The sequence below is a fragment of the Kitasatospora griseola genome (assembly GCF_014648555.1).
GTDB lineage: Bacteria > Actinomycetota > Actinomycetes > Streptomycetales > Streptomycetaceae > Kitasatospora > Kitasatospora griseola.
In genome coordinates, this window is the sequence record NZ_BMRI01000025.1 from 37935 (window position 1) to 94951 (window position 57017).

The 57017-nt window shown below is 73.3% G+C and carries 50 protein-coding genes and 4 pseudogenes (1 of these 54 only partly in view); 33 read left to right on the plus strand and 21 right to left on the minus strand.

What is annotated here, in order from left to right; all coding sequences use genetic code 11:
- Window positions 1–204: 204 nt before the first annotated feature.
- Complete coding sequence (locus IEZ12_RS26110) at window positions 205–741, minus strand: TetR-like C-terminal domain-containing protein (RefSeq protein ID WP_100584994.1); 537 nt, start codon at window positions 739–741, stop codon at window positions 205–207.
- Window positions 742–986: 245 nt separating this feature from the next.
- Between IEZ12_RS26110 and IEZ12_RS26115 the strand changes: the two genes are divergently transcribed.
- Window positions 987–1997 (plus strand): zinc-binding dehydrogenase, encoded by a 1011-nt coding sequence (locus IEZ12_RS26115; protein ID WP_189275241.1) that lies wholly within the window; start codon window positions 987–989, stop codon window positions 1995–1997.
- A 98-nt stretch (window positions 1998–2095) separates the two neighbouring features.
- On the opposite strand, the gene IEZ12_RS26120 is transcribed toward IEZ12_RS26115, so the two are convergent.
- Window positions 2096–2320: a hypothetical protein gene (locus tag IEZ12_RS26120; protein WP_189275242.1), complete on the minus strand. Its 225-nt coding sequence runs from the start codon at window positions 2318–2320 to the stop codon at window positions 2096–2098.
- A gap of 246 nt (window positions 2321–2566) precedes the next feature.
- Here IEZ12_RS26120 and IEZ12_RS26125 point away from each other — a divergent pair, with 246 nt between their 5' ends.
- Together IEZ12_RS26125 and IEZ12_RS26130 are read left to right on the plus strand one after the other, a co-directional pair.
- Window positions 2567–2860 (plus strand): hypothetical protein, encoded by a 294-nt coding sequence (locus IEZ12_RS26125; protein WP_189275244.1) that lies wholly within the window; start codon window positions 2567–2569, stop codon window positions 2858–2860.
- 140 nt (window positions 2861–3000) lie between these two features.
- Window positions 3001–3909: an aminoglycoside phosphotransferase family protein gene (locus tag IEZ12_RS26130; protein ID WP_189275246.1), complete on the plus strand. Its 909-nt coding sequence runs from the start codon at window positions 3001–3003 to the stop codon at window positions 3907–3909.
- Window positions 3910–3931: 22 nt separating this feature from the next.
- On the opposite strand, the gene IEZ12_RS26135 is transcribed toward IEZ12_RS26130, so the two are convergent.
- The 3 genes from IEZ12_RS26135 to IEZ12_RS26145 form a co-directional block, all read right to left on the minus strand.
- Window positions 3932–4642: a class I SAM-dependent methyltransferase gene (locus IEZ12_RS26135; protein WP_373295529.1), complete on the minus strand. Its 711-nt coding sequence runs from the start codon at window positions 4640–4642 to the stop codon at window positions 3932–3934.
- 51 nt (window positions 4643–4693) lie between these two features.
- A complete protein-coding gene (locus IEZ12_RS26140; protein ID WP_189275247.1) occupies window positions 4694–5269 on the minus strand; it encodes a hypothetical protein in 576 nt (191 codons plus the stop codon).
- Between the two features lie 187 nt (window positions 5270–5456).
- Window positions 5457–5837: a hypothetical protein gene (locus IEZ12_RS26145; RefSeq protein ID WP_189275249.1), complete on the minus strand. Its 381-nt coding sequence runs from the start codon at window positions 5835–5837 to the stop codon at window positions 5457–5459.
- Window positions 5838–6120: 283 nt separating this feature from the next.
- On the opposite strand from IEZ12_RS26145, the gene recD2 reads away from it, so the two are divergent.
- A complete protein-coding gene (gene recD2, locus IEZ12_RS26150) occupies window positions 6121–8454 on the plus strand; it encodes an SF1B family DNA helicase RecD2 (protein ID WP_189275251.1) in 2334 nt (777 codons plus the stop codon).
- A 465-nt stretch (window positions 8455–8919) separates the two neighbouring features.
- Window positions 8920–9852, plus strand: a complete 933-nt coding sequence (locus tag IEZ12_RS39145) for a GNAT family N-acetyltransferase (protein ID WP_229848038.1) — start codon at window positions 8920–8922, stop codon at window positions 9850–9852.
- A 146-nt stretch (window positions 9853–9998) separates the two neighbouring features.
- Here IEZ12_RS39145 and IEZ12_RS26160 read toward each other — a convergent pair whose 3' ends face one another.
- Window positions 9999–10997: a zinc metalloprotease gene (locus tag IEZ12_RS26160; protein WP_189275255.1), complete on the minus strand. Its 999-nt coding sequence runs from the start codon at window positions 10995–10997 to the stop codon at window positions 9999–10001.
- A gap of 324 nt (window positions 10998–11321) precedes the next feature.
- Between IEZ12_RS26160 and IEZ12_RS26165 the strand changes: the two genes are divergently transcribed.
- Window positions 11322–11705 carry a VOC family protein gene (locus IEZ12_RS26165; protein WP_189275257.1) on the plus strand — a complete coding sequence of 128 codons (384 nt, stop codon included), beginning with the start codon at window positions 11322–11324 and terminating at the stop codon, window positions 11703–11705.
- A 39-nt stretch (window positions 11706–11744) separates the two neighbouring features.
- Here IEZ12_RS26165 and IEZ12_RS26170 read toward each other — a convergent pair whose 3' ends face one another.
- The gene (locus IEZ12_RS26170) at window positions 11745–12608 is read right to left on the minus strand and encodes an acyl-CoA thioester hydrolase/BAAT C-terminal domain-containing protein (protein WP_229848039.1); all 864 of its coding nucleotides are present in this window, start codon (window positions 12606–12608) and stop codon (window positions 11745–11747) included.
- A gap of 259 nt (window positions 12609–12867) precedes the next feature.
- Between IEZ12_RS26170 and IEZ12_RS26175 the strand changes: the two are divergent.
- The 6 genes and pseudogenes from IEZ12_RS26175 (at window position 12868) to IEZ12_RS26200 (ending at window position 27237) form a co-directional block, all read left to right on the plus strand.
- Window positions 12868–15256, plus strand: a pseudogene (locus IEZ12_RS26175) (penicillin acylase family protein).
- 124 nt (window positions 15257–15380) lie between these two features.
- Entirely contained in the window at window positions 15381–17177 is a 1797-nt protein-coding gene (locus IEZ12_RS26180; protein ID WP_189275261.1) for an acyl-CoA dehydrogenase, read from the plus strand.
- 105 nt (window positions 17178–17282) lie between these two features.
- Window positions 17283–21164, plus strand: a complete 3882-nt coding sequence (locus IEZ12_RS26185) for an NACHT and WD repeat domain-containing protein (protein WP_189275263.1) — start codon at window positions 17283–17285, stop codon at window positions 21162–21164.
- Between the two features lie 139 nt (window positions 21165–21303).
- Complete coding sequence (locus IEZ12_RS40160) at window positions 21304–25221, plus strand: tetratricopeptide repeat protein (protein WP_189275265.1); 3918 nt, start codon at window positions 21304–21306, stop codon at window positions 25219–25221.
- 96 nt (window positions 25222–25317) lie between these two features.
- The gene (locus IEZ12_RS26195; protein ID WP_189275267.1) at window positions 25318–25806 is read left to right on the plus strand and encodes an RrF2 family transcriptional regulator; all 489 of its coding nucleotides are present in this window, start codon (window positions 25318–25320) and stop codon (window positions 25804–25806) included.
- A gap of 234 nt (window positions 25807–26040) precedes the next feature.
- Window positions 26041–27237, plus strand: coding sequence for an MFS transporter (locus IEZ12_RS26200; protein ID WP_189275269.1), 1197 nt, complete (start codon window positions 26041–26043; stop codon window positions 27235–27237).
- On the opposite strand, the gene IEZ12_RS26205 is transcribed toward IEZ12_RS26200, so the two are convergent.
- A complete protein-coding gene (locus IEZ12_RS26205; protein ID WP_189275271.1) occupies window positions 27224–27961 on the minus strand; it encodes a hypothetical protein in 738 nt (245 codons plus the stop codon). The two genes, IEZ12_RS26200 and IEZ12_RS26205, sit on opposite strands and share 14 nt — an antisense overlap.
- 933 nt (window positions 27962–28894) lie before the next feature.
- A complete protein-coding gene (locus IEZ12_RS26210; RefSeq protein ID WP_189275272.1) occupies window positions 28895–29683 on the minus strand; it encodes a sporulation protein in 789 nt (262 codons plus the stop codon).
- 127 nt (window positions 29684–29810) lie between these two features.
- On the opposite strand from IEZ12_RS26210, the gene IEZ12_RS26215 reads away from it, so the two are divergent.
- The 4 genes and pseudogenes from IEZ12_RS26215 (at window position 29811) to IEZ12_RS26225 (ending at window position 33214) form a co-directional block, all read left to right on the plus strand.
- Window positions 29811–30593, plus strand: coding sequence for a sporulation protein (locus IEZ12_RS26215; RefSeq protein WP_189275275.1), 783 nt, complete (start codon window positions 29811–29813; stop codon window positions 30591–30593).
- A 408-nt stretch (window positions 30594–31001) separates the two neighbouring features.
- A complete protein-coding gene (locus IEZ12_RS26220; RefSeq protein WP_229848041.1) occupies window positions 31002–32567 on the plus strand; it encodes an alpha/beta hydrolase in 1566 nt (521 codons plus the stop codon).
- 83 nt (window positions 32568–32650) lie between these two features.
- A pseudogene (locus tag IEZ12_RS39160) lies at window positions 32651–32854 on the plus strand (IS630 family transposase); the annotation flags it as partial.
- A 144-nt stretch (window positions 32855–32998) separates the two neighbouring features.
- Window positions 32999–33214, plus strand: a complete 216-nt coding sequence (locus IEZ12_RS26225; RefSeq protein ID WP_189275342.1) for a bacteriocin immunity protein — start codon at window positions 32999–33001, stop codon at window positions 33212–33214.
- A 19-nt stretch (window positions 33215–33233) separates the two neighbouring features.
- Here IEZ12_RS26225 and IEZ12_RS26230 read toward each other — a convergent pair.
- The 4 genes and pseudogenes from IEZ12_RS26230 to IEZ12_RS26245 form a co-directional block, all read right to left on the minus strand.
- Window positions 33234–33416 (minus strand): annotated as a pseudogene (locus IEZ12_RS26230) (IS5/IS1182 family transposase); the annotation flags it as partial.
- A 159-nt stretch (window positions 33417–33575) separates the two neighbouring features.
- Window positions 33576–33902 (minus strand): hypothetical protein, encoded by a 327-nt coding sequence (locus IEZ12_RS26235; protein ID WP_189275278.1) that lies wholly within the window; start codon window positions 33900–33902, stop codon window positions 33576–33578.
- A 97-nt stretch (window positions 33903–33999) separates the two neighbouring features.
- A complete protein-coding gene (locus tag IEZ12_RS26240) occupies window positions 34000–34260 on the minus strand; it encodes a hypothetical protein (protein WP_043911884.1) in 261 nt (86 codons plus the stop codon).
- A complete protein-coding gene (locus IEZ12_RS26245; RefSeq protein ID WP_189275281.1) occupies window positions 34257–34514 on the minus strand; it encodes a hypothetical protein in 258 nt (85 codons plus the stop codon). Before IEZ12_RS26245 ends, IEZ12_RS26240 begins: the two co-directional genes overlap by 4 nt.
- Before the next feature lie 223 nt (window positions 34515–34737).
- Between IEZ12_RS26245 and IEZ12_RS26250 the strand changes: the two genes are divergently transcribed.
- From IEZ12_RS26250 to bioD, 6 genes are all read left to right on the plus strand, one after another.
- Window positions 34738–35553 carry an SAM-dependent methyltransferase gene (locus tag IEZ12_RS26250; protein ID WP_189275283.1) on the plus strand — a complete coding sequence of 272 codons (816 nt, stop codon included), beginning with the start codon at window positions 34738–34740 and terminating at the stop codon, window positions 35551–35553.
- A 173-nt stretch (window positions 35554–35726) separates the two neighbouring features.
- Window positions 35727–36359: a DUF4328 domain-containing protein gene (locus IEZ12_RS26255; protein WP_189275285.1), complete on the plus strand. Its 633-nt coding sequence runs from the start codon at window positions 35727–35729 to the stop codon at window positions 36357–36359.
- Between the two features lie 91 nt (window positions 36360–36450).
- Window positions 36451–37098 carry an SMI1/KNR4 family protein gene (locus IEZ12_RS26260; RefSeq protein WP_189275287.1) on the plus strand — a complete coding sequence of 216 codons (648 nt, stop codon included), beginning with the start codon at window positions 36451–36453 and terminating at the stop codon, window positions 37096–37098.
- 212 nt (window positions 37099–37310) lie between these two features.
- Window positions 37311–38534 carry a biotin synthase BioB gene (bioB, locus tag IEZ12_RS26265; protein ID WP_189275288.1) on the plus strand — a complete coding sequence of 408 codons (1224 nt, stop codon included), beginning with the start codon at window positions 37311–37313 and terminating at the stop codon, window positions 38532–38534.
- Window positions 38535–38593: 59 nt separating this feature from the next.
- On the plus strand, window positions 38594–39844 hold the full coding sequence (locus IEZ12_RS26270) for an adenosylmethionine--8-amino-7-oxononanoate transaminase (RefSeq protein ID WP_229848053.1): 1251 nt from the start codon (window positions 38594–38596) through the stop codon (window positions 39842–39844).
- A 39-nt stretch (window positions 39845–39883) separates the two neighbouring features.
- Window positions 39884–40618, plus strand: a complete 735-nt coding sequence (gene bioD / locus IEZ12_RS26275; RefSeq protein WP_189275290.1) for a dethiobiotin synthase — start codon at window positions 39884–39886, stop codon at window positions 40616–40618.
- A gap of 75 nt (window positions 40619–40693) precedes the next feature.
- On the opposite strand, the gene IEZ12_RS26280 is transcribed toward bioD, so the two are convergent.
- Together IEZ12_RS26280 and IEZ12_RS26285 are read right to left on the minus strand one after the other, a co-directional pair.
- On the minus strand, window positions 40694–43186 hold the full coding sequence (locus IEZ12_RS26280) for an RICIN domain-containing protein (protein WP_189275291.1): 2493 nt from the start codon (window positions 43184–43186) through the stop codon (window positions 40694–40696).
- 141 nt (window positions 43187–43327) lie between these two features.
- Window positions 43328–43966, minus strand: a complete 639-nt coding sequence (locus tag IEZ12_RS26285; RefSeq protein WP_189275293.1) for a TetR/AcrR family transcriptional regulator — start codon at window positions 43964–43966, stop codon at window positions 43328–43330.
- Window positions 43967–44057: 91 nt separating this feature from the next.
- On the opposite strand from IEZ12_RS26285, the gene IEZ12_RS26290 reads away from it, so the two are divergent.
- Together IEZ12_RS26290 and IEZ12_RS26295 are read left to right on the plus strand one after the other, a co-directional pair.
- Entirely contained in the window at window positions 44058–44636 is a 579-nt protein-coding gene (locus IEZ12_RS26290) for a dihydrofolate reductase family protein (protein WP_189275295.1), read from the plus strand.
- A gap of 54 nt (window positions 44637–44690) precedes the next feature.
- Window positions 44691–45368 (plus strand): hypothetical protein, encoded by a 678-nt coding sequence (locus tag IEZ12_RS26295; protein ID WP_189275297.1) that lies wholly within the window; start codon window positions 44691–44693, stop codon window positions 45366–45368.
- A 12-nt stretch (window positions 45369–45380) separates the two neighbouring features.
- Here IEZ12_RS26295 and IEZ12_RS26300 read toward each other — a convergent pair whose 3' ends face one another.
- Window positions 45381–46202, minus strand: a complete 822-nt coding sequence (locus IEZ12_RS26300; RefSeq protein ID WP_189275346.1) for an aldo/keto reductase — start codon at window positions 46200–46202, stop codon at window positions 45381–45383.
- A gap of 183 nt (window positions 46203–46385) precedes the next feature.
- Between IEZ12_RS26300 and IEZ12_RS26305 the strand changes: the two genes are divergently transcribed.
- From IEZ12_RS26305 to IEZ12_RS26325, 5 genes are all read left to right on the plus strand, one after another.
- Window positions 46386–47303, plus strand: a complete 918-nt coding sequence (locus IEZ12_RS26305) for a LysR family transcriptional regulator (RefSeq protein WP_189275298.1) — start codon at window positions 46386–46388, stop codon at window positions 47301–47303.
- Window positions 47304–47437: 134 nt separating this feature from the next.
- Window positions 47438–47653 carry a hypothetical protein gene (locus tag IEZ12_RS26310; RefSeq protein WP_189275300.1) on the plus strand — a complete coding sequence of 72 codons (216 nt, stop codon included), beginning with the start codon at window positions 47438–47440 and terminating at the stop codon, window positions 47651–47653.
- Between the two features lie 131 nt (window positions 47654–47784).
- Window positions 47785–48684 (plus strand): GDSL-type esterase/lipase family protein, encoded by a 900-nt coding sequence (locus IEZ12_RS26315; protein WP_189275302.1) that lies wholly within the window; start codon window positions 47785–47787, stop codon window positions 48682–48684.
- A 93-nt stretch (window positions 48685–48777) separates the two neighbouring features.
- A complete protein-coding gene (locus IEZ12_RS26320) occupies window positions 48778–49362 on the plus strand; it encodes a TetR/AcrR family transcriptional regulator (RefSeq protein WP_189275304.1) in 585 nt (194 codons plus the stop codon).
- A gap of 139 nt (window positions 49363–49501) precedes the next feature.
- Window positions 49502–50287 carry an SDR family oxidoreductase gene (locus IEZ12_RS26325; RefSeq protein ID WP_189275306.1) on the plus strand — a complete coding sequence of 262 codons (786 nt, stop codon included), beginning with the start codon at window positions 49502–49504 and terminating at the stop codon, window positions 50285–50287.
- Window positions 50288–50309: 22 nt separating this feature from the next.
- Here the strand turns inward: IEZ12_RS26325 and IEZ12_RS26330 are convergent, their stop codons facing one another.
- Window positions 50310–50732 (minus strand): GNAT family N-acetyltransferase, encoded by a 423-nt coding sequence (locus IEZ12_RS26330; RefSeq protein WP_189275308.1) that lies wholly within the window; start codon window positions 50730–50732, stop codon window positions 50310–50312.
- A 142-nt stretch (window positions 50733–50874) separates the two neighbouring features.
- Between IEZ12_RS26330 and IEZ12_RS26335 the strand changes: the two genes are divergently transcribed.
- Together IEZ12_RS26335 and IEZ12_RS26340 are read left to right on the plus strand one after the other, a co-directional pair.
- Entirely contained in the window at window positions 50875–51519 is a 645-nt protein-coding gene (locus tag IEZ12_RS26335) for a carbohydrate binding domain-containing protein (protein WP_189275310.1), read from the plus strand.
- A gap of 50 nt (window positions 51520–51569) precedes the next feature.
- On the plus strand, window positions 51570–52220 hold the full coding sequence (locus IEZ12_RS26340; protein ID WP_189275312.1) for a hypothetical protein: 651 nt from the start codon (window positions 51570–51572) through the stop codon (window positions 52218–52220).
- Between the two features lie 7 nt (window positions 52221–52227).
- On the opposite strand, the gene IEZ12_RS26345 is transcribed toward IEZ12_RS26340, so the two are convergent.
- Window positions 52228–52923 (minus strand): class I SAM-dependent methyltransferase, encoded by a 696-nt coding sequence (locus tag IEZ12_RS26345; RefSeq protein WP_189275314.1) that lies wholly within the window; start codon window positions 52921–52923, stop codon window positions 52228–52230.
- 306 nt (window positions 52924–53229) lie between these two features.
- Here IEZ12_RS26345 and IEZ12_RS26350 point away from each other — a divergent pair, with 306 nt between their 5' ends.
- Entirely contained in the window at window positions 53230–54387 is a 1158-nt protein-coding gene (locus IEZ12_RS26350; protein ID WP_189275316.1) for an ROK family protein, read from the plus strand.
- Between the two features lie 7 nt (window positions 54388–54394).
- Here IEZ12_RS26350 and IEZ12_RS26355 read toward each other — a convergent pair whose 3' ends face one another.
- Both IEZ12_RS26355 and IEZ12_RS26360 read right to left on the minus strand, forming a co-directional pair.
- Window positions 54395–55036 (minus strand): hypothetical protein, encoded by a 642-nt coding sequence (locus tag IEZ12_RS26355; RefSeq protein ID WP_189275319.1) that lies wholly within the window; start codon window positions 55034–55036, stop codon window positions 54395–54397.
- 92 nt (window positions 55037–55128) lie between these two features.
- Entirely contained in the window at window positions 55129–55893 is a 765-nt protein-coding gene (locus IEZ12_RS26360) for a GntR family transcriptional regulator (RefSeq protein WP_229848043.1), read from the minus strand.
- A gap of 207 nt (window positions 55894–56100) precedes the next feature.
- Between IEZ12_RS26360 and IEZ12_RS26365 the strand changes: the two genes are divergently transcribed.
- Complete coding sequence (locus IEZ12_RS26365) at window positions 56101–56901, plus strand: exodeoxyribonuclease III (protein WP_189275321.1); 801 nt, start codon at window positions 56101–56103, stop codon at window positions 56899–56901.
- 114 nt (window positions 56902–57015) lie between these two features.
- On the opposite strand, the pseudogene IEZ12_RS26370 reads toward IEZ12_RS26365, so the two are convergent.
- A pseudogene (locus IEZ12_RS26370) lies at window positions 57016–57017 on the minus strand (IS256 family transposase); its annotated part runs 140 nt beyond the window's last position; the annotation flags it as partial.

The following is a 57017-nucleotide window of genomic DNA, read 5'->3' on the forward strand; positions in this document are numbered from 1 at the left end:
CCCCGCGCCCGCCTCGATCCGCCCGTCCGGGCGGCCGCGCTCGGGTGCTCGGACGCCTCCGCTCCCGCCCGGGCCCAGCCCAGCCGTCGGCGTTGCGGGCCGGGTGGGTCAGCACGTGCCCGCGCGACCGGCCCGGCGACAGCGACGGCGCGCGGACGTCGGCATCGGTGAGCCGGGAAGCACGCCCGGCCGCCGCGGCGCGGCTCAGCGCGGGGCCAGGCCGTCCACCACCAGGTCGACCAGGGATGTCAGGAAGGCCGGGGTGACGGGCTCCCCGAGCAGCAGGTGGCGGGCGAACAGGGGGCTCATCAGCGCCTCGACCGCCGCCCGGGGGTCGACGTCCGGGCGGATCTCACCGCGTTCGGCGGCCCGGCGCAGCAGGGTCTCGGCGCGTTCCAGCCGCTCGGCCCAGTAGGCGTCGCGGCCGCTGCGGGTCTCGGCGGTGGCCGGGGCGATGCTCAGGTGGAGCAGTGCGGGCCCTTCGGGGGTGGCGAGGAACGCGCCGAGGGCGGTGAGGAGTTGGCGCAGGTCCTCGCGCAGGCTGCCAGTGTCGGGCAGCGGCAGGGCGTGGTCGGTGTAGTCGGCGAGCGCCTCGCGGAGCAGCTGCTCGCGGGTGCCCCAGTTGCGGTAGACGGACGTCTCGTGCACGCCGGCCGCCGCCGCGACGGCCGAGACGCTGGCCGCGTCGAGCCCGCCCTCGGCGAGCAGTCGCACGGTGGCGTCGAGCACGGCCCGCCGCATGGCGGCGCCGCGCCGGCGCAGCGGGGTCGCGGCCCTGCCCTCGGGCAACGCATCGTCGACCGGCTGCTTCGTGGACCCCGTCCGCTTCTCCTTCGACACGCCCGAAGCCTAACGCAGGCCTTCTTGCATTGCCGCGTACCGCGTCGTAGCCTCGGTAATGCAAGTCGCCTTGCGATACATCCTCGGCAGGGCGCTGCGGCAACGAGGCCGCCGACATGCCCGCCGTCGGCCGGAGAGGATCGACCATGGCCCGGATGCGTGCCGTCCGCCTGCACCTGCCCACCCGCAAGCTGAGCGTCGAGGAGGTGGAGCGCCCCGTCCCCGTCCCCGGCCAGGTACTGATCAAGGTGGAGGCGGCCGGTGTCTGCCTGTCCGACGTCCACCTGATCGACGGCTCGCTGACCCCGCTGTACCTCCCCGGCGAGAGCGTCACGCTCGGGCACGAAGTCGCGGGCACCGTCGCCGAGCTGGGCGAGGACGCGGGCGCCTGGAAGGTCGGCGACCGGGTCGTGCTGCAGGCCGGCGAGAAGCGTGACGGCATCACCTGGACGCGCGGAGTCGACTACGACGGCGGCTGGGCCGAGTACGCGCTCGCCCGCAAGGACACGCTGATCCGGCTGCCCGAGTCGATCCCGTTCGAGCAGGGCTCGATCATTCCCGACGCCGTCTCCACCCCGTGGGGCGCCATCACCACGACCGGCCAGGTGCGGCCCGCCGAGCCGGTCGGCGTGTGGGGCGTCGGCGGCCTCGGCGCGCACGGCGTGCAGCTGCTGCGGGCGATCGGCGCGAACCCCGTCATCGCCGTGGACCCCTCCCCCGCCGCCCGCGAGCGCGCCCTCGCCTTCGGCGCGGACCTGGTCCTGGACTCGGCCGACCCGGAGCTCGCCGCCAAGATCGGTGCCGCGACCGCCGGGGCCGGCCTGGCCGCCGCCTTCGACTTCGCCGGTGTCCCGGCCGTGCGCGAGCAGGCGATGACCGTCCTCGGCGCGCACGGGCGACTGGTGCTCGTCGGCCTGACCGACCAGCCGCTGACGGTCGCCAACAGCGTCCGCTTCTCCTACCTGCAGCAGCAGATCCTCGGCCACTACGGCTCGGAGGAGAACGCCGTCCCCCAGCTGATCTCCCTCGCCGCCGACGGCCGGCTGGACTTCTCCCGCTCGGTCAGCGAGGTCCTCCCGCTGGAGCAGGCAGCGGAGGCCGTCGAGCGCCTGCACACCAAGCAGGGCAACCCGATCCGCCTGATCCTCAAGCCCTGACGCCCCGCCGGTGCGTTCCGCGCCGCCACGACACCACCGCAGCCCCGTCCGATCAGGTAGCCGATCGGGCGGGGCTGCGGTGGTGTCGTGGCGGCGGCTCAGGCCGGGTCGGACCCGGCCTTAACTCCGCCGCGGCCGCGGCGGCCTGGGTGCCGCCCCTCCCGGTGGGCCGGCACCCAGGCCGTCCGGTCGTTCAGGTCCGGGCCGAACGCGTGCAGCGAGGCCGGGTCGGGCTCGACGGTCAGCACGGTGTGCGCGGCGGCGATCGCGATCTGGTGGTGGAGCAGCTCGCGCGGGACCAGGTGCGCCCGCGGGTCGATCACCACCAGAGTGCGGGCCCCGGCCGCGAGCGCGGCGTTGGTCGCCGACCGCAGCGAACCGTCCAGCTACCGGCGACCGTCACGGGGATCAGCAGCCGCCGGTCGGCGCCGTCCCCCGGCTTCCCGGTCCACCCGTCCATACGCATGCATGCGCCCGCTCGGCGCACGGGAATTGCGGGTGCTCCGGCGGGCGGCGAGGTTGGGCCCGGGGCGTTTCGGCCCCGATCGCCCCGTCTCCAAGGAGTCCTCGTGCGACGCCTCGCAACCGTGCTCGGCACCCTCGCCACCGCGGCCACCATGGCCCTCGCCCTCCCGGACGCCGCCTCCGCGGCCACCGGGACGCTCGTCATCGCCCCCAACCAGACCATCGAGAATCCGAGCGGCTGCTACAACGCGCAGATCTTCCCGCTCATCCTGCGCAACGAGACCAACGAGTACGCCCTCGTGTACGACGGCTCGAACTGCACCGGCCAGGTGATCGCGGTCGTTCCTCCCGGCGGCAGCACGACCCAGGAGTTCGGCCAGAGCGTGTACATCGCCTGAGGACCGACCCTCCCGGCCGGGGCCTGCCCGAGCGGCGACGCGGTCGGCCCGTCCCGGGCAGGTCCGGCACCCGAGCCTGCCGCCGACGGGCGACGGAATTTCGTTCGCGTCCGCGCGGGTTCGTGTTGAATGCTGGCGGAATGACGCTGCACGAGGACGAGATCCCGACCGACGAGTCCCTGGTCCGCCGCCTGCTGGCGCAACAGCGGCCGGAGTGGGCCGAGTTGTCGATCCGGCCCGCCGGGTCGGGCACCGACAACCGGATGTTCCGGCTCGGTGACGGACTGCTGGTGCGGCTGCCGCGGACGCCGGGGACGGCGGGTGCGGTACGCAAGGAGCAGGTCTGGCTGCCGCGGCTGGCACCGGAGTTGGCGTGCGAGGTGCCGGAGCCGGTGCACGAGGGCGTGCCGGGGAGCGGGTTCCCGCTCCCGTGGTCGGTGTACCGGTGGATCGAGGGCGCCGAGCCCGGTCCCGACTCGGTGCCCGACTGGGGCGTCTTCGGGACGGAGCTGGCGGCGGCGGTCCGCAGCCTGCACGCCCTCCCGCTGCCGCCCGAGGACGCGAGGGAAGGCCTCCACTGGTACCGGGGCGGCGAGTTGGCGCCCTGCGACCCCTGGGTCGGCGAGTACTTCGCCCAGGCCCGCATGCTCCCCGGCCTCGACCTGGATCTCGACCGTCTGCAGGCGATCTGGCACGCGGCACACGCCCTGCCCGCCCCGGCCGGCCCCCGGGTGTGGCTGCACGGCGACCTGAAGCCGTCCAACGTGCTGGTCCAGGACGGCCGGCTGCGCGCGGTGATCGACTTCGGCGGCCTGTCGATCGGCTTCCCGGACGCCGAGCACGCCCCGCTGTGGGACTTCCCGGCCGCCGCCCGCCACGCCTACCGCGCCGCCCTCGACGTCAACGAGCAGACGTGGCAACGGGCTTGCGGTTGGGCGGTGGCCGTGGCGATCGCCGGAGTGCCGTACTACTGGGAGAGCGACCCGGCCTTCGCCGCCGAGTGCGTCGCCCGCCTGCGCGCCGTCCTGGACGACCCGGCCGGGCTCTGACCCTCCCACCGCCGCCGAACGGTCAGCGCTCCGGCACCACCGCGTGGGCCGGCACGGAGAGTTCGAACGGCCGCAGCGCGTCGGCCCGTTCGTTCCACAGCTCGGCGTCCACGGTGTCGCGCCGGCACAGGGAGGGCGGCGGGCGCAGGCCGTGGGCGCTCAGCAGGGTGTCCATCTCCTCGACGGCGAGGAAGGCCCGCCACGGCTCGCCGCCCTCGGCGGCCGCAGCCTGCACCTGCTCGGCGTAGGCCTGCCCGGCCGGGTCGCGGTGGTCGGCGGGCAGCAGGTGTTCGGCGATCAGCTCGGCGCCGGGCGCGAACTCGCCGATGGTGGACAGCACTTGGCCGATCGCCTCGACGCCCAGGTACCTGGTGACGCCCAGCCGGCTGACCACGGCCGGTCGCGCCGGGTCGAACCCGGCGGCCGTCAGAGCGGCGGTCAGTGCACGCGCCCCGGCCTGTTCGAGATCGAACGGAACGAAGGACACCGTGGGCGGGAGGGTGATCCCGGCGTCGGCCAGGCGGGCCTGCTTCCACTCCTGGGTGTGCGGGTGGTCCACCTCGAACACCCTTATGCCGTCCGCGAGTTCGCTGCGGCAGGCGAAGGAGTCCAGGCCCGCGCCGAGCACCACGTACTGAGCGATTCCGTGTCGGGCCACAGCCTCGGCGAGGCGTTCCTCGGCGCAGCGGCTGCGGGGTGACGGCGGTCGTCCGGGCGCCGGCCAGGATCGGATGGGAGCCGAACGCGTGGTGGCAGCCGAGGAGTTCCTCGGCGCGCTCGCCGACTATCGGCGTCGCCGCCGCTGACTCCCCGCCCGTGGGGCGTCCTCGGCCATGGCGACTCCGTACGCCGCCTCGGCGGAGACCAGCACCAGGAAGCTGCCGAGCACGGCGAACACCGCCGGAACGCCGGTGAGGATCCGCACCTCGGCTCCCCGACGCCGCTCGTACTCGGCCCGGTCGATCCCGGTGCGCACCAACGTCCGCCCGTTCGGGCCGAGTTCACGCTTCGTCCAGGAGTATCCGGACTCGTCCTTGTGGACCTCGGCCGCGCCCCCGCCGGTCGCCAGCCCGACGGCGAGCAGGCAGGCCGCCACCGCGTAGCAGACCCGCACGCTGCGCGGCAGCAGCCACAGGTACTTCAGCAGGCCGCAACCCCTGCGCAGGAGCGGCACCGACCAGGAACGCGCCAGTGCGGCACCGAACACCAGGACGATCGCCACCAGGGTCGAGCCCCATAACCACACCGGCGCCGCCCACCGCAACGGCGGCGCGGTGGCCGCAAGGCAGAGCACTTCGACGGCGCACAGCACCCACGCCACCACGAAGTGCACCCGGTGACCGCCCTGCAGAACCCGCACGCCCCACCCCGTTCACCCGACACCCCGAATGCCCGCGCAGCCTATCCCCGGCCGCACCCCGCAGGGCACCCTTGCGCTTCCGGGCCGCCCCTCGGGGAGAGACCCTGCGGGGCCGAGCACGGCCCGCAGGGTCCCGGACGCACCGGGGCGGACGTCGACGCCTAGCCGACAGGCGACTATGCCTGGATCAGGGGCACTTGGGGATCCAGTTGTTGTGGAACGCGGCAGCACCGTCGACATAGGGGGCGAAGACCCAGCCGCCGACCTGCTGGTACGGGGCGCCTCCGTAGATCTCCTGGAAGGCGTGGTACCACACGTTGCCGAAGTTGCCGACACTGCCGCCGGCGGTCCAGCAGTTCACCGCGACCGAGTCGCCGGGGTGCAGGTCGGGCACCCCGACCTTGGCGGAGCCCGCGTTGGGCGCCGAGTAGACACCGGCGCTGTAGGTGTTGCCGAGAGCGATCACCGTGCTGGCCGAGGCCTGCGCGCCACCGGTCCCGACGGCGGCCGTGGTCGCCGCGACGAGAGCGACGGTGGACACGGCCGCACGCCTGAGTATCTTGCCCATGGCTGATCCCCCTTGAGTTGCACGTGGTTGAGGCGCTCATAACAACAGGGGCGGGAAGGGGGTTGCCATCCGGTTTTCGGACAACGTCGGTTCTCCGGGCCGCGCCGGTGGGGGCGCTCCGACGTCGGCCACCGCCGGGCAACGAAGTGTGACGAGCGCGCGGAGGGTTCGGGAAGGGCGCGGCCGAGGGCCGCCCCGCAGCGAACCGGTCCGGCGGACGCCGCGCTCGGGGAATTTCCGGCAAATACCTGCGAAGCACCGCCCCGCGCTCCATGATCGGGCCATGGACGACACCGCGGCCGCGGCGCAGCAGCACTGGGGAACGACCATGGAGCAGCAGGCCGGGACGGGCAGCGTCGTCGAGACGGTGGACGGCATCGTCGAGCGGATCCTGTTCGTCGGGAGCAACGGCTTCACCGCTCTGCGGCTGGGCCTGGAGAGCGGTGAGAGCCTGACCGCGAAGGGCGAGGTCCTGGTCGGCGTCCAGCCCGGCGAGACCCTGGAGATCACCGGCACCCGCGCCCAACACCCGGTCTACGGGCCGGAGTTCCACACCACCGGATGCCGCTACATCGAGCCCGCGACCGTCCACGCGATCCGCAGGTACCTCGCGTCGGGCCTGGTCCGCGGCATCGGCCCGAAACTCGCCGACGCCATCGTCGACCAGTTCGGGCTCGACACCCTGCAGATCATCGACACCACCCCCGCCCGGCTGCGGGAGGTCCACCTGATCGGCGAGGCCCGGCACGCCGGAATCGTCGCGGCCTGGCAGGTCCACCAGGAGATCCGCCAGCTGATGGTCCTCCTGCAGGGCGCCGGCGTCTCCCCCACCCACGCACCCCGCATCGCCCACCACTTCCGGGTGGAGAAGGGCGAGGCCCACGACGTCGCCGACGTCCTGGACATCGTCCAGGACACCCCCTACCGCCTCACCGAAGTCTTCCGGATCGGCTTCGCGACGGCGGACAAGCTCGCCCTGTCACTGGGCTGGCCCGAACGCAGCCCCGAGCGGCTGCAGGCCGCCCTCGTCCACACCCTCGACGACGCCTCCGTCCGCGAAGGCCAGACCTTCCTGTGGGACGCCGAGCTGTTCCGCAGGACGTGCGCGAACCTCCGCGACGACGAGCTGGCCCCGCTGCTGCCCGACCAGCTCGACCGGCTCACCGCCGACCGCCGCGTCGTCGTCCAGGACCTCCCCCACCGCGGCCGCCTGCGCCCGGCGGTGTTCCCGCCGCGCCTGCACGCCGCCGAGGTCTCCGCCGCGACCCGGATCGCCCGCCTGCGCACCACCCCCACCCGCCTGGCGGCCCGGCACCCCTGGCGGCAGGGCCCGTCGCCGCTGGTGGACAGCAGCGTCCAGCTGACGCAGCGCCAGGAGGACGCCGTCCTGATGGCCGTCACCGAGCCGGTGTCGGTGCTCACCGGAGGCCCGGGCTGCGGCAAGTCGTTCACCGTCAGCGCGATCCTCGACCTCGTCGAAGCGGTCGGCGGCCGGGTCTCGCTGGCCGCGCCCACCGGCCGCGCCGCCAAGCGCCTGTCCGAGCTCACCGGCCGCCCGGCCACCACCGTCCACCGCATGATCGGCAAGCCCAGGGAGGACGACGCCGGCCCGCTGAGCCTGTTCGACGCCCACGAACCCCTCGACGGCGCCGACCTGGTCGTCATCGACGAAGCGTCCATGCTCGAACTCCCCCTGCTGGAGCGCCTGCTGACCAAGCTCCCGGCCGGTGCGCACCTGCTGCTGGTCGGAGACGTCCACCAACTCCCCAGCGTCGGCCCAGGCCAGGTGCTGCGCGACCTGCTGTCCGTCGAGGCCGTCCCCCGCACCGAACTCGACACGATCTTCCGCCAGGCGGGCGCCAGCACCATCCCGCCCAACGCCCACCGCATCCGCCATGGTCAAGTCACGGTCAACGGTGGCGAGTTCTGGTTCCTGCCCACCCCGGACCACGCCATCGCCGACACCGTGGTCGACCTCGTCACCCGCCGGCTCCCGACGACCTACCGCGTCCGCCCCGAGGAGGTCCAGGTCCTGGCCCCCTCCACCAAAGGCCCGGCCGGCACCCGCGACCTCGCCCTGGCAATCCAGAACGTCGTCAACCCCCACAAGGACGGCTCACCCCAGCACTTCGCCGACGGCCGGCCCTTCCGCCTCCGCGATCGCGTCATCGCCATCCGCAACGACGTCCGCAAGGGCGTCCTCAACGGCACCACCGGCACCGTCACCGCCATCGACGACAAGGAACGCCGCCTCCACGTCCTTACGGACGACGGCTCCACCGCGCTGTACGGCTTCGAGGAACTCGACGAGCTCCTCCACGCCTACGCCGTCACCGTCCACCGCTCCCAGGGCAGCGAGTACCCCGTCGTGGTCGTCCCCCTCACCAAAACCTCCTCCTACCTCCTGCTGCGCCGCAACCTCCTCTACACCGCCGTCACCCGCGCCCGCCGCGTCGTCGTCCTGCTCGGCGACCCCGCAGCCCTCGCCGACGCGATCGGACGACCCGCCGACCCCCGCAACTCCTCCCTCGCCCCACGCCTGCACGAACTCCTCACCGGCACCGCCCTGTTGCCCCGCCCCACCCGCGGCCCCGACGGCCAGGCCACCCTCTGCTGAACCCGCACACCGGGCCCGGGCAGAAGAGCACCCTGCCTGCGAGATCCGCACCGACATCCATTTGGTCTGCGCGCCACACCCGAACAGAAACGAGGACCGAACCCCTCGTTCGACACGCTGCACCTCGACGACGACCACAGCTGGCGAGGCCGCACCATCAAGGTCCGCCCCAACCGCTGGTACGCCTCCGTCCACCTCGACCGCGATGAGTACACCCACACCATCGAGGCTCGCGGCGAGGACGTCGAACTCCCGGCAGCATTCGTCAAAGCCGTTAACCGTTTCAACGACAGTGCGTGCGACCGAATCTGGTATGGCGGCTACTCCGGGACCTTCGTCGCCAGTCAGGGCAAGCGCGGCGTCACCCTCTTCGCACCGTTCGCTCAGACTGCCGCCGCTCGGGACGCACTGCGCACCGCGGAACTCGACCACGACTACACCGCCCTCCACGCCCTGGCCGAGCAATTGGCACTGCCCATCGACCGCTGGCTGGACCCGGGCGAACGCCAACTCGTCCGCGGAATCGACTTCGATCCCGCCCCACAGATCTTCCTGCGGTACCTGCGGGCGAAAGCTGCCAGACACGGACTGCGGCTCAACGGCCGCGCAGAGGCCGGCAGCGTGTGGGTCCGCCCCACCCTGCCGCCCATCCAGAAGATGATCCGCGAGGCACATCCGGAGCAGCATCCCGGCTGGGTCGACCGCTGGAGCGGGCACCAGGAAGCCGGCGAGACGCCATGGCGGCCGTGGGTCGGAGGGCGGGAACAGGACCCCAGCCGCGGTGCCCTCCCGGTGACCTTTCGTGCGGCTACCGCCCGAAGGATCGACAGGTGCCCATGCGGGTTCCGGCGTCGCGGCAGGGACAGCGAGGGCCTGCACCGCCAACACCACTCGGACTGGGCCTTCGGCGTCCTGGTGCCGAAGAACACGGAGTGGATGCGCAACCTGGCCGTCGTGACCTCTCAGTCTCCGATCTCCTGGCGGCAGTTGGCAGGCCGGATGGCGCGCCTGCCCCAGCGAGAGGGCGGCTACGACTTCAGTTCCTGGTCGCACAGCGGCGATCCGGTCGAGACCCCGGACCGGAGCCGGGCCTACCTGCTCAAGGCCGACGATCACATGGTCGGCTTCCTCGCTGCCCACGACGTGGACCAGCACCGCTGGTGGGACCTGGGCGAGAAGTCCAGATACGGCGAGCTGACGGACGCCCGACGGCCCCGCATCGACATGATCTGGACAGCCCACACCTACCGCGGGCACGGGATCGGCAGAGCACTCGTCCAGGCCCTCGCTGCCGACTCGGATTGCGAGGTGGCCGACGTGTCGTGGTCGACGCCTGTCTCCGACCTCGGCCGAAACCTGGCCGTGCGCCTGTCCCCTGCCGGCGTCTGGGTCAGCTGACAGCGACTCCACCGGCGAAGGGCCCTCGCAGCGCCGATGTCGTGGCCCTGCACACCTTCGACACGCCGGCGGGTGGCGGCGTGATCGCCGCGCACCCGCCGGCGTCGGGGCGGTGGCCGTCGGGGCCTTCCGGGGCGGATGGGTCGTCAGGCGCGGTAGGCGGCCCAGGAGGTGGCCATGCGGGCGACCTGGCCGGCGGTGAACTGGGTCATGCAGGAGTCGTAGGTGTAGTCCATGAAGTTGTGGATCGGGTCGACGCCGGCGGTGGTGCAGGTGTCGCGGCCGGTCGGGCACTGGTAGGCGGCGGTCTTCTCGGCCGGGGTGTCGGAGACCTGGTCGCCCTGGCCGCCGCAGCCGCCCTGGAAGGTGTGGTAGAGGCCGAGCCAGTGGCCGACCTCGTGGGTGACGGTGTCGCCCTCGTTGTAGTTGGTGGCCGAGCCGCCGGGGAACGAGGTGTCGAGGATGACCACGCCGTCGTCGGTCGGGCTGGACTTGTAGCTGCTCGGGAACGTCGCCCAGCCGAGCAGCGACTGCCCGAGGCTGGCGCTGTAGATGTTGAGGGCGTTGGCGCCGCCCTTGCGCAGCGCGCTCTTCATCGAGCTCTCGGCGGCGGAGCCCGGCGCGACGCCCGCGTACCAGGACGCGTTGTCGGTGTAGTCGGTCGAGACCAGCTGGAACTGGAACTGGCTGGGGGTGTTGCCCGCGCCCTGGCCGCTGTAGGCCGCGTTCAGGACGTCTATCTGCTTGGCGATGGTGGTGGCCGTCAGCTTGCCGGTGGTCCCGGAGTGGACGACGTGCATGTACACCGGGATGGTGGTGGCCGCCGTCGCACCGGGGGCGAGCAGGGCGCCGCCCTGAGCAGTGCTCGCCAGCTGGGCGACGCGGGCGTTGAGGTCCGCCTCCATCGTCTTCACCTGTGCGTCGGTCACGGCGTTGGGGTCGCGGCCGACGGAGTTGCCGGCGGGCTTCCGGGCCGCGGCGTCGTCGTGGGCCGCCTCCCCGACGCACGCGGTGGAGGCCGCGGCCTGCGCGGTGGTGACCGTGGAAGGGGCGGCGAACTGGGTGAGGCCGACGCCTGCGACCAGTGCCGCGGCGCTGAGCAGCCTGCCGACGGCACGCGAGGGGATGCGAACGGAACGACGCATCTGCGCTCCTGGGGAGTTGTGGGGGACGGCGGTCGAGGGAACCGCCGGGTCAAGGCTACGCAAAGGGGCATGTCCGCGTCAGACGTGTTCCGGCCTGGAGATTCTGACGACGAATCGGACAGAATCCGAAAGTTTGAGCGGCTCGACCCCGCCGCACGTGGAGGATTTCCCATCGCACACGCGGCACCGGCCGCAGCCCCCGACTGTCCGAAAACGGACGGCCCGCTCCCCCTCGGAACGCCCGCGCGCAGGCGGCGACCGGCCGCCGGGAGCGTGGCCCGGGTAGCGGCAGCCCGTTGCGGGACAGCTCGTAGACTTCCCCGTATGGCCTGCCGCATCAGCGAGTTGATCCTGGACTGCGCCGACCCCGAGCTGCTCGCCGGGTTCTGGTGCGAGGTCCTCGGCTACGTCGAGCTGGGCCGCGAGCCCGACGGCGGGATCGAGATCGGGCCGCCCGGCACCGGGTTCGGCGGCCCGCAGCCCACCCTGATTCTCAGCCCCACCACGGACTCCCGGCCGGCCAGGCTCCCGCTGCACCTCGACGTCAGCCCGACCGACCGCGACCAGGACGCCGAGCTCGCCCGGCTGCTGGCTCTCGGCGCACGGCCCGCCGATGTCGGGCAGACCGGCGAGGAGAGTTGGCACGTCCTCGCCGATCCCGAGGGCAACGTCTTCTGCCTGCTGCGCACGCGCATCCCGGCGGCCTGAGCGCACCGCCCCGCCGTCCGGGCCCCGGCCCCCGCACGGTCACTCGGCGTCGCGCACCTGGCGTCCCGTCAGGACGTCCACGACATGCGGCCACGCCGCCGCGCCGAGCAGTGCGTCGCCCGCCGGGGTGCCGCCGTAGGCGAAGACGGTGGACGCGGGGGCCGGGCTTTCGCCGGGGAAGCGGGGGCGGTGGCCGGCGTCCGGGCGTTCGATCACCCGGGCGCCGAGGCCGGCCCGGTGGCGGCGGGCGGCGAGTCGGTGCGCGAAGGGCGCCGAGGGCCACATCGCGTCGTCGGCGCCCGCGATCAGCAGCAGATCCGCGCGGGTGCGCTCGATCGGGATGGTCGCCGCCGGGACCGCATCCGCGAACGTCCGTTCGCTCTGCTCGTACCAGCTGCGGATGGCCACGGGCTCGCCCTCGGGCTCCGCCTGCGTCCAGGTCTCGTCCATCGGCACGAACGGCAGTGGCCTCCCCCGCCACGTCCAGCAGGAGCGGAGCGGGCGGTCGGCGCCGTCCAGGCCGGGGCCGACGTTGCTCCAGACCAGCGCGGTGGGCGACTGCGCCACCACCGCGTCCACCCGAGGGTCGTGGACGGCCGTCAGCATCGCGGCCTCGGCGCCCTTCGACGTCCCGAGCACGCCTATGCGCTCCGCCCCGGCCTGCCGCAGGAGGTCCACGCCCGCCGTGAACGTCTCCAGCGGCACCTCGCAGACGCCGGGCGCCTGACCGGGGCCGCCGAACCACCGGATCGCCAGCGCCGTCACCCCGGCCCGGGCCAGCAGGCGCGCCCGCTCCCGCTCCACCCGCCCGCTCGATCCGGCCAGCACCAGCACGCCGGCCCGGCTCCCGCCCTCCGGCGTGCACAGCACGGCCTCCCAGGGCTCCGTCAACTCTCGTTCCACAAAAGCTCCTTCAGCGATCATCAGGTGCGGACGCGGCGCTCCCGGGCGCACTCCGGGCCGGGCCGGCACGGCAGCGACACCCACCCTGCGAAGCCCGCCCGGCCCTCGCCGCACGACCGGCCGGTCAACTGCCGTTCGGAATCGAACGCTACCCCGGAGGAACCCCTACCCCGGACGCACCCGGGTGGGTCCGGAGAGCGAGAGCCGCCTCCTCCCGTGGAGCGATGACGACGAACGACCGGTGCGGCAGCGTGGATCCATGACGGAGAACACGAAACTGACCACTCGTCAGTCTCGCGCGGGAGTACGCCGGTTGGCGTCCGGTGCGCTCGCCCTCGGGCTGGCCGCCGGGCTGTTGACGGCGCTCGCGCCCGCCTCGGCGCAGGCCGCCGACACCGACCTCGGGGCCGACCGGGGCGGCTGGACCGCCAAGGTCCGGCGGAGCGAGTACGGCGTCCCGCACGTGCTCGCGCGGGACTTCGGCGGCCTCGGGTACGGCTACGGGTACGCCTTCGCCCAGGACAACCTTTGCGAACTCGCTGACCAGGTGGTCACGATGCGCGGCGAGCGCTCGCGCTGGTTCGGCCCGGACGGCGCGTCCTCGGACCGGATCGCCAACCCGGACAGCGACGCCTACCAGCTGGCCCTGCTGCGCGCGGGGACGGTGCGGCGGCTGCTGGCCGAACCCGCGCCGCTCGGCCCGACCGGTGAGGTGCGGCAGCTGGTCGACGGGTACGTCGCGGGGTACAACCGCTACCTGCACGACACCGGAGTCGACCGCCTGCCGGACCCGTCCTGCCGGGGCAAGGGCTGGGTCGGGCCGATCAACGCCGACGACCTCTGGAACATCCTCTACGACGTCAACACCCTCGCGGGCACCGCCAAGACCCTGGTCGCCAACGCCGTCCCGGGCGCCGGGGCGACCTCCCTCGCCGCGGCGCCGGCCCCAGTGCGCCGCGCGGCCGACACGCCCGACCTCGGCAGCAACGGCTGGGCGATCGGACGGGACGCCACCCGCAACGGAAACGGCCTGCTCCTGGCCAACCCGCACCTCCCGTGGGTCGGCTCGCAGCGGTTCTACCAGGCCCAGTTGACCATCCCCGGCGTCCTCGACGTGGCCGGCGCGGGCCTCTACGGCATCCCGTTCCTGCAGATCGGCCACACCAACGGGCTGGCCTGGACGCACACCACCAGCTACTCCGACCACGCGACCCTCTACCGGCTCTCGCTGGCGCCGGGCGACCCGACCTCGTACCTGGTGGACGGCAAGGTCGAACGGATGACCGCGACCACCGTCCCGGTCACCGTCCGGGCCGCCGACGGCACGCTCTCCACCGTCGAACGGACCCTCTACCGCTCCCGGCAGGGCTACGTGCTGGCCGCCGGGTGGACGGGCGAGCAGGCCTACGCCCTGCGCGACGCCAACGCCGACAACCTCCGCTCCCTCAACGAGTGGGTGGCGATGGGCCGTTCGCAGAACCTCGACCAGCTGCGCCAGGCCCAGCGCAGCCCCCTGGGTGTACACCACGGCCGTCGACACCAGCGGAACCGTCTACTTCACCGACTCCGCCGCCGTGCCGCACCTGCCCGACGCGCAGCTGACGCGCTGCCTGGTGCCCAACCCCTGGGAGACGGGCGTGCTGGACGGGTCGACCACCGCCTGCGACCCGGGCACCGACCCGGACGCGCGGGTGCCCGGCATCTTCGGCCCGGCCAACCACCCCGCGCTGACCCGCACCGACTACGTGGCCAACTCCAACAACGGCCCCTACCTGACCAATGCGGACGCGCCGATCGCCGGCCTGCCCATCGTCTACAACGCGGCGCAGCAGCTCGCGACGCGGCCGCAGCTGGGCCTGCGGATGATCGCCGACCGCCGGGCCGGCGCCGACGGCCTCGGCGCGCCCGGCTTCACCCTCGCCACGCTCCAGGCGACCATGTTCGGCAACCGGGTGCAGAGCGCCGAACTGGACCGGGACGACGCCGTCGCGCTGTGCCGCGCGCACCCGGCGATCACGGCGTCCGACGGCACCCGGGTCGACGTGCGCGCCGCGTGCGACGTGCTCGCGGCGTGGGACACCCGGGCCGACGCCGCCGGCCGGGGCACCGTGCTCTGGCAGGCGTACCAGCGCGCGCTGGCGGGCACCCGCAGCCGGGCCTGGCAGACCGTCCCGTACGACCCGGCGCGGCCGTTGACCACCCCGCGCGGGATCGCCGCCGACAACGCCGACGCGCAGCGCGCGTTCGCCGACGCCGTCCTGCGCCTGGCGACCACCGGGGTGCCGGTGGACGCGGCGATCGGTGACGTCCAGCGCTGGGCGGGCATCCCGCTGCACGGCTGCACCGGCGAGATCGGCTGCTTCAACGTGCTGACGGCCGGGCCGGATTCGGGCGCGGGCGGCGGCACCTACCCGGCGGCCGGCGCGGGCGCGCCGCACGGCTCCAGTTTCCTGATGGCCACCGAGCTGACCCGGCAGGGCCCGCGCACCCGGACGCTGCTCACCTACGGGCAGTCCGCCGACCCGAGCTCGCCGCACTTCACCGACCAGACCCGCCGCTACGCCGCCAAGCAGTGGGTGACCGAGCGCTTCACCGAGGCCGAGATCGGCTCCGCCCCGGGCCTCACCGTCACCACCCTGCGCCGCTGACCCGCCGTCAACCCGTTGGGGCCGGGCCGCCGCCGTTCTCCCCGAACGGCGGCGGTCCGGCTTAGGATCTGCGGCCTCTGGACGTCCTCCCCCGGGCGTCCTGCTCACCGGATTGGGGTGTGCCGTGGCCGGGTCGGTGCTGTCGCGTCGGGATCTGGACTTCCTGCTGTTCGAGTGGCTGGGCGCGGAGGCGTTGACCGCGCGGGAGCGGTTCGCCGAGCACGACCGGGAGACCTTCGACGCGGTGCTCGGCCTCGCGGAGGAGCTCGCCGTGCGGCACTTCGCCCCGCACAACCGTCGTAACGACGTGGAGGAGCCGCGGTTCGACGGGGAGCGGGTGGTGCTGCACCCGGAGGTGGGGGCGGCGCTGGAGGCGTTCGTCGCCTCGGGGTTGATGTCGGCGGCGATGGACCACGACCTGGGCGGGCAGCAGTTGCCGACGCTGGTGGCGAACGCCTGCACAGCGTGGTTCCAGGCGGCGAACGTAGGGACGGCGGCGTACCCGTTCCTCACCGTCGCGAACGCCAACCTCCTTGCGGTGTACGGCACGTCGGAGCAGCGCGAGCGGCTGGTGCGCCCACTCGCGGCGGGGCGGTTCTTCGGCACCATGTGCCTCTCGGAGCCGCAGGCGGGATCGTCGCTGGCGGATGTCCGGACCACGGCGGTGCCCCAACCGGACGGCGGCTACCGGCTGTTCGGCACCAAGATGTGGATCTCCGGCGGCGACCACGAGTTGAGCGAGAACATCGTGCACCTGGTGCTGGCCCGGACGCCGGGCGCACCGGCGGGGGTGAAGGGGCTGTCGCTGTTCGCGGTGCCCAAGTACCTGGTGGGGCCGGACGGTTCGCTCGGGGAGCGCAACGACGTGGTGCTCGCGGGGCTGAACCACAAGATGGGGTACCGGGGGACGGTCAACACGGTGCTGAACTTCGGCGAGGGCCAGTACCGTCCGGGCGAAGCGCCGGGCGCGGTGGGCGAGTTGGTGGGTGAGCTGCACCGCGGGCTGGCGTGCATGTTCCACATGATGAACGAGGCCCGGACGGGCGTCGGCCTCGGCGCGGCGGCGCTCGGCTACACCGGCTACCTGCACGCGTTGGACTACGCCCGGTCCCGCCCACAGGGCCGCCCGCTGACGGGCCGTGACCCGTCCGCGCCGCAGGTGCCGATCATCGAGCACCCGGACGTCCGACGGCAGCTGCTCGCCCAGAAGGCTTACGTGGAAGGCGCGTTGGCGCTCAGCCTGTACTGCAGCCGACTGATCGACGACCAGCGCACCGCCACGGAGCCGGCCGAGCGGGCGGCGGCGGGACGGCTGCTGGAGGTGCTGACGCCGGTGGCGAAGAGCTGGCCCACGCAGTGGTGCCTGGCGGCGAACGACCTGGCGATCCAGGTGCACGGCGGGTACGGCTACACCCGGGACCACCCGGTGGAGCAGTTCTACCGGGACAACCGGCTGAACGCGATCCACGAGGGCACGCACGGCATCCAGGCGCTCGACCTGCTCGGGCGGAAGGTGGTGCTGGACGGCGGCGCGGGCCTGGCCGCACTGCTCGGGGCGTTCGCGGCCACCACGGCGAGGGCCGAGCGCGTCGGCGGCGAGGCGGCCCGGTTCGCGGCCGCGCTGGACGCCGCCGCCGGGCGGATCCGGCACACCACCGGGGCGCTGTGGTCGGCGGGCGATCCGGACGTCGCACTGCCGAACGCCTCGGTGTACCTGGAGGCGGTCGGGCACGTGGTGCTGGCCTGGATCTGGCTGGAGCAGTACCTCGCGCTGGGCGCCGCCGACACCCCCTTCCACCATGGCAAGCGGCAGGCCGCCCGGTACTTCTTCCGGGTCGAACTCCCCCGCACCGGGCCGCAGTTCGACCTGCTGGACGCACTCGACCGGACGGCTGCCGACACGCCCTCGGAGTGGTTCTGACCGGTGGCCCCGACAGCCGCCGACTGGACGCCGGGACAGTTGAAGTCTCAAGGCTCTATGGTGAGTTGAGGAGTGAAGAGGTTCGCCTGACGAAGGGGTCGGCCGATGGATCCGGAACCGGAGGAGCCCCGGGTTCACCTGGAGGCCGAGGTGTCCGGCGACGCCAGGGCCTTCCTGGCCGGGCGGGACCTGTTCGCGGCCGAGCGCGACCTGCACCTCCATCTGGAGGACGGCGTCCACCAGGTGCGGCAGGTGCTGTCCGGTCAGGCCGGGACGGAGTGCCCGTACCCGGGGCTGACCGCGTTCGGGCCGGACGACTCCCGGTGGTTCTTCGGTCGGAACCCGGCGATCGCGGACCTGCTCGTGCGCCTGGCCGGGCGGCTCGGTTCGGGCGGGCCGCAGTTCGTGCTCGGGGCGTCCGGCGCGGGGAAGTCGTCGCTGTTGCGTGCGGGGTTGTTGCCCGCCCTGAGCAGGGGCGGGCTTCCACGGGGCGGGGCGGCGCACTGGCCGCACCTGGTCCTCACACCCACCGCCGGGCCGCTGGCCGAGGCGGCCCGCGCGCTGGCGGCGGCGGTGGGCCTGGACCTCGCCGTGGCGGAGTCGCTCGTCGCCGACCCGGCCGGGTTGGCCGCCGCCGTGCGCGAGGCGATGGCCGAGGCCTCGCTGGATCGGCTGGTCGTCGTGGTCGACCAGCTGGAGGAGCTCTTCACCCTGACGTCCGACGACGCCGAACGGCGGGCGTTTCCGGAGCTGATGGCGCAGCTGGCCGAGCCGGGCGGGGGCCGCAAACCCGTCGCACTGGTCGTCTACGGCATGCGGTCCGACTTCTACGGCCGGGCCATGGACCACCCGCGGCTGCGCTCGGCGCTGGCGGACCAGCCGGTCAACCTCGGGCCGCTGCCGGAGCAGGGCCTGCGCGAGGCGATCCTGTTCCCGGCGCGCTCGGCGGGCCTCGATGTGGAACCCGGCCTGGTGGAGCTGCTGCTGCAGGACCTCGGGGCCACCGCCGGCGGCGAGTACGAGGCGGGCCGACTTCCGTTGCTCGCCCACGCGTTGCAGGCGACGTGGCAGCTCCGGGACGGCCATGTCATGACCGTCGGGGCCTACCGGGCGACCGGCGGCGTCCTGCATTCCGTCGCGGCCACCGCAGAGAGGGTGTTCGGCGGTCTCGACGACGACGGTCGGCGGCTGGCGCGCTCGCTGCTGCTGCAGTTGGTGGAGCTGGGTGACGGCACCGACGACACCCGGCGCCGACTGCCCCGGGAGCACCTGATCCGGGAGAGCGCGGATCCGCAGCGGGCTGCCGCCGTGCTGGACACCATGGTCCGGGGCCGGCTGCTCTCCCCGCGGGACGACGGGGTCGAGATCACCCACGAGGCGCTGCTGCGGGCCTGGCCCAGGCTCCAGGCCTGGCTCGGCGAGGACCGCGAGGGCCTGTTGCTCCACCAGCAGCTCGCGGAGGCGAGCGACAGCTGGTCGCAGGACGACCGGCGGCGGCGCAGCCTGTTGCGCGATCCCCGGCTGGCCCGGATCCGCGAGTGGGTGCGGAGCCCGGGCCGGCGGGCCGATCTGACCGTGCAGCAACGGGAGTTCGTCACCGCCAGCGTCCGCGCGGCGCTGGTCCGCCGGGCGGCCCGCACCGTGGGCGTGGTCGGTCTGGTCCTGACGGTCGTGGTCGGTGTGATCGCCGTCCAGCAGCACCGCACGGCCCGGCAGCACGAGGCGGAGCTCACCTCCCGCCGGCTCGCCACGAACGCGGCGGCCATCCGTCCGACCGATCCTTCGGTGGCGCTGGAGCTGAGCCTGGCCGCCTACCGCACGTCGCCCACCGACGAGGCCCGGAACGAGATGTACGCCTCCTACACGAGCCCCTATGCGGTGACCCTCGACGACCCCTCGGGCAAGGATCACCCGGGGACGGTCCTCAGCCTGTCGTTCAGCGCCGACGGGCAGGTCCTCGCGAGCGGCGACACCGACCACAAGGTCAAGCTCTGGGACGTCGCCAATCCCGCCCGTCCCGCCTTCGGCGCCGCGCTCACCACCGAGGGCGCCTCCGCGGTGGCCTTCGCGCCGAACGGCCGCCTCCTCGCGACGCACGGCCGAAGGTCCCTACAGCTCTGGGAGACGACCGACCCGCGCCACCCCAGGCTGCTCAGCAGCACTCCGGACGAGACGGAGGTGGCGTACTCGCTGGCCTTCGGCCCGGACGGGCGGACCTTGGTCTCCGGGGGCGACAGGGGAGTCGCCCGGCTCTGGAACATCGCCGACCCCGCCCGTCCCGCACCGCCCCGCACGTTCTCGGCGGACTCCGAGGACGTCACGGGCGTGGCCTTCCACCCGGACGGCCGGACCGTGGCGACCGCGAGCAACGGCGGAAGCGTGCGGCTCTGGAGCGTGGCCTCGGATCGGCCGACGGTCCTGGCCACCCTGTCGGTCAAGAGCGCCTGGAACCTCGCCTTCCACCCCGGGGGCAGACTGCTCGCGGCCGCCGGCACCTACGGGCAGCTCAACTACTGGGACGTCACCGACCCGAGCCGACCGCTGGCGAGGGAACTGGCGCTCGACAGCGCACGGGGGGACTTCCTGGCCCTCGCCTTCAGCGCCGACGGCAAGGCCCTGGCCTCCGCCAACACCGACGGCAGCGTGAACCAGTTCCAGATCGACCGGCGCCCCGACCCCGACACCGCCGACATCGAGCTGTGGAACACCCTTCCGGGCTCGGGCGCGCTGCGCTCGCTGGCGTTCCGCCCCGACAACCGCACCGTGGCCGTCGGCGGGGACAACGGCCTGGTGCGGATCTGGACGACACCGGGGGCGGTCATTCCGCAGCAGCTGACCGGCGCGGCCGGCAGCACCTCGGGAACGGCGTTCGGCGACGACGGCCGCACGCTGGTGACCAGGGACCAGGACGGCAGTGTCGGGCTCTGGGACATCACCGACCGGCTACGGCCGGTTCCCGGCGCCACCCTGCCGCACCCGTGGTCGAGAGCCGCCTTCCTGTCCGACGGCCGCACCCTTCTCACCGCACCTGCGGACAACTCGTCCGTCGGCCTGTGGGAGGTGGGCGACGCCCACCACCCCGTCCTGCAGGCCACTCTCGCCAGGAGCGGGTCGTCGGCCGGCCGCTTGCCGGCAGTGGCCTCCGCCGGGAGCAACGTCCTCGCCCTGACCGACCCCTCCGCCGGTGTGGTCCACCTCTGGGACATCACGGACCGCCGCCGTCCGCGGGAGGCGGCGACGGTGGCGGTCCCGGACACGCCGGCCGGGATCGGGCTCCACCAGCAGGGGCGCGCACTGGTGGTGATCGACGAGAAGCTGGACGTGCGGCTCTGGAGCCTCGCGGATCCGTACCGTCCGGACGGACCCCACCCGCTGCCCATGGAGTTCCACGACGCCTGGGCCGTCGCCAGCACTCCGCAGCGCCGGATGCTCGTCATGGAGGAGGACCGTGACATCCAGGTCCTCGACGTGTCCGAGGTCAGGAACCCCGTGCGCACGGGAGAGCTGCCGGTGGCGGCGAACGCCTTCGGGGAGTTCGGCGGCGGCAGGTACGTCGCGGCCGCGTCCAACCGGGAACGGGCCGTCAGCTTCTGGGACCTCGACCATCCGGACGCGGCGGTCGCCAGGGTCCCGCTGACGGACAAGGCGCAGGACCTGACGGTCAGCGGCGACGGCCGCACCGTCGGCCTGACCACCGGGGGAATCCTCGTCAGCGGCAAGGTCCTGCTGTGGAACGTCGCCGACCCCGCGAACGTGTCCGTCGGCTCGGCCCTCACCCTGCCCGGAAGCGACCTGGAGTTCAGCCCCGACAGCAGCATGGTGGCCACCAACGTGCGCGACTCCCTGCACGGTGACGGCATCCGCCTCTGGCCACTGGACGCCGACCGCATGTACCGGCAGATCTGCGCCGACATCGGCACGCCGGTACCCGACAGCCGGTGGACGAAGTACGCCGGGAACCATCCCTACCAGCGGCCGTGCGCCTGACGGCGCCTGACGTTCGATCGGCCGGGCCTCGCCCGTAATCGCACGCCGCAGCGCGCCCGCCCTCGTTCGGCTCCGCCGATGACCGGCTGCGCAGGCCTTAGGGTGGGGCGTTCGCAGGGTGGACGGGGGGCGGGGCGTCGTGGAGCGGTCGCGGCTGGTGGGGGTGGGCGGCCCCGGCGGTCCGGGTTCGGGGTGTGCGGTCGGCGGGCGGCTGGTGCTGACGTCCGCCCATGTGGTGCGCGGCGACGGGCCGGTGGAGGTGTTCCGGCCGGCGGGTGCGGGGCCGGTCGGGGCCGAGGTGCTGTGGTGCGGCACGCCGGGCGGGCGGGACGATGCGGCGCTGCTGCTGGTCGACGAGTCGCTGTGGTCCCGGCCGCCGGGTCCGGTGCGCTGGGGACGGCTGGTGACGGACCGTCCGGGGACGCCGTGCGAGACCTGGGGGCTGCCCGACCTCGCCCAGCGGGCGGGCCGCCCGACCGAGGCGGTGCAGCTGGTCGGGGAGGTGAACCCGGGCACCGGCTACGTCGGCAACCGGCACGTCATGGACCTGCGCCAGCAGCCGCCGCAGTGGTCCGCCGGCTCGCCGTGGGGCGGGCTGTCGGGTGCGGCGGTGCACTGCGGCGACCTGCTGGTGGGGGTGGTGGCCGCCGAGCGGGCGCACTCGGGCGGGGCGCAGCTGAACCTGGTGCCCGGGTACGTGCTGCACCACGATCCGGCGTTCCGGGCGGTGTTGGCGGCGCACGGGGCGCCGGCGGCCGCGCTGGAGCCGGTCGAGTTGCAGCACCTGGCCGATCCGGCGGTCGGGCCCGAGCGGGCGGCCGGGCCGGTCCGCTCGCCGGCGGCGCTGCTGCGGGCGGCCCGCCAGGTGGTGCCGTTCCACGGCCGGACCGAGCTGCTGGGCGAACTGGTCGAGTGGTGCGAGCGCGGCGGGTTCGGAGCCTGGCTGCTGCACGGCCCCGGCGGTCAGGGCAAGACCCGGCTGGCGCACGAGCTGGCGGCCCGGCTGTCGGAGCGGCAGTGGGCGGTGCTGTGGCCGCGCCCCGACGCCGGGGCCGAGGAGTTGACGGACTGTCGGCTCGCGACGCGTCCGCTGCTGATCGTCCTGGACTACGCCGAGCACCGCACCGCCCAGCTGGCCGCCCTGGTCGCGGCGGCCGCCGCGCACCGCGGTCCGACGGCGTTCAAGCTCCTGCTGCTGGCCCGCACCGACGGCGACTGGTGGCAGCAGGCCGTCACCGCCGACGACACGGCCCAGGACCACCTGGAGTACGCCCCGGCCCGACGCCTCGACCCGCTCCAGGACGAGCCTGCGGACCGCCCGGCCGCGTACCGGGCGGCGCTCGACGCGCTGGCCGCCGCACTGCCGTTCGTCGAAGGCCAGTCGGGCCCCGACTGGCCTGCCGTCGCCGCGACGCTGCCGATCGCCCCGGGCCTCGACCAGCCCGGCTACGGCAACGCGCTGACCCTGCAGATGGCCGCGCTCGCCGACCTGCTCGACACCACGGGGACGGCCGAGTTCGACGGCCGCCCGGGGGCCGCCGCGGTGGAGGACCGGCTGCTGGGCCACGAACGCCGCTACTGGCAGCGCACCGCGACCGCGCTCGGCCTCTCCCCCGCGCTGTCGGTGCGCGCGCTGGACGCGGTGGTCGCCGCCGCGAACCTGGCCGGCGCCGCCGACCGCGAGCAGGCCGACCTGCTGTGGCGTCACCTCCCGGCGCTGGCCGACCGGTCCCGCGACCGCCGCGACACCGTCACCGCCTGGCTCGGCGCCCTCTACCCCGCCCCCGCACCCCGTCCCTTCGCCCTGCTCCCGCCCGACCGCCTCGCCGAATGCCACATCGCCCGCGTCCTCGACACCGACCCCGCCCTGCCCGAACACCTGCTCCCCGCCCTCGACGCCCCACGCACCGCGCACCTCCTCACGGTCTACACCCGCGCCGCCGCCCACCCGGCCGTCGCCGGCCGCCTCGACGCCGGGCTGACCGCCCTGTGCGTCCGTCAACGCGCGGCGCTGGCCCCGTACTTCGTGCCGCTCGCCACCCGGACTCCCCGGCCGGGGCCGCTGCTGTCGGCACTGGAGACGATCACCTCCGACCCCGGGATGTCGCTGGACGACCTGCTTGAGCTCGACCGGCTGATGCCGGCCGCCAGCCAGGCCCTCGTGCACGAGGCGGGCCGATTGATGCAGGCCCTGACGGACCGCATGCGGGAGGCGCAGGCCGCCGACCCGGACCGGTACGGACTGACCTTGGCTGCCACCCTCGCCGCGTACTCCGTCCGGATGCGCGAACTGGGCCGCACCGAGGAGAGCCTGGCCGTGGCCCAGGAGGCGGTCGACGTGTGCCGGACGTTGGCCGCCGCCGATCCGGAACTCCGGACCGTGGGTCTTGCCCTCATGCTCGGCAACCTCGGCACACAACTCGCCGAAGCCGGCCGCCCCGAGGAGGGCCTGGCCGTCGCGATGGAGGGCATCGCGTTGCAGCGGGCTCTGGGCGATGCCGGTCTGCGGCCACTGGCCGGCGCGCTCGTCAATGCAGCGGGCGTCCTCGGCAGGCTCGGACAGCACCAGGACGGGTTGGCCGCCGCCGAGGAGGCCTTCACCGTGGTTCAGCGGTTCGCCGACGCCGAGCAGCCGGCGGACGTTCAGCTTCGGGCGAGCGTGCTGGCCGTCCTGAGCATGCGGCTGGGCGACCTGGGCCGCCTGCCGGAGAGCGCGGCGGCCGCACAGCAGACGGTGGCCCTGTACCGGGCGCTCGCCGAGTCCGAGCCGGACGCCCACCTGCCCGCCCTCGCCGGAGCCCTCACCAACGAGACCCGGATCTGTCTGCTCCTCGGCCGCCCCGACCAGGGACTGGCCCCGGCCGAGGAAGCAGCCGCGCTGTTCCGCGAGCTGGCGGAGCACAACCCGGATGAGCACCTGCCGACCCTGCTGCTCGTTCTCACCACCCTCACCAGCCACCTGCAGGAGCTCGGCCGCCCGTCCGAAGCACTGGACCGGGCCCGGGAAGCGGTGGCCGTCGCCCGCGCCGTTCACGCCGACCGCGAACCGCTCGCTGCCGCACTTCTCCTGCTGTCCCGCCACTTGGGAATGCAGGGGCACGCGGACGAAGGGCTGACGATCGCTCAGGAAGCGATCGAACTCCTCCGTTCGCTCGACGCCGTCGATCCCGGCGCCCACACGGACGGGCTCGCCGCCGCACTCGACGACTGGTCCGGCCACCTGGAGGTACTGGGCCGGACGGAGGAGGCGCTGGCCGGCCGCGTCGAGGCGGTGAACCTGCTCCGCACGCTCGCCGCTCCGGCGCACCCCGCCGGCTTGGCCGAGTCGCTGGGCGGCCTCGGAGCCCTGCTCGGCCGGCTGGGCCGACATGCGGACGCGGTGCCGGTCTGCGCGGAGGCCGTCGAGGTCCGCACCGCCCTCGCCGGGTCCGACCGCGACGCCCACCGGCCGCAGCTGGTCGGCGCCCTGGTCCGGCTCAGCGACGCACTCAGGCTCGCCGGAGACCGCTCCGCGGCCGTTCGTCCCGCCCGCGATGCTCTCGGCCACAGCCGCAGCTTGGCGGAGGCTGCGCCGGACCGCCATCTTCCGCTGCTGGCCGCCGCGTTGACCAACCTCGCCAACTGCCTCGACGATCCCGACCAATGGGCGGAGAGCCTGGCCCTGGCCGAGGAGGCGACCACCCTCCGACGCCGGCTCGCCGAGTCCGACCCCGGCACCCACCTTCCGCTGCTGGCCCACGCGTTGATCACCCTGGCCACCCAGTCCGGCATGGCCCGGCAAGCAGCGCGGGGACTCGACCCGGCCCTGGAGGCGGTCCGCGTCTGCCGCACCCTCCGCCAGGACGATCCGATCACCCACAGGTCGCTGCTGGCTTCCGCACTGCGCATCGTCGCCCTGCTCCGGCACGACCTCGGCCACCGCGCCGAGGCGCAGAGGGCCGCAGCGGAGTCCCTCGACCTCTACCGGAACCTGGCCGCCGAACAGCCTGCGGTGTTCGGCCCGGTGGTGTCGCAGCTCAGGCAGATCCTGGTGCGGATCGACCAACTGCCGTCGTGAACCGGCTCGTTGCTCAGCCATGTGCGGGCTCTGCGGGGCGGCGGGCGGTGCGCTTTCGCTGGCGGACCACTGTTCCGGACAGCTAGTATCCCGAATATGCGGACGAGCGAAGGCGTCGAGTGGGGCCTGCACTGCTGCCTCACCCTGGTGTGGCTGGGCGAGACCGACCCGGTGCCCTCGGCCCGGCTGGCGGCGATGTTCGAACTGTCGCCGACCTACCTCAACAAGGTGCTCCAACGACTCACCCGGGCAGGCGTGTTGACGTCAACTTCGGGCCCGCGCGGCGGCGTCCGCCTGGCCCGCGACCCCGCCCGGATCACCATGATGGACGTGGTGACGGCCGTCGAGGGCCCCGACCCGCTGTTCGCCTGCGCCGAGATCCGGCAACAGGGCGTCTCCGCGGAGGGCGCACACCCCCGCGAGTTCACCCGCCCCTGCGGCATCGCCGCCGCGATGCGCCGCGCCGAACTCGCCTGGCGCCGCGAACTCGCCGCCCGCACCGTCGCCGACCTCGCCCAGGATGCCCCGACCACCACCATCACCCGCGTCCGCACCAACTACGCCCGCCTCACCTCCACGACCTGAGCAAGCGCGAAAGCAGGGGCGCCGCGCGAAGGGGAACACACTCGCCGGAAGGATCGCGACGCGGGGCAATGACCTGCACGTGTTCGCGACCTTGCTGACGTGCGCTCACTGCTCGCGCTGTTCCGCCCCCTCGGCTTCGCCTGGGGCACTCCCAGCGCCCCTGGTCGTGCGCCTGCCTGCCTTTCGCACCCGAATTCCGGATACCGAACATCCCGAATCCCTAGGAGCCCCACCATGCCCCCACCTCCACCCCCGCCGGCAGCAGGTCTCCGGCCCGCCGCCGTGCTGGCTCTCGGCACCTTCGCCGTCGGCACCGACGCCTTCGTCACCGCCGGCTTCCTCCCCGCCATGGCCGACACGCTGCACGTGTCGACCGCCGCCGCCGGGCAGTCCGTCAGTCTGTTCGCCGCCGTGTACGCACTGGCGTCGCCACTGCTCGCCGTCGCCACCGCCCGACTGCCCCGTCGCACCCTGCTGCTGGGGGCATTGCTGTTACTGACCGCCGCCAACACCCTCTCCGCACTCGCCCCGACCTACGAAGTCCTCCTGGCCGGCCGGGTCCTCGCGGCCCTCGGGGCGGCCGCCTTCACACCGACCGCCGGAGCCACGGCCGCCGCGCTGGCGCGAGCCGACTCACGGGGACGGGCTCTCGCCGTGGTGATCGGCGGATTGACGGTGGCAACCGCCCTCGGGGTGCCGCTCGGGCAGCTGGCCGCCGTCGGTCTGGGGTGGCGGGCAGCGCTGGGCGCCGTCGCGGTGCTGTCCGCACTGAGCGCGCTCGCAATCCACCTGACGCTCCCTCAACTCCCGGGCTCAGAGCCCGTTCCGTTGCGATCGAGGGCGGCGGCGCTGCGCCGTCCGGGAGTGCTCGCAGTGCTGCCGCTGACGGTGCTCGGAATGGCCGCGTGCTACGTGCCGTACTCGTACAGCGTGCCGGTGCTGGCGGCGGTCGGCGTCTCGGGGCGGGTCGCCGTGCCGGTCGCGCTGGCGCTGTACGGCGCAGGTGCGGTGGCGGGCAACCTGTTGGCGGGGCGGTGGACGGACCGGGTCGGTCCGGTGCGGGTGCTGACGGTGGGGTACGCGGCGATGGCGGTGTCGTTCGCGGCGCTGGCCGCTCTCGCGGCGGGGCAGCTGCGCAGCACTGTCGCGGTGGGGGTGTTGGCGTTCCTTTGGGGTGCGAGCAGCTGGTGCCAGACTCCGGCGCAGCAGCACCGGCTGCTGGCCGCCGCCCCCGAACAGGCGTCGCTGGTGGTGTCGTTGAACTCCTCGGCGATCTATCTGGGCATCGGCGCGGGCACCGTGCTGGGCGGGTTGGCGCTGCCGTCGGGTGCGGCGGCGGTGTTCGCGCTGGCGGCGGCGCTGGCGTGCGGCGCGGCGGGGTGTCTCCGTGCGACGGCGGTGCGGGGTCGGGCGGGTGCTACATCCACATGAACGGCTGGCCGGCGATCGCGGCGGCGGACCGGGCACTGGCGGTCAGCAGGTCGTCCGGGTGGTCGCCGGGGCGCTGGTCGGCGTAGCGGGCGGCGATGACGGTGATGTGGTGGCCGACCGTCTCGACCCGGATCGCCGTCATCGGCTTGACGCCCGCGGCGGGGGCCACCACCCCGTCGGGGAAGGTGAATTCGAACTCCGCCGCGTGGTCGCGCACCGCCTGCGCGGCCCGGGCGGCGGCGCCCGGGTCGGCGAAGCGCAGGACGGTGATGCTGGTGATCACGGGCTGGTCGTTGCGGGTGAGCGCGACGCCGAGCCAGGCCTGGCAGTCGAGCTTGTCCAGCAGGTTGCGGCTCTTGTCGTTCTGGACGCCCTGGCAGTCTCCGCCGTCCCGGGCGGCGGTGCGGTGGGCCTTGAACTGGTCGTAATCGTAGCCGCGCTGCGCGGGGAAGTACCGTTCGGAGTTGAAGGCCTGAGCCTCCGTCAGCGGCTTGGCGACCTGCCCGGGCGCGGCGGCGACGGTGGCGGGCAGGCTGCTGGTGGGGCCGAGCCCGGGCAGGATGTCGCCGGGGTGCGGCGTGGACACCACCCAGACGCCGCCGGCGGCCAGCACCGTGACGACGCTCCACAGGGCGGCCAGGCGTCTGCGCTCGCCGACGGCCCGATGCCCGGTCACCGGCAGGTCCTCGGCGGCGCCTGCTGGCGCTTCCCCCTGGATGGTCATGGCGCCGATTCTAAGCAGGTCATCCCACAATCCCACCCTCGGGTCGAACGTATCGGAAGCACCCTTGCCACCGACCGCAAGGAGCAGACATTCGACTTGTCGGCAGATGTGACGTTATGTCCAACTTGCCTGCCCCGACCGGACACTGAGACGCCGCCGGACGGCCGCACAGCCGTCCTGACCCGCCACCGCCGACCCGCCAGGCGCGAGGACTTCTCGCACGCCTCTGCCGTCGCTCTCTCGGACAGCTGACGGGCGCTCGGCAGAGGCGTGCCCACACCGACCGCAGGACGCCTGGAGGACACCACGATGACGACGAACACGGGCGGGACCGGCGAGGCGCAGCACCCTGGCGGCCACGCCACTGGCCGTACTGGCGGCGGCACTGCCCCTCACCACCGCCCCAACCGCGCAGGCCGCCGCCCAGCGCCGACCCGTCTGGTGTCCGGACGTCCCCGGGCACCGGATCGAGCAGATGGCCGGCGCGCTGCAGGGGGTGCTGGACGACTACGACGTGCTGCTGCTGGACCCGCGCGGCACCGGCCGCTCCGGCCGGTTGCCCTGCAACCTCAGCGAGGCCGAGTACCGCTGAGCCCTGCGAGCCGGCCGGCGCGAGGCCATCGCCGAGTGCGCCGAGGAGCTCGGCCCGCGAGCGCCTCGGCTCCCCCAAGCCGGTGCTGTGCGGCCTGTCGTACAGCACCTACCTGATACCGGTCTGCCCCCCGGGCGGGTCGAGTCGATGGTGCTCTCCGACGCCCACCCGCTCGCCTCCGACCCGCTGGCCCGGGCCGGCACCAAGTGGGCTTCCGCCACCCGAGAACCTGCTGCGGAGCCTCGCCGCGGGCACCGCAAATCGGCGCTGCCCGGCCTGCCCGGCCTGTCCGGTCGATCTCGCGCGCGCCCGGCAAGACCGACCGGACAGAACACCTGGCGCTACGCCCGCTCCAGGACGCGCAGTTCGTCCAGTGCGGCGCGCGCCCGGGCCGCCAGGTCGACGTGCGCGACCTCGTGGTGGGCGACGGGGAAGGTGACCGTCGGCGGCCTGGACCTCCACTTGTACTTGCCCGGCGCGGCCCGGCGCAGGTGCACCAGGACGCCGACCTGGTTGGTGACGAAGGACAGCTCCAACTGCGAGAAGTCCCGGCCCTCCCCGGCGGGGTCGGTGAGGAACATCGACTGGTGGCCCTGGTAGAGCTGCCCGGACGCCGGAATGCGTTCGTCGATCACCCGGGCGGAGCGCTCGGTCCAGCCCAGTTCGGCGAAGGCCGCGACGGCGGCGGCCGGTGCGGCGGTCGGCGGCACCCGCAGCGGGATCCGATGGCGGATGCCGCCCTCCTTGACCGGGATGGTGTGCAGCGTGGCCTGCACGCCGACCCCGAAGTCGAAGCCCTGGCCGTCGTACTCGGTGAACGGGCATTCCCAGGGCAGCTCCCGCCGGAACCGCACTTGGTTCTCCTCGCCCGGTGCCAGCTCGAAGCAGTAGTCGTCGACGGTGAGCCCGCAGATCACCATCGCCAGGTTCTTGCCCCGGTGGCTGTAGGCGTCGGCCACCAGCTCCATGCTGAACCTGACCATCTCCAGCGCCTGGCGGCCCGCCCGGATCACCGCCGTGCCGGCGATCCACCGGTCGGTCAGCTCCGGGTCGTCGAGCCGCAGTTCGACCTCGGGCGGGTCGGTCAGCTCCGTCTCGGGCTCGATCCCCGACTCTCCACGCTCGGCCACCGGCGGCCCCCTCCTCGGTGCGGTCAGCGGGACGAGCATAGCCGGGACGGCCTGTTCCGCCTCCGCCGTGTTTCCGCGGCGGGGCCGGCGTTAGGCTTTGCCCGAACTTTGCGCGGGGAGGCGGACGATGGGGCTGCGGAAGCTACTGGGAATCGGCGACGGTAACGGCCGGGACCCGCGGATCGACACCGTGCTCGGCACCGTCCTCCCGCAGCCGGGCCGGCGGATCGACGGCGAGGTGCTGTTCCGGGCCGGCTGGCTGAAGCTGCGGATCCACGACCTGAACCTCGACGTGGTGAGCAAGGCCCGCGACTGGGAAGGCAACACGATCGACGGCCAGGAGGTCGCCCTCCGCCCCGAGATCACCTGGTTCGACGTGGAGCGGAACACGGAGCACCGGATCGGGTTCCACGGCCGGCTGCGCTGGGACTGCCCCGTCACCGAGCTCGGCGGCCGGTCGACCGGCGTCGACCTGTCCCTGGTCACCACGCTCGGCTACGACTCGGACGACGTCCGGGACGTCGACTTCCTGCACGTGGCGGCCCTCCCGCTGCACGAGGCGGTCATGGACGCACTCCTGGCGGAGGGCTACCGCTTCACCGGGTCGGAACTGCTGGCGACGCAGGTGGAGGGCATCGACCACCGCAGCCTGCGGACCCAGGTCTTCCACCTGGAGGACCCGGCCGCCGACCCGGCCGGGTTCCCCGCGCTGGAGGTCGTCTTCGTCAACAACGTGGTGGGCGCGACGGTGTTCGTCCGCCGGGCGGCCCGCCAGTTCTTCTGGTGGCGGGACAAGCCCCCGGCGGTGTCCTTCCCCGTCGCCCACCACGAGGCCGGCACCGTCGATCTCGGCCCCCGGGTCCGCGACGCACTGGCATCCCTCGCCGTGAAGGACCGCGCGCCCCGCTGACGGACCGTCACTCGTGGCAGCAGACCCGGTCGAACCCGGGTCCGACCGGCCCCACTCGGCCAGGAGCTGCCCGGACGATCATGTGACTGTCCAGTGCTCTGACCGACAACGTTCGCCGGGTTGGCGGTGACGGAGCCTGAACCGGTTGGGTGTCGGCCGACATCCGATCAGCAGCGAGCACCTGGCGGTCACCGGAGCGTGGCCGACGACGATCTCCAGGCCGTTCGTCCGGAAACCACCTCCACCTGGCGGTACGCCGCGTGTCGGTCCCGGCCGGGGTGGTCCTGAAGTAGCAGACGCGTAGCGGCAATTCGGCGGGGGAGCCCGGTACCGGTGGTGGACGCGCCCGGCCGCCGCGGCGCCTACGGTCGCCCCGACGGCCCGCCCAGGCACACGAGGGGAAACACCGTGATCCGCGCCGCCAAGCCGGCCGCCGCTCTTGCGGCGCTGGCCCTGACCATCCTCACCGCGTCCGCCGTACCGGCGGCCGGTGTCACCGCGCCCCCGCTCGCGGCGGCGGCCACCGCCGATCCGCTCGCCGCGCTGCGTGGCCAACAGCCGCGCTGGCACCCCTGCACGACCAGCCCGGAGGACACCGCCGGCGCCGAGCTCGACGCCGCCGGCGCCGGCTGCACCGAGCTCGCCGTCCCCCTCGACTACCGTCGCCCCGACGGGCGGACCACCGGGGTCGCCCTCGCCCGGCTGCCCGCCACCGACCAGGCCCGCCGCCTGGGCACCCTGTTCTACAACCCCGGCGGCCCCGGCGTCCCCGCCCGCGACCTCGCCCTCACCCTGCGTCGGGCCGCGCCCGGCCTGGCCGCCCGCTACGACATCGTCGGCATGGACCCGCGCTTCGTCGGTGCCAGCACCCCCCTCGACTGCGGCTGGCCCACGGCCGGCCCCGGCTCGGCCGGCCCCGACCGGCTGACCTTCGACCGGTCCGCCGAGGTCGCCAAGGGCCTCGCGGCCCGCTGCGCGCCGTACCGCGAGCTGCTGCCGCACATCTCCACCCGCAACACAGCCCGGGACATGGACCTGGTGCGCGCCGTCCTCGGCGAGAAGACGATCGCCTACCTCGGCTCCTCCTACGGCAGTTACCTCGGCGAGGTCTACCTCCAGCTGTTCCCCGGGCACGTGGGGCGGGCGGTCTTCGACGCGGCCATGGACCCGGACCGCTTCGGCCCCGACCTGACCGCCACCCAGGGCCCCGCGATGGCGGCCGCGCTCACCGCGTGGGCCGCCTGGGCGGCCCGCCACGACGACCGCCACCACCTGGGCTCGACCACCGCCGAGGTGCTGGCCGCGGTCGAGCGGGTGCGCCTGGCCGCCGGGCGCGCGCCGCTGGCGGTCGGCACCCACCGGGTCGACGCCCAGGCCCTGCCGCAGGTGCTGTGGACGGTGGCGGCCGGGGACGACGCCGCCGCCCGCGAGGAGTTCTCCGCGCTGGTGCGCGTCCTGGCCGACGCCGCCGAAGGCCGTCCGGCGGAGCCGACCGCACTGCTGGAAGCGGTGCTGAGCGGCCTGACGGCCCCCGACGCGGGCGGCTACGCCGCCGTGCAGACCGCGATCATGTGCGCCGACCGCGCCGCCTCACGCGATCCGCTCGCCTACTACCGCGACATCCAGGCCCACCGCGCCGACGAGCCGCTGTTCGGCCCGCTCACCCGCAACCTCACGCCGTGCACCTTCTGGCCGGCGGAGCCCGCCGAACCGCCCACCCTGGTGCGCAACGCCGTGCCGGTCCTGCTGGTCGGCGCCGACGGCGACCCGGCCGCCACCTACCCCGGCCAGCTCTCCGCCCACCGCGCGCTGACCGGCTCCCGCCTGGTGACCCTGCGCGGCGCCTTCCGGCACACCGTCTACGCGGGCCTGTTCGCACCGCGCGACGCCTGCGTGGACACCGCCGTCGACCGCTACCTCCTGGACGGTGTTCTCCCCGTTCAGGACACCGACTGCCCGGCCGCCCGGCCCTAGCCGCATACGTTCGCCGGGTTGGCGTCGGTGGCCCCCTGGGCCGGTTGGATGTCGAGAGACATTCAGTTCGGGAGGGGGCACGGGTGGCGGAACCGGTCAAGGTCCGGAGGCTGACCGACCAGGAAGGTCAGCAGCTACAGAGGGTCGTGCGGCGGGGCAGGACCAGCTCGGTGCACTACCGGCGTGCGATGATGCTGCTGGCCTCGGCCGGCGGCAATCGGGTCCCGGTGATCACCCGGCTGGTGCAGGCGGACGAGGACACCGTGCGGGATGTGATCCACCGGTTCATTGTCATGCCCTCCAACCCTTGCACCCCGGGCCCGCGATCTTACAGAGGCGGCTCCCCTGCAGGCCGCCGTGTCCAACCCGGCGAACCTATGCGGTCACAGCACTAGGCTGGCCCTCGTTTGGAAGGGGCAGCTGTGACAGTGATGGCTCGTGCAACGGCCGTTGCGTTGGTGCAGAAGATCATGGACGCGGACTGTGTCGACGATGCCGAGGCGTACGACGTGCTGGAGGCATTGGGCAGGGCCCTCGGCTGTCCGACCGGCTATGTGAGCGACTTGATCTTCTGGCCCGAGGGGCGGGAGCTGACAGCTGCCGAGGTCGTCGATCAGGCTCTGGAGTACCGGCCCTTCGCCCTGTGAGAGGGCTCCAAACTCGCAGTCAGATGATCAGGGCGGCTACGGTGACGGTGCCGAGGAAGACGTAGCCGCGCTTGTCGTACCGGGTCGCGACGGCGCGGGAGTTCCTCAGCTTTCCGATGGCCCTCTCTGCAGTGTTGCGCTTCTTGTACCGCACCTCGTCGAAGCCGGGTGGCCGTCCGCCTCGCGATCCTCTGCGCGGGCGGCGCTGCCGGTGGTCCCGCCACCGGCCACAATGCCTATTGCGGACAGGCCGGAACGGCCGCAGCCGTTCCCGCTCGGCATCTGTCGGATCACCCCGCCCCACGCTCGAACCAACGACCAGGGCAGGCGAAAGTCACATGATCGGCCAGGCAGCTCCTGGCTAGGAGGAGCTCACCCTCACCGCATCCGGCTTGGCGAACGGCATCGTCTCCCAGCCTTGCGGCCAGCCCCGTTCGTCGCACGGCCGGCCGGCCTCGACCTCGATCAACCGTGGGACGCGGTCCAGCCACCAGACGCCGCCGCCGTGCTCGGGCCAGGGGACCGTGGCGGCGCGGAACCGATCGTCCAGCTCGCGGAGCTCCGGCTCCCAGGCCGTCCGGACCGCTGTCGGCAACTCCGGCCAGGCTCGCGCCAGTTCGTGGCGGCACCCCAGGTCGTTGCTGAGCTCGGGCGCGGACCAGGAGTACCCCGCTTCGACCTCGTCCACCAGTTGTCGCCATTGCGACACCGACCGGCTGATGGCGCCGGGCGACCCGCCGGCCCACCGGTCGGCGTCGGCCACGGCCGTCTTCGCGACCGCCGGCTCACGCACCGAGGCCCGGGACCCACACCAGGCGCAGGACGTCGATGGTGCGTTCGTCGGGGTTGACGAAGAGTTCGGCGGTGACGGACGGGGCGAGGACGGCGCTGCGCAGGTCGCCCCAGTCGTCGACGGGGGAGCCCGCGCCGTCGTCGAGTGTCACCAGTGCGGCGGTGACCAGGGCGAACAGCAGGTCGTCCGCCTTGGAGATCTCGACCATCGCCTGGGCGGGCTGGTCCTGGAGCCAGACCCGCCACCCCTTCACGCGACGGCCCCGACCGACCGACCGGCGGCGAGCACGGGACCGACGGCCCTCCGGTATCCGGAGCGGTCGCCGCCGTACGCCGCGGACATGGCGCGCAGCCACCACGACGTGATCACCGCCTCGCGGTCCAGCGGATCCTCGACCGGCCCCAACTCCGCGTAGAACCGCGCTCGTTCGTCATACGTGAGCGCATGCTCGATGCCGTTGATGCTCCGTGGCACCCGCAGCGTGCCGGACTCCGCCATTGCCGTCATGCCCTGCCCTCCCGTCCCGATGTCTCCGACCGTACCCGGGCTCGCGCGATCCGTCTGCCATCTTTCTCCAACGACTCCCCCGCACCGGCCCGATGGGGCCGTCGCCGCCCGTTCTCCGCGACCCGCCGTCGAGTTGACGGCGCCCGGCGATTCACCGTCTCCACCGGGCGGCGCGCTCCTACGATGGGGAGGCCGACAGTCCGAGCGACAGGGGTTGGTCTCAATGCCGGGCGACACCACAGGAATCGATCCGTCGAAGCCGAGCATCGCTCGCATCTACGACTATCTGCTCGGCGGCACGGACAATTACGCCGTCGACCGCGAGATCGGCGACTTCTTCCTCAAGGGTCTGCCCGGTTCGGTGGCCGTCCCGGTCGAGAACCGGCGGGCGCTGATTCGCGCCGTGGGGACGATGGCCTCCGACGGCATCCGTCAGTTCATCGACATGGGCAGCGGTCTGCCGACCGCCGACAACGTGCACCAGGTCGCCCAGCGGCACCGGCCCGACGCGCGCGTCGCCTACGTCGACAACGATCCGACCGTCCTGGCCCACGGCCGCGCCCTGTTGGCCGCCGACGAACGCACCGTGCTGATCGGGGCGGACGTCCGTGACCCGGAGAGCATCCGCCGCCGTCCCGACGTGGCGAACCTGATCGACTTCGACGAGCCGGTGGGCCTCGTCTTCAGCGCCGTCCTGCACCATCTCGACGACGCGGAGCGGCCCGGGGATCTGGTCCGCTGGTGGACGGACCAGGTGCCGTCGGGCAGTCAGGTCTACCTCTCCCACTTCCGCTCCGGCGACAACGAGCAGACCCGGATCGCGGAACGGAAACTCCAGGACACCTTCGGCCGCGGCCGCTGGCGCACCGACGAGGAGATCACCGCTCTGTTCGGCGACCTCGAACTGCTCCCCCCGGGCCTCGTCAACTGCTCGCTGTGGCGGCCGAGTTACGCGACGGGCAGCGAAACCGGCGCGGAGCGGCGCGAGCTGACGGTGTGGGAGCGGATGATCTCCTGCGCCCTGGCGCGAAAGCCGTGACTCGGCGTTGATTCGGCGTTGACTCGGCGCTGGGGGGCTTCGACGGGGCCGACGCGGTCGTGCGGTGCCACTGAACGGGCAAACCGGCTTTGACAATTCGAACGCGACCCCTATTCTTCAGCCCATCTCTGCGCGTGACCAGCACCGCAGGCACGTTCCGGTGGGGGCTCGTCGTGCACTCCGAATCCGCCTACGACCAGCCGCAGCCGCAGGTCCTGCCCAAGCATGGATCGCTCGCGGGCTTTCGGCGGCTGGCCGTCGCCGCGCAGACGGCGATCGGCGTCCAGACCGCCTGGAGCCTGGTGCTCGGCGCAACCGGCGGCACCAGGTTGACGCTGTTCTCCGTGTCCCTGCTGCTCGTGCCAGTGCTGTTCTTCGCCCCGGTCGTCCTGTTCATCCTCTGGTTCCGGCGCTGCCGGATCAATGTCGACCGCTTCGGTCCGGGGCTGCAGAAGTACTCGGCCGGGTGGACGATCGGCGCCTGGTTCATCCCCCTGGCGATGTGGTGGATCCCGCGCCGGATCGCGCTCGACATCTGGCGCATCACCGCGCCCACCGCCGGTGCCTGGCTGATCAACGCCTGGTGGGCCGCCTGGCTCGCCAAGACGCTCGGCTCCCTGTGGATCAGCCGGCTCAGCGGGAACGCCACCGGTTACTCGCTCTTCGACATGGCGGCAGGCCTGGCCGCCGGAGCGCTCGCCATCCTGATGATCCAGCAGGTCACCTCCCACCAGGAGGCCCGCCTGCGCGCCACCGCGCAGCCCGTCCCGCCGGCCCCGCTGACCCCGCCCGCGCCGCACGCCTGACCGCTTCACGCCTCACCGCCGCATGCCTGACCGCTGCACTCCCTCCCGACACACTCCCTCCCGACGTCCGACTCCCGATGGAGGAGAACCCGTGCCCGACCGTCTGACCGAGGTGCTCGCCGTGCTCGGCCCCGGTGCGCACCGCTTCGCCGACGCTGCGGCGTGGGCCGAGCTGGAAGCCGGTCTCGGCATGGCGCTGCCGGCGGACTTCAAGGCCGTCGTGGACGCGCACGCCCCGATCCGGATCAACCACCACCTCTACCTGCACCATCCGGCCACCGACCGGTGGAACCTCGGGAAGTGGATCCACGAGACCGCCCGGGCCTGGGCCGACGTCGACTTCGACGAGGAGGAGTGGGAGGACCCGGAGGAGGACCCGCGGACTGCGCTCGGCCTGTCGGAGGTGACGTTCGGGACCGCCGGCGGCCTGATCCCGATCGCGGGCACCGACCGCGGCGAGTACGTCTTCCTCGCTCCGCTCCCCGACGACGACAGCAACGACAGCGACAGCAACGGTGGCGACGGCGACGACCCGGGCCTGCGCATCTGCGTCGTGGACCAGGACGTCTGCTGGTACGAGTACCGGATGAGCTTCACGGAGTGGCTCCACCGCTACCTCGCCGGCGAGGACATGGGCGGCCCGAACAGCTCCGCCTTCTACCCCGGCCCGGTCGACCTCCAGTACCTGCCGATGTCCCGCAACGACCGCCCGGTGGCCTGGTCGGGTCCGGACCGCTGAACGGGCCGATGTGCCGACGTGCCGACGTGCCGCCGATCGGACGTCACCCTGTGTGATGCATGTCTCGCCGGGCGCCGAGGGCCGTGGAATACCGTCAGATGGTAAGCAAAGCGGCAGGTCAGGGTGTGTTGTGACTACTCGCACACGCTCCGGGCGATCTTCTGGTGTGTTCCCTCTGGCGGACGGCGGGGCCGCCCGGGCAGGATCGGGCCATGGATCTCCTCGACACGCTGACCGACAAGGGCCTTCGCCGGGAACTGCCCACCCGCGAGGAGGCGCTGGCCGTACTGGCCACCACGGATGACGAGCTGCTGGATGTGGTCGCGGCGGCGGGCCGGGTGCGCCGGCAGTGGTTCGGGCGGCGGGTGAAGCTCAACTACCTGGTGAACCTGAAGAGCGGGCTGTGCCCGGAGGACTGCTCGTACTGCTCGCAGCGGCTCGGGTCGAAGGCGGAAATCCTCAAGTACACCTGGCTGAAGCCGGATCAGGCCGCCGAGGCGGCTGCCGCAGGCGTGGCCGGCGGCGCGAAGCGGGTGTGCCTGGTCGCCAGCGGGCGCGGGCCGACGGACCGGGACATCGACCGGGTCGCGGACACCATCGCCGCCATCAAGGGCGCGGACGAGCAGGTCGAGGTGTGCGCCTGCCTGGGCCTGCTGTCGGACAATCAGGCCGAGCGCCTGAAGGCGGCCGGCGCGGACGCGTACAACCACAACCTGAACACCTCCGAGAGCACCTACGGCGACATCACGACCACCCACACCTATGCGGACCGGGTGGACACCGTGGCGAAGGCCCACGGGGCGGGCCTGTCCGCCTGTTCCGGCCTGATCGCGGGCATGGGCGAGAGCGACGAGGACCTGGTCGACGTGGTCTTCGCGCTGCGCGAGCTGGACCCGGACTCGGTGCCGGTGAACTTCCTGATCCCGTTCGAGGGGACCCCGCTCGCGGAGGAGTGGAACCTGACGCCGCAGCGCTGCCTGCGGATCCTCGCGATGGTCCGATTCGTCTGCCCGGACATCGAGGTGCGGATCGCGGGCGGCCGCGAGGTGCACCTGCGCTCTATGCAGCCGCTGGGCCTGCACATCGCCAACTCGATCTTCCTGGGCGACTACCTGACCAGCGAGGGCCAGGCCGGCCAGGCCGACCTCGACATGATCAAGGACGCCGGTTTCGAGGTGGAGGGCGCCGAGCAGACCACCCTGCCCCGCCACCGTGCCACCGCCTCGGCCGGCGGCTGCGGCGGCGGCGCGTCGGTCTGCGGCAGCAGCGACTCGGCCTGCGACGGCGACTCCGGGTGCGGCGGCCACAAGGACGCGAGCGCCTGCGGCCCGTGCGGCGGTCCCTCGACCGAGGAGGGCTCCGAGGACGAGGCGCGGACCGACCTGGTCCGGGTGCGCCGTCGTGGCGCGGGCACCGAACTGGCGCCGAACGCGTGAGGGACGCAGCGCAGTTGCTCGACCTGGACCGGGCGCACGTCTGGCACCCGTACGGTCCGATGCCGGGGACGGTCCGGCCGTTCGTGGTGGAGTCGGCCGCGGGTGTCCGCCTGCGGCTGGCCGAGCCGGTGGGCGGGCACGAGGAGCTGATCGACGGCATGTCGTCCTGGTGGGCGGCGATCCACGGCTACCGGCACCCGGAGCTGGACGCAGCCGTCCGCGACCAGCTGGAGCGGATGAGCCACGTCATGTTCGGCGGGCTGACGCACCGTCCGGCCGTCGAACTCGCCGTCAAGCTGGTGGAGTTGACGCCCAAGCCACTGCAGCACGTGTTCCTCGCCGACTCCGGTTCGGTGGCGGTCGAGGTGGCGCTGAAGATGTGCCTGCAGTACTGGCAGTCGCTGGGGCGGCCGGCGAAGCGGCGGGTGCTGACCTGGCGCGGCGGCTACCACGGCGACACCTTCCACCCCATGTCGGTGTGCGACCCCGAGGGCGGGATGCACCACCTGTGGGGCGGGGTGCTGCCCCGTCAGCTGTTCGCCGACGAGCCGCCCGCCGGGTACGACGCCCCGGCCGACCCGGAGTACCTGGCGCATCTCGCCGACCTGATCGAACGTCACGCCGGCGAGCTGGCTGCGGTGATCGTCGAGCCGGTGGTGCAGGGCGCGGGCGGAATGCGCTTTCACTCCCCCGCCTATCTGACCGCGCTGCGCGAGTTGTGCGACGCGCACGACGTGCTGCTGGTCTTCGACGAGATCGCCACCGGCTTCGGCCGCACCGGCGAACTGTTCGCCGCCGACCACGCGGGCGTCTCCCCGGACGTGATGTGCCTCGGGAAAGCGCTCACCGGCGGCTATCTGACGCTGGCCGCCACCCTGTGCACCAGCAGGGTCGCGGAGGGCATCTCGCGCGGCGAGGTCCCGGTGCTGGCGCACGGCCCGACGTTCATGGGCAACCCGCTGGCCACCGCCGCCGCCAACGCCTCGATCGACCTGCTGCTGCGTCAGGACTGGCGCACCGAGGTCAAACGCATCGAGTCGGCGCTGCGCGACGCCCTCGCCCCGTGCGCCGGGCAGCCCGGCGTGCGGGATGTCCGGGTGCTGGGCGCGATCGGCGTGGTGCAGCTGGACGCGCCGGTCGACATGGCGGCGGCGACCGCGGCCGCCGCCGAACAGGGCGTGTGGCTGCGGCCGTTCCGCGACCTGATCTACACCATGCCGCCGTTCGTCACCGGGAACGCCGACGTGGCCGCGATCGGCCGCGCCGTCGCCGCCGCGGCGTCCGCGTCCCACGCGGCGCACCGCAGCTGAACCACCGCGCCACCGTTCCACCTGCATCGAGGAAGCACCATGTCGCCCGTTCTGTTCGTCACCGGCACCGGCACCGAGGTCGGCAAGACCGTCACCACCGCGGCCCTCGCCGCGCTGAGCACCGACCCGGTCGCGGTGCTCAAGCCCGGCCAGACCGGGCTGGCGCCGGGCGAGCCGGGCGACGTGGACGAGGTGGCCCGGCTGGCCGGTCCGCTGGTGCACGGTGTCGAACTGGCCCGCTACCCCGAGCCGTTGGCCCCCGACACGGCCGCCCGGCGGGCCGGTCTGCCGACCCTCGCGCCGGAGGACGTGGCGAAGGCCGTGGCCGACCTGGCGGACCGTTTCGGGACGGTGCTGGTGGAGGGCGCGGGCGGGCTGCTGGTCCGCTACGACGAGTCGGGCCGGACGCTGGCCGACCTCGCCGCTGCCTGCGAACTCGCGGGCGTCCAGGTCGAGTTCGTCCTGGTCGCGGCGGCCGGCCTGGGCACCCTGAATGCGACGGCGCTGACCGCGGAGGCGCTGGGCCACCGTGGCCTGGCGCTGCGCGGGGTGGTGGTCGGCAGCTGGCCCGCCGACCCGGACCTCGCGGCCCGCTGCAACCTCGCCGACCTGCCGTCCGCCGCCGGCGCCCCGCTGCTGGGCGCCCTGCCGGCCGGCGCGGCGGCCGACCGGTCCCCCGCCGCCTTCCGGGAGTTGGCCGCCTCCTCGCTCGCCCCGTCGCTGGGCGGCCACTGGAACGCCGAGGCCTTCGCGACGGCGCACCACCCGGGCTGAGCAGACACCACCCGGGCCGAGCAGGCGGAGACGGCGCGACGGAAACCCCCGTCGCGCCGTCTTCCTGTCCTCCCGTCAGCCGATGGTCCAGCGCTGCAGCGTCGACGCGGTGTCGGGCTGCTGGGTGACCAGTGCGCCGTTGGCGGTGGAGGCGGTGGTGACCAGCAACCCGCTGCTCTGCGAGGCGATGGTGTAGCCGCCGCTCACCGCGCTGACGATCCAGCGCTGGTTGCTGCCGCCGGTGCAGGTGTATTGGATGATCGCCGCGCCCGCGCTGCCGGAGCCGCCGTTCACGTCCATGCACAGGGTCGACTCGGCGTTGCTGATCTGGTAGCTGCCGTCGGCCTGCGGGGTGAAGATCCAGCGCTGGTTCTGCCCGCTGTTGAGGGTCCAGGTGATCAGCTGGGTGCCTGCGGTGGTGGAGTGGTTGGGGTTGTCCAGGGCCTTGCCGGAGGCGGTCAGGGTGTGGGGGCCGGTGAGTGCCGGGTTCACCGCCCAGCCGAAGGTGATCGATCCGCTCGCCGTGCCGGAGGAGGCGGTGACCGTGACGGTGGCGGAGCCGGCCGTGGTCGGGGTGCCGGTGATCAGGCCGGCCGGGCTGATGGCCAGTCCGGCGGGCAGGCCGGTGGCGGTCCAGGTCAGCGCCTTGCCGGCCGAGTCGTTGCCGCCGAGCTGCAGCGAGACGGCGGTGTTGACCTTGGTGGCCTGGTTGCCGGGGTTGGTGACGGTGACGGTCTCGGGCGCGCTGCCCACCGCCGTCAGGGTGAGCGCCTGCTCGCCCGCGGTGCGGCCCGCGCCGACCGCACTGCCGGAGGTGTCGGTCCAGGAACGAGCGGGAGCGGTCTCGACGAGTCGGCCGGTGGCGGCGGAGAGGCCGAGCGCCAGGCCGCTGTAACGGTTCACCAGCTTGACGGTGCCGTCGGCGTTGCCGGCCGCGTCGGTGCCGCGCAGCACCCACCACTGTTGCCCGGTGCCCGGCCCGCCGACGGGCGCGGCCGTCGCGGTCGGCTGCGCGCCCCAGGCCCGGCCGGCCACCGCGCCGGAGTCGACGCCGAGCAGCTGCCCGGTCGAGGAGTTGACGATCCGGTAGGAGCCGTCGCCGTTGGTGGCGAAGGTCCACGACTCCAACGCGGACCCGGTGGGCGCGGCCAGCGAGGTGGTGGTGGAGCCGCCGGAGACCTGGGCGAGCACCCGGCCGCCGCCGCCCGCGATCCGGTACGCCTTCGTCAGGTCGACCGGCGGCGCGGCGGGCGCGCTGGAGTCGATGGTGACGTTGACGTACTGGCCGGACGCGCCGCCGGAGCAGCCGAACGCGCAGTACGAGCGGAACGACTTGCCGACGATCGCGGAGCTGGTGCGGTTGGCCCCGTCCAGGAACCAGCGGTACCAGGACGCGGTGTGGTAGCCGCCGGTGTCCCCGATCGGGTACCACTTCTGGGTGGCCAGGTTGTCGGTGGCGTAGAACTGCTGCGGGGCGTTGCCGCTCTGGTCGACGGCCTGCGGCTCGCCGATGTACAGGCCGAGGTAGGCGTTCCAGGTGACGTCCATGACGAACAGCGGCGAGGTGGCGGGCATCCGTCCGGCCGCGATCTGCTGGGCGGAGGTGCCGGTGTTCGCCGGGTTGTACTCGCCGGAGGCGGGCGTGTACCCGGTGCTGCTCGACGCCCCGACGGGCACCATGTTGGACTCCTGGCCGCCGACACCGGGCTCGCCCCAGGCGCCGTTGTACCACTTCTGCCAGGAGTTCGGCGCCATCTTGCCGGCGATCGGGGCGCGCGCGACGTGCTCGTAGAACGCCTTCCAGCCGCCGCTCTTGTCGACCACCCGGGAGCCGTAGAACACGTAGAAGTACCCCGACGCGGCGTCCACCAGCAGACGCTGGTCGCCGTCGCCGTACGAGTAGGTCTGGTTCGGGAACTGCGCGGTGTCGCCGCGCGCGGTGCTGTACGGCGAGGTGATCACGTGGTCGCGGATCGTCCAGGTGCGGCCCTGGTCGGTGGAGACCGCGTAGTCGATGGCGTCGAAGTGCAGCCCGTCGCCGAAGGGTTGGGGTGTGAACTCGTTGTGGACCAGGCCGTACCAGTTGCCGGTGTCGGGGTCGATCCAGATTCCCGACAGGTCGCAGTAGTTCTTCTGCGCGTAACCGGAGCCGCTCGGCGCGGCGGTGGCGGTCTTCCCGGTCGGGCTGTTGTTGCAGCGCCAGGTGGTGTCGTTGTTCTTGTCCTGCGCGTTCGCCGGGTTGACGGCGTTGGACACCGCCGCGGACCGGGTGGCGGTGTCGAAGTCCGTCCCGGTGAAGAAGTCCCAGTAGCGCGGATCGCTCGCGCCGTACAGCGCGGCGGACTGCTGGAACCAGAACGTGCCGTCCTTGTCCAGGTACGGCACCGCCGGGGTGTCCGTCGGATGGTTGTACGTCACCGGAGCGCCCACCGCGACGGTGTACGTCGCGGCATCGGGCGCGGCCGGAGCGGCCGACGCCACGCCGACCGCTCCGGCCACACCGGCCGTCGCAGCCAACAGGACGGCGGCCAGCGCGGCGGCGGCCGGTCTGCGCGGGGATGAGAACACGAGGACTCCTTCGATGGCCCGTTCTGCAATGAGATGCAGTATCCGGGCCCCGATCGAGCACTTGTCAACAACCGCGCACAGAATCCTGCACGTTGTCCTGTTCAGAAGTGTTCGAAACCCACCCTTCAGCGCAGCAATCGCTCACAGACCAACACCCGGGCCGCTCGCGCCGCTCCCGCCACTCCTGCCGCTCCCGCCGCTCCCGCCGTTGCCGATCAGGCGGGCCACCAGCTCGTCGACCAGTGCGGTGCGTTGTTCGGGCGTGAACAGGTCGGGCAGGGCGAGGCGTTCCAGGATGAGCCAGTTCAGGGCCAGGTAGAGCAGTTGGACGGCGGTGGCATCGCCGGGCAGGCCGGCGGCGAGGTGGTAGTCGATGTTGAAGCGGAGGTCCGCGCCGATCCGGCGGGTGACCGTCTCGCGCAGTTCGGGGCGGCGCAGCGCGGCCAGCCGCAGTTCCAGCAGGGCGAGGAAGCCGGTCGGGAAGTCGGCGACCCGGTCGACGAGTTGGTGCATCAGCTCGGCGACCCGGGCGGTGTCGCGCGGCCCGGTCAGGCCCTGGGCGAGGGCGTCGGGGTCGGCGCCGAGCCGCTCGTAGACGCGTTCGGCGCACTGGGTGAGCAGGGCGTCGCGGTTGGCGAAGTAGTTGGAGGCGGTGCCGGCGGGGACGGCGGCGCGCTGGTCGACGGCGCGGAAGGTGAGTCCGCGGGCGCCTTCCTCGGCGAGGACTTCGATCGCGGCGTCGAGCAGGGCCGCGCGTCGTTCGGGATTGCTTCTGGCCATGTGCTTGTAACCACTCCACTCGTAGTGCTACGGTCCTACCACTCCAAGCAGAGTACTACAGGCCAAGTGGTAAACCTTCGAAAGGCACCAGATGCGAAAGCTCGTGTACTACGTCGCCGTCTCCATCGACGGCTTCATCGCCGGCCCGGCCGGCGAGTTCGACTTCTACCCCCAGTGCGACGACATGGTGGAGTACCTCCGGGCCGAGTTCCCCGAGACCATGCCGAGCCACGTCCGGCCGCACATCGGCCTCGACGGAGCGCCCAACAAGCGCTTCGACACCCTGGTGATGGGCCTGAACACCTACCGCCCCGCGCTGGACATCGGCATCACCAGCCCGTACGCACACCTGAAGCAGTACGTGGTGTCCTCCACCCTGCCCGAGCCCACCGACCCTGCGGTCAACGTGGTGCGCACCAACCCGCTGGGCCTGGTCCGGGAGTTGAAGCAGCAGCCCGGCGACAGCGACATCTGGCTGTGCGGCGGCGCCCGGCTCGCGGGCGAACTGCTGCCGGAGATCGACGAACTGATCTGGAAGCGCTACCCCGTGGTGGCCGGCACCGGCCTCCCCGCCTTCGCCGGCGAGTTCCGGCCGCGCCCGTTCACCCCCGTCGAGACGCTGGAATTCAGCAACGGCGGCTCCGTCTCCACCTACCGCGCGGCCGAGTAGCGGCCTTGAAAGGCCGACGTCCGGATGGCCGGCCACAGCCTGCGACCCAGGCCGATGCCACCGACGCCCCTCCGGCAGCGCCGGGCCGCCGCGCTCGCCCTGTGGCGGCTGCGGGCGTCGATGCTCGCGTTCGAGTGGGACGCCGAGTGGGGCCTCGACCGCACGGCGGTCGACGAGCTGTTCCGGTCGGCGGTGTCGGCGCCCGACGAGCAGTCGGACGGCCGGTACCGCCGGGCCGTCGCCGAACTGTCCCGCGCCCCGCTCTTCGACTCCGAGGTGGACGACCCGGACGTCCGTGAGCTCGTGCAACTGGAGACTCTCGTCCGGCTGTTGGCGTTCGGCGAGGCCCTGGCGGAGCCCGCCGAGGACCAGAGCGAGGACCAGGCCGACGACCAGGCCGACGACCAGGTCGAGTTCATCGTCGAGGGCCCGCGCGACTTGGCCCACTACGTCGACCAGTGCGTCGAGGCCTCGTTCTACGGCCACCCCTCGCAGGATGCCCACCGCCAGTACCTCGCCGCCCTGCCCGCGCCCGTCCGGAGTCACGGCCTGGGCTACTTCGCCTCCCGCAACCTCGCTGTCGAACACGGCTGCGTCGAGACGCTCCCCACCCTCCCCGCCGCCGACGGCCTGCTCGACACGCCCGCCGGCCGGGACCTGATCGCACGCTGCGAGGACTTCGGCGCGGAGCTGGCCGCCACGCTCAAGTGGCTCGGGACGACGGGCCACTGACGGGGCGTCCGGTCAGAGGTGGAGGGTGGCGAGTTCGGCCGGGGTGAGGGTGAGATGGGCCGCGGCGGCGGAGTCGCGGATGGAGGCGGGGCGGCGGGCGCCGGGGATCGGGAGGACGGTCGGGGACTGAGCCAAGTGCCAGGCGAGGCAGATCTGTTGGGGGCTGACGTCGTGGGCTGCGGCAAGGGCGTGGAAGGGGGTGGCGGTCGGCGGGGTGGGGGCGGCCGGGTCGTCGACGGCGCTGAGCGAGATGCCGCCGAGGGGGCTCCAGGGGAGGAAGGCCAGGCCGAGCCCGGTGCACAGGTCGAGGGTGTCGCGGGTGTCCTGGTGGGCGGGCGAGAAGCGGTTCTGCACCGAGACCAGGCGGTCGCCGAGGATGCCCCGGGCGGTGCGGATCTGCGCGCCGTCCACGTTGGACAGACCGACCAGGCGGATCGTTCCCGCGTCGGCCAGGTCGCGCAGCGCTCCCACCGAGTCGGCGAACGGCACCTCGAGGTCGGGCTTGTGCAGCTGGTAGAGGCCGATCGCGTCCACGCCGAGGCGGGCGGCCGAGGCCTCGGCCGCGCGACGCAGGTGGCGCGGGTCGCCGTTGACGGTCCACGAGCCGTCGCCGGGTCGTCCCCGGCCGCCCTTGCTCGCCACCAGGACGTCGGCGGTGTCGCCGCCGTACGTCGCCAGGGCGCGAGCGATCAGCCGTTCGTTGTGGCCGACTTCGTCGGCGTGCCAGTGGTAGCTGTCGGCGGTGTCGATCAGCCGGACGCCCGCGTCGAGTGCGGCGTGCAGGGTGGCGATCGCCTGCGTCTCGTCGGGGCGGCCCTCGACGGACAGCGGCATCGCGCCGAGTCCGATCGCGCCCACCGGGATGCCGCCGGTGGTGCGGGTGGTCTGCTCGTTCACGTCTCTTCCGGCCCCTTCCGGTCCGTGGACCGCGAGTTGATCGTTCACCGGAGAGCAGCCTGCCGGGCACTGGACACCAGCGGTAGTGTCGAGCCGAGGATCCCGTCCACAGGAGAACTGTTGATCGACGTTCAACGACTGGCCGTCCTGCGGGAGGTGGCCCGCCGGGGAAGCTTCAACCAGGCGGCCGCGGCGCTGCACTGCACGGCCTCCGCGGTCTCCCAGCAGATCGCCGCGCTGGAGCGCAGCCTGGGCGCGGCCGTGGTCGAACGGTCCACCCGGGGTGTGACGTTGACGGAGACCGGCCGGGTGCTGGTCGAGGCGGCGGACTCGATCGCGGCCGAACTCGCCGACACCGAGCAGCGGATCACCCGGCTGACCGCCGTCCGCACCGGGTTCACCGTCGCGACCTTCGCCAGCGGCGGCCGTCGGCTGCTGCCGGGCGCGCTGGCCGGGTTCGTCGCCGACCATCCGGAGGTGGAGCTGACCATCCTGGAGGCCGAGCCGGAGGACAGCCTGCCCGCGGTGCGCGAGGGCCGCGCCGACCTCGCCCTCGCCTACCACCTGGACGGCCCGCCACCGGCCCGGGCCGGCGACCGGTCCGGCCTGGACTGGACGGCCCTGGTCGAGGATCCGCTGCGGGTGGTCCTCCCCCGCCGCCACCCGCTCGCGCAGTCGGCCCCGGCGGCCCTGCACCTGTCCGAACTCGCCGACCAGCGCTGGATCCTGGGCTGCCGCAAGTCCGCCGGGCAGCTGTCCCGGTTCGCCGCGCTGGCCGGGCTGGACCTGCGGATCTCCTGCACCGCGACGGACTACGAGTTCGCCCAGTCGCTGGTCCGGTCAGGGGTCGGCATCGCGCTGATCCCGCAGATCGGCCTCGCCGACCACCCCGAGCTGGTCGTCCTCCCCCTTGCCGAACCCGCCCCGCGCCGCCATCTCGGCCTCGCCCTCTCGCGCCGCCGCCGCGGCCACCGGGCCCGCCTCGCCGAGGACCTGGCCGCCCGCCTCACCGCCGAGGCCCGCACCCTCCCGTCGTGACGCCGAACGGGCGGCACTCCGTCACCACCTGCCCCGCCCACCCGTTGAACGACCGAACTGCCGAACGGCCGGCCGGACGGACGACGGGACGTCCGGACGACCGTCGGCCCCGCACGTCCCGAAGGATCCCGCCCATGCGCACCGCCCTCGCCGCCCTCGCCGCCGTCCTCCTGGCCGCCGCCCCGCTCACCGCCGTCTCGGCCACCGCCGACGCCCCGACGACCGCCCCGGCGGTGCCGACGACCCCCAACCAGGGCTACAGCGTCCCCGTCGGCACCATCACCGACCTGGGCGCCCTGCCCATGCTCGGCGGCCTGGGCAACGACTTCGCCCACCTGCTCGGCCAGTGACGCGCACCGGCGCCGCCCCCCGCGCCGGCCCGCACGATCAGGACGAAGTGCCTCGTCAGCGGCACGGTGGCGGGATTCATCGGGCCGATAGGGTGACGTGATCGTTCCGAGTGAAAGGCCACGACACCGCAGTGACCGAGTCCCGCCCCCACCCGCTGTTCGCCCACGGCCCGTTGCTGGACCCGCAGGTTCAGGCCGCCCTGTTCGGCCGCGCGGTGCCGACGACCCCGGCGTCGCTCGCCGGCCACACGGCCGGCCCCCTGGAGACCGCCACCGACGGTCGAGACCTGCAGCGCGAGTTCGGCGGCACGGTCGAGGGCGCCGTCCTGTGGCTGACCGACCGGGAGTTGGCCGCAGCCGACGCCCACGAGGGAGCCGACCGTGCCCGGCGGCGCGTCCTCCTCGGCTCGGGCGAGCCGGCCTGGGCCCACCTGGACGCGCGACCGCTGCGCCCGGCGGCACGCATCGTGATCGTCGGCGACAGCATCGCCTACGGACGTTGCGACCCTCAGGGAGGCTGGGCCGCCCACCTGGCGGCGGCCCACATCGCCTCGAACGAGACGGACCACCGGGTCTTCAACCTGGCCATCCCCGGCAGCACCCTGGCGGACGTCGCCGCGCAGACACCGCCGCTGCTGGCTCCCCGCCACCCCGACACGCTCGTCGTGGCCGCGGGGATCAACGACTCCGCCGTACAGCTCGCCGCGCCCGAAACCGCCCGCGACAACCTGTCGCACCTCGCCGACCATCTCGCCCCACTGGCCGCAACTGCCCTGCGGCACAACGCCCGTATGGTCGTCGTCGGACCGGCCTGGCTCGACGAGACACGACTCGACGACTACGAGGGCCTCCGCTTCACCACGGCGCGGGCGCTTGCACTGCGCGCCGCCCTCCGCGCCTGGTGCCAGGGCAACCACATCGACTTCATCGACCTGTGGGAGCCGCTCCGCGACCGGCCCCACCTGTTCGTCGACGGTGTGCACCCCACCCCGGAAGGGCACAAGGAACTCTTCCGGCACCTGAGCATCTGAGCGCCTGAACGCCAGGGCGCCTCGGCCCGCAGCCCGCAGCCCGCAGCCCGCGCATAGTTGACCCTGGGTTCAAATATGTCGTACCGTCAGGCCATGGGACGACCGAAGCAGTTCGACGAGGACACCGCGATCGCACAGGCGATGCAGGTGTTCTGGACGAACGGCTACGCCGGGTCCTCGCCGGCCGAGCTGGCCGAAGCGGCGGGGATCGGGAAGGGCAGCCTGTATCACGCGTTCGGCTCGAAGCGGGAACTGTTCGGGCGGGCGCTGGATGCTTACGACCGGACCGGCGCCGAGTTGATCGAGGAGTTGCTCTCGGGGCCGGGCAGCACGAAGGAGTGCGTCCGCACCTACATGACGACGCTGGTGGACACGGACTTCGACGCCCCGGTGCGGCGCGGCTGTCTCGCCGTCAACACCGCGCTGGAGCTGGGCGGACGGGATGCGGACGTCGCGCTCGCGGTGCGCCGGTTGACCGATCGCGGCGTCGACCTGCTGGCCGCGCGCATCGAGCGGGGCCGACTGGAGGGCGACGTTCCGGCGTCGATGGACGCGGGGGCGCAGGCCAGATTCCTGGTGGCGGCGATGGCCGGCCTCCGGGTGATGGCCAGAACCTACGACCGCGACGCGGTGCTGAAGGTCGTGGACACCACCATCACCACCGTGTTCGGCGCCTGACCGCACGCCACCGGAGCCACATCGCACGACACCGACACCGCGCGGCACATGAAGCCGTGCGGTCACTCACGCCCTGATATTTGACCTCTGATTCAAGAATATCGGCCGTCCACACCGGCCGGACCGGAAACGAGGAGCCATGGATCTCGGACTCAACGGCCGCACCGCCCTGGTCACCGGCGCAGGACGCGGCATCGGCCTCGCCGTCGCCCGCGCACTGGCCACGGAGGGAGTGAAGGTGGTGGGCGCGACCCGCACCGCCACCCCGGAGCTGGCCGCTTTCGCCACCGCGGCGATCGCGGACCTGAGCACCCGTCAGGGTGTGGAGTACGCGGTCGAGCAGGCGCTGGAGACGCTCGGCGGCATCGATCTGCTGGTCAACAACGTGGGCGCGGGCGACGCCTCGACGATCACCCTGGGCAGCGTGCTGGACGTGTCGGACGAGCAGTGGCAGTCGCTGTTCGACCTGAACGTGATGTCGGCGGTGCGCGTCACCCGGGCGGCGCTGCCCAGCCTGCTGGCGCGACGCGGCGCGATCGTCAACGTCTCCTCGATCAACGCCCGCATCCCGACCGGTTCCCCGGTCGGCTACGCGGAGGCCAAGGCGGCGCTCACCCAGTTCGGCAAGCGCCTCAGCGAGGACCTCGCGCCGCGCGGCGTGCGCGTCAACACCGTCTCCCCCGGCAACACCGTGACCGACATGTGGACCGACCCCACCAGGTTCGGCGGCCTGGTCGCCGAGGCGATGGGCGTCCCGCACGAGGTGATGCTGAAGAGCCTGGCGGGCCAGGCCGGCGCCGCGTCGGGTCGGCTCTCCACTCCCGAGGAGGTCGCCGACCTGGTGGTCTTCCTGCTCTCGGACCGCGCCGCCAACATCCACGGCGCGGACCACGTGGTCGACGGCGGAACCCTCAAGGCCGCCTGACGCAAAGCGAATTGACGATCGATCAGGCCAGCGGCCGGGTCCAGCGGCGCCACTGCTCCTCGCGCCCGTACCCGGCCGCCCGCCAGGCCGACTGGCCGAGTTCGTTGTGCTCCAGCACCATCGCGTCGGACCGGCGGCCGCCGAGCTCCTCGAAGCGGGTGTGCGCGGCGGCCAGCAACGCACCGCCGATGCCCCGGCGGCGGGCCGACGGATGGACGGCGAGCCGGTACAGGTGGCAGCGCCAGCCGTCCCAGCCGGCGATCACCGTGCCCAGGATCGCGCCGTCGCGCTCGGCCAGGATCAGCGCCCGCGGGTCGCTCTCCAACAGCCGCGCCACGCCCGCCCGGTCGTCGCTGATGCTGGTGCCCTCGGCGGCCTCGGCCCAGAACGCCAGCACCGCGTCGATGTCGGCGGGCCGCGCGGCCCGCAGTTCGTACTCGTCCATGGCCCCCCTTCCTACCAGCGGCGACGCCCCGCCCACCAGTCATTTGCCGCCCCGCCCTTGACGGCACCGCCCCCGCCCCAGCAAGGTGTGGGCCACTCCCTCGCACCGCTTCCCGTCCCGACCTCCCCACCTCGGAGATGGCATGCGTGCACCCAGAACCACCCGTCGCGACCGCCGCCGCGACGGCCTGCCGCTCGGCCTCGCCGCCGGCGCCCTCGCGCTGGCCGGCGCCGCGCTCGGCCTCGGCACTCCCGCGTCCGCGGCGCTGCCGACCGTCGACGTGGTCGACAACGGCCACTTCAACCAGGGCAACCGGATGCTGGGCTGGAGCTGCGAGAGCGGCCGGGTCCTCCCGCCGTCCGACGCCTTCGGCGTGCTGGAGGGCTTCCCGACCGACACCGGTTACGCGGGCTGCACCCAGACCGTCACCGTCGAGCCGAACTCCACCTACCGGCTCAGCGCCCGCGTCACCGGGCCGTACGTGTTCGCGGGCGTCACCGGCTCCGGCACCACGGACGTCGCCCTCTGGTCGAGCGGGACCGACTGGAGCGTGCTGAACGGGACGGTCACCACCGGCCCGGACACCCGCACGCTGACGGTGTACTTCCACGGCTGGTACCAGCAGGGCCCGTACCGGATCAGCGCCGTCGAGCTGTGGGGTCCGGGGCAGCCGCGGACCACCTGCACCCCGATCCCGGTCGCCGAGAGCCCGACCCCGTCGGCCAGTCCGTGCTACCTGACGCCGACGGCGACGCCCAGCCGGACCCCCGGCCCGTCCGGCAGCTGACCGCCCGCCGAGCACCGCACGCCCATTCCTCCCCCACCCCGGAGTTCGCCATGCGCTCACGTGCCCGCCCCCGCCACCGCTTCGCCGCCCTGGCCGGCGCCCTGGCCCTGACCTCCACCGTCGGACTCGGGCTGCTCGGCACCGCCGACGCCCGGGCCTCGGTCCGCGACACCGTCCAGGACGGGGCGTTCCACGGCCCGCTGGAGGACAACTGGACCTGCACCGGCGACGTCACCCGCACCGAGCAGGGCATCGAGGGACGGCCCGGCAGCCACGACTTCGCCGGCTGCACCCAGCTGGTGTCCGTCCAGCCCTACGGGACCTACGAGTTGACGGCGACGGTGGCCGGCTCGTTCGCCTTCGTCGGGGTCTCCGGCGGCGACACCACCGAGGTGTACCGCTGGGCCGACGGGAGCGGCCGGACCGAGCTGCACGCCACCGTCAGGATCGGCCCGACCACCCAGGTCCTCGGCGTGTACTTCCACGGCTGGTACGGCCAGGGCCCCTACCAGGTGCAGCAGATCTCACTGGTCGGCAACCTGTACATCCCGGTCTGCCCGTCGATGACCGGCGCGCCGCCGCCCAGCACCCGCGCACCGGGCCCGGCCGCCCTGGTGCCCAGCCCCAGCCCGACCTGGACCGGCATGAACTGCTACCCGCCGCCCGTTCCGGCCACCACCCGCCTCGGATCGGCGAGTTGACGGAGCGTCAGCCGCGCAGGGCCCAGACCGTGGTGGTCTTCACGGCCGCGTCCTCCAGGTCCGCGGCGACCGGGACGGCGTACTCGGCCAGCGCCGTGAAGCGCTCGCGCGGCAGATAGGCGCGGCCCGGGTCGCCGACCACCACGGTCGCGCCCCGGGCGGCGGCGCGCTCCAGGAACGGCAGGAAGCGCGCCGCCATCGCCCGCTCGTAGAACACGTCTCCGGCCAGCACCACCTGGCAGCCGTCGCCGTCGCCGTCCAGCACGTCCGCCAGCTCCGCCGTCACCGACACGCCGTTGGCGGCCGCGTTCACCGCGATCGCCGCCACCGCGTACGCGTCGATCTCCGCCGCCCGCACCTGCGACGCGCCGCTCAGCGCCGCCGCGACGCCGACCAGGCCGGAGCCCGCCGCCAGGTCCAGCACGCTGCGCCCGGCGACCAGTTCGGGCCGGTCCAGCACGTGCCGGGCCACCGCGACGCCGCCCGCCCACGGGAACGCCCAAAACGGCGGCGGCAGTCCGATCTCCCCGCGCTCCCGCTCGGTGACCTCCCACAGTGCGATCGCATCCTGCGCCATGTGCAGCCGGACTTCCGGCACGAACGGCACCGGGCCCGGCCGGGTGTGGGCGCGCACGAACTCCGCATCAGCGGACCCGAGCTGACGATCCGCAGTACCCGCCCGCAGGGCGGTGTCGTTCCCCATGGCGCACAGCCTAGGGCCAACGATCACCGCTCCGGTGCCATCGCCTCGCCGCCGGGCGATCACCGGGCGATCACAGGCCACGTACCGTTTCGATACCGAAGCCGTGATGAGCTGCGGAAACGCTCGCTCCGTGGAGGGCGCCCGAGTACGATCCGGGCAGACGCCCCGGTTCGCGGCACACGGTAGTGCCCGGTCGCGGGCGACGGCTTGCGCGGGGGCGCTCCCGGCACCACACGCCGGTGCGCCGCGACCCGCGTCCACGGCACCGCGCGCAAGGGCAGGCGCGCGAAGCGGAAGGGCAGCGACTTGGCGGATCGTCTTACCGGCGGGGACTCCTCACTGCTGCGGCGGATCAACGCGGCGGTCACCTTGCGGTCGTTGCGCGACGGACAGGCCGTCACCCTCACCCAACTCGTGGGCGACACCGGTCTGTCCAGACCCACCGTCGAAGGCGTCATCGAAGGGCTGCTGGAGTCCGGGCTGGTCGCCGAGGTGGACCACGTCCAGGAGTCGGGCCGTCAACGCGGCCGCCCGGCCCGCTGGTTCCGGTTCCGGGCCGAGGCCGGGCACGTCCTCGGCATCGAGATCGGCGTCCACGACCTGCGGGTGATCCTCGCCGACCTGGCCGGCGAGGTGCTCACCAGCCACGCCAAGCCGGTGGACGAGTCGATGGAGGCCGAGGAGCGGCTCACCCAGCTCCGCGGCACCGTCGCCGAAGTGCTCAGGAAGGCCGGCGTCTCCCGCGACAGCCTGTGGGAGGTCGCCGTCGGCACCCCCGGCATCGTCGACCGCGAAGGCGTCGTCCAGCTCGGCACCGCAATGCCCGGCTGGACCGGCCTCGACCTCGGCGCCCGGCTGCGCCGCTCCTTCCGCTGCCCCGTGGTGATCGAGAACGACGCCAACCTCGCCGCCATCGCCGAGCACTGGAAGGGCAGCGCCGTCGGCAAGGGCGACGTGGTGTTCGTGATGGCCGGCCTCAGCCCCGGCGCCGGCTCGCTGATCGGCGGCCGACTCCACCGCGGCTACGGCGGCGCGGCCGGCGAGATCGGCGCCCTCCACCTGCTCGGCCGCCAGGTCACCCCCGAACGCCTGCTCTCGACCACCGGCCAGCCCCTCGACCCGCTGGACGAGGCCGCGGTGGCCCGCGTCCTGCGACTCGCCCGGGAGGGCGACCAGGTCGCCCAGGTCGCCATGGACCGCTTCCTCGGCCGCCTCGTCCACGACGTCACCGCGCTCGTCCTCGCCCTCGACCCGCAGCTCGTCGTGGTCGGCGGCTGGGCGGCCGGCCTGGACGGCGTCCTCGAACCGCTGCGCGAACAGCTCTCCCGCTACACGCTGCGCGCGCCCGAGGTCGCCCTCGCCGCGCTCGGCTCGGAGGTCGTCGCGATGGGCGCGCTGCGGATCGCCCTCGACCACGTCGAGGAACAGCTGTTCGCGGTGGACCCGCCCACGGCCAACCGGTAGGGCTCGCTCAGGGCAGACAGGTCAGCTCGTACTCGCCGCCGAACCGGTCGCGGGCGTGGGTGCGCATCCGGTGCGCGTAGCGCCGGTCGTTCTTCAGCACGTCGTAGCCCTCGCCCTCGGCCGGGTGCAGGATCCCGGCCGTGTCGGCGAGGTACGCGTCGAAGCCCGGGTACATCAGCACGGCGCAGGGCAGGTCGTCGACGTCGAGCGCGAACACCGGGTACTCGCCCGACTCGTCGCGCTCGCCGTTCGGCCCCAGCGACAGCACGCGGCGCGAATCGGAGCCGCCGGGCAGCAGGAAACAGCCGCCGAACCGCTCCGAGAACGGCTCGAAGCACGCGTGCCACGGCTCGCCGAACTCGTCCGCCGCGATCTCCCCGAGGGTGCGCGGTGCGAGGTTCCCGTCCTCGTCGAACCAGCCGTGCCGCTCCAACATCCCACCGTCGTACGCCAACCAGGCCCGTAGGCCCGGCGACAGCGGATGCCCGCCGGGGAACGCGTCGACACCGCGCGGCCGGGGCTCGCCCTCCACCCACGGCCCGGCGAACCGGTTGTACCCGAGCACCGGCCGGCCCGGATCGGCCGCCACCGCGGCGATCACCCGCTCGACGAGCGCACTGCCGTGGTCCCTCGAATCGGTCGAACTCATCGCCGTGCCACCCCTGTTCACGTTCTGCCTGCTACGGGCAGGAGCGTAGGGGGTGGCTCCGACAGTGCCGCTCGGACTCTCCTGACGACCCGTCAGGAAGCGGCGGTGGCCGCGGCGGGGGCGGCGACCTGGACGGCCGCGCCGGACTCGCCGAAGGTGAGCTTGCAGGTGTCGGCGCGGTAGGTGGAGACGCCGACGGCCGCCAGGCGGCCCGCTGCCGCGTACTGGGTGGTGACCACCAGGACCGGGGTGCCCGGGGGGCGCTCCAGCAGCGCGGCCTCGGCGGACTCGGCGACGCCCAGCTCGACCGAGCGGGACTCGCCGTCGGCGCCGAGCCGCTCCAGCTGGCGCAGCACGCCGCGGGCGCGGTCGTTCTCGTCGACCACCACGGCCAGGTGCGGCAGGCCGGCGGCCGGGACGTGCAGCGACTCGGCGGCGACCGTCACGCCCTGCACGATCCGCAGGCGGCGCACCGTGTGGACCTGCTCGCCCTCGGCGATGCCCAGGGTGCGGGCCAGCGCGGCGGACGCGGTGGCGGTGGTGCAGTCGACGACCTTCCACTCCTGGCCGCGGGCGGACCCGGCGCGGCCGGACTCGCGGTCGCCGACCGGGATGCCGACGCGCGGGGCGGCGACCAGGGTGCCGATGCCGCGGCGGCGGACCAGCCGGCCCTCCAGCTCCAGCTGGTCGAGCGCCTGCCGCAGGGTGGCGCGGGCCACACCGAAGCGCGCGGAGAGCTCACGCTCGTTGGGCATCACCTGGCCGGTGGAGAACTCGGCGTCCATGGTGCGCAGCAGCACCGTGCGCAGGTGCCAGTACTTCGGCTCCGCAACCGCCGTGAGCGTTCCTTGCCCCACCGTGTCCTCCACCCTGAAGGGCGGCGGCCCGCCACGGCTCCCCGGTTTCGGCAGGTGGGGAGGGCGGGCTTTATCCGTCCTTCTTTATTAAAGGTCTTTGCAGTAAGTGACAGTAGGGGGTGCCCGTGGACATGGTCAAGACCAATGGGAGCGGTTCCTGCCGGGTTTCGCGCCCCGGTCGCAGCCGCGACCCGGTACGCTCGCCGGGTGAAGAGTGTTTCCACGGTCAACGTCAACGGGATCCGGGCCGCCGCCGCAAAGGGCTTCCTGGAGTGGATCGACGACACCAAGTCCGAGGTGGTCTGTCTGCAGGAGGTCCGCGCCGAGGCCGACCAGATCGGCGAGGTGCTGGCCCGGCTGGACGGCTGGCACGCGGTCTGGGCGCCGGCCGAGGCGAAGGGCCGCGCCGGAGTCGCGGTGCTCTCCCGCCGGCAGCCGGACGCCACCCGGATCGGCTTCGGCTCCGCCGAGTTCGACGTCTCCGGCCGCTACGCCGAGCTCGACCTCCCGGGCCTGACCGTCGCCTCCCTCTACCTCCCGTCCGGCGAGGTCGGCACCGAGCGCCAGGACGAGAAGGAACGCTTCATGGCGGAGTTCCTGGTCCACCTCGGCGCCCTGCGCGAGCGCGCCGCCGCCGAGGGCCGCGAGGTCCTGGTCTGCGGCGACTGGAACATCGCCCACCGCGAGGTCGACCTCCGCAACTGGAAGGCCAACCAGAAGAAGGCCGGCTTCCTCCCCGAGGAACGCGCCTGGCTCTCCCGCGTCCTCGACGACCACGGCTACGTCGACGTCCTGCGCGCCCACCACCCCGACCAGGAGGGCCCCTACTCCTGGTGGTCCTACCGCGGCCGCGCCTTCGACAACGACACCGGCTGGCGCATCGACTACCAGATGGCCACCCCCACCCTCGCCGCCAACTGCGTCGACGCCCGCGTCGAACGCGCCGCGACCCACGCGGAACGCTGGTCGGACCACGCTCCGGTCACGGCAGTGTTCGATCTCGGCTAAGTAGCTGACAGTCAGCGACAGTTCAGCAGCACCGAGAGGGAGCCGGAGACCCATGACGCCAGCCGCGCCAGGGCTCCCTCTCGACTGCGACCAGACACAGCACCAACGTGGATCTC

Bases quoted from the DNA above. Each gene is read 5' to 3' on its own strand.
- IEZ12_RS26320 (WP_189275304.1), top strand. From the start codon at position 48,778: ATGGGACGACCGAAGCAGTTCGACGAGGACACCGCGATCGCACAGGCG.
- IEZ12_RS26185 (WP_189275263.1), top strand. From the start codon at position 17,283: ATGGATCCGGAACCGGAGGAGCCCCGGGTTCACCTGGAGGCCGAGGTG.
- IEZ12_RS26285 (WP_189275293.1), bottom strand. From the start codon at position 43,966: ATGGCCAGAAGCAATCCCGAACGACGCGCGGCCCTGCTCGACGCCGCG.
- bioB (WP_189275288.1), top strand. From the start codon at position 37,311: ATGGATCTCCTCGACACGCTGACCGACAAGGGCCTTCGCCGGGAACTG.
- IEZ12_RS26205 (WP_189275271.1), bottom strand. From the start codon at position 27,961: ATGACCATCCAGGGGGAAGCGCCAGCAGGCGCCGCCGAGGACCTGCCG.
- recD2 (WP_189275251.1), top strand. From the start codon at position 6,121: ATGGACGACACCGCGGCCGCGGCGCAGCAGCACTGGGGAACGACCATG.
- IEZ12_RS26195 (WP_189275267.1), top strand. From the start codon at position 25,318: ATGCGGACGAGCGAAGGCGTCGAGTGGGGCCTGCACTGCTGCCTCACC.
- IEZ12_RS26330 (WP_189275308.1), bottom strand. From the start codon at position 50,732: ATGGACGAGTACGAACTGCGGGCCGCGCGGCCCGCCGACATCGACGCG.
- IEZ12_RS26110 (WP_100584994.1), bottom strand. From the start codon at position 741: ATGCGGCGGGCCGTGCTCGACGCCACCGTGCGACTGCTCGCCGAGGGC.
- IEZ12_RS26345 (WP_189275314.1), bottom strand. From the start codon at position 52,923: ATGGGGAACGACACCGCCCTGCGGGCGGGTACTGCGGATCGTCAGCTC.
- IEZ12_RS26295 (WP_189275297.1), top strand. From the start codon at position 44,691: ATGCCACCGACGCCCCTCCGGCAGCGCCGGGCCGCCGCGCTCGCCCTG.
- IEZ12_RS26300 (WP_189275346.1), bottom strand. From the start codon at position 46,202: ATGCCGCTGTCCGTCGAGGGCCGCCCCGACGAGACGCAGGCGATCGCC.
- IEZ12_RS26325 (WP_189275306.1), top strand. From the start codon at position 49,502: ATGGATCTCGGACTCAACGGCCGCACCGCCCTGGTCACCGGCGCAGGA.
- IEZ12_RS26145 (WP_189275249.1), bottom strand. From the start codon at position 5,837: ATGGGCAAGATACTCAGGCGTGCGGCCGTGTCCACCGTCGCTCTCGTC.
- IEZ12_RS26115 (WP_189275241.1), top strand. From the start codon at position 987: ATGGCCCGGATGCGTGCCGTCCGCCTGCACCTGCCCACCCGCAAGCTG.
- IEZ12_RS26250 (WP_189275283.1), top strand. From the start codon at position 34,738: ATGCCGGGCGACACCACAGGAATCGATCCGTCGAAGCCGAGCATCGCT.
- IEZ12_RS26215 (WP_189275275.1), top strand. From the start codon at position 29,811: ATGGGGCTGCGGAAGCTACTGGGAATCGGCGACGGTAACGGCCGGGAC.
- IEZ12_RS26355 (WP_189275319.1), bottom strand. From the start codon at position 55,036: ATGAGTTCGACCGATTCGAGGGACCACGGCAGTGCGCTCGTCGAGCGG.
- IEZ12_RS26160 (WP_189275255.1), bottom strand. From the start codon at position 10,997: ATGCGTCGTTCCGTTCGCATCCCCTCGCGTGCCGTCGGCAGGCTGCTC.
- bioD (WP_189275290.1), top strand. From the start codon at position 39,884: ATGTCGCCCGTTCTGTTCGTCACCGGCACCGGCACCGAGGTCGGCAAG.
- IEZ12_RS26340 (WP_189275312.1), top strand. From the start codon at position 51,570: ATGCGCTCACGTGCCCGCCCCCGCCACCGCTTCGCCGCCCTGGCCGGC.
- IEZ12_RS26270 (WP_229848053.1), top strand. From the start codon at position 38,594: ATGCCGGGGACGGTCCGGCCGTTCGTGGTGGAGTCGGCCGCGGGTGTC.
- IEZ12_RS26165 (WP_189275257.1), top strand. From the start codon at position 11,322: ATGGCCTGCCGCATCAGCGAGTTGATCCTGGACTGCGCCGACCCCGAG.
- IEZ12_RS26225 (WP_189275342.1), top strand. From the start codon at position 32,999: ATGGCTCGTGCAACGGCCGTTGCGTTGGTGCAGAAGATCATGGACGCG.
- IEZ12_RS26290 (WP_189275295.1), top strand. From the start codon at position 44,058: ATGCGAAAGCTCGTGTACTACGTCGCCGTCTCCATCGACGGCTTCATC.
- IEZ12_RS26245 (WP_189275281.1), bottom strand. From the start codon at position 34,514: ATGACGGCAATGGCGGAGTCCGGCACGCTGCGGGTGCCACGGAGCATC.
- IEZ12_RS26130 (WP_189275246.1), top strand. From the start codon at position 3,001: ATGACGCTGCACGAGGACGAGATCCCGACCGACGAGTCCCTGGTCCGC.
- IEZ12_RS26335 (WP_189275310.1), top strand. From the start codon at position 50,875: ATGCGTGCACCCAGAACCACCCGTCGCGACCGCCGCCGCGACGGCCTG.
- IEZ12_RS26200 (WP_189275269.1), top strand. From the start codon at position 26,041: ATGCCCCCACCTCCACCCCCGCCGGCAGCAGGTCTCCGGCCCGCCGCC.
- IEZ12_RS26310 (WP_189275300.1), top strand. From the start codon at position 47,438: ATGCGCACCGCCCTCGCCGCCCTCGCCGCCGTCCTCCTGGCCGCCGCC.